Here is a 57,181-nt window from a genome sequence, read left to right as displayed (position 1 = left end):
GCCGGTGAAGCTCAGGATGTCGGTATGCAGCGGTTCCTTGGCGGAGTTGAGATGGGAGACGAAGTCCCGCAGACCGCCCGGGTAGTTGTAGCGCAGGCTGCGCGGTTCCGACTCGTCGTCGCGATCGTCTCGGAGTGTGATGGTCAGTTCACTATTGAGGAAGGCCATCTCCTGTAGCCGTCGGGCGATGACGGCGAAGTCGTACGTGTTCGTCTCGAATACGTCAGGGTCCGCCCAGAAGCGCACGGTCGTGCCGCTCTGTGGGCTGGCGGCGCCACGGCGCATACTCCCGGGCACCGCTTTCGTGTAGCTCTGATGCCAGATGTAGCCGTCACGGGCGATGTCGACTTCGAGGCGGGTCGAGAGTGCGTTGACCACCGATACACCCACCCCGTGCAGTCCACCCGATACCGTGTAGGCTCCGTCGTCCCCGCCGAATTTCCCGCCTGCGTGCAGGTGTGTCATGACGACGTCGACGGTGGGGATGCCCAGTTCGTGTGTCTCGACCGGAATACCTCGGCCGTCGTCGCTCACCTCGACGCCGCCGTGCGGGAGAAGTCGGACATCGATCTGCGTGGCGAATCCGGCCATCGCCTCGTCCACTGCGTTGTCGACGACCTCCCAGATCATGTGATGCAGGCCGCGCGCATTGGTCGCCCCGATGTACATGCCGGGGCGCTTGCGGACCACGTCCAGTCCTTCGAGCAGCGTGATCGAATCGGCGCCGTACCCACTGCGGGCGTCTGACGGCCTACTCATGTGTGTCTCCCTCTGAATCGGTGATTGCGGGGAGAGTCGCGCGCGGTGGTGTCGACGTTGTTGTGGTCGGCTTACGGTGCTATTACGCCACTTGCGGTGCAGCGATGCGGCTGGCCTGGGGGTGGCGGGTGGCGAATCACTCGCATTCCGCCACCTGCGGCGCGGCGCCTCCGGCGTCGGTCACGTCACGCCGGACGCAGAATGCATCGGAACCCGATGTGCGAGGTCGACGAATCGGCGGTCTGGGACTGGCGCGCCGCCGGCCGATAGCGGAGGCAGTAGTTGGGCGCGCACAGATGCGACCCGCCTTTGATGGTGTACCGCCGATCGACTGTGGCGTCGGGGGATTCGGCCGCCCGGTTCGGACCGCAGCAGCAACCGCCGTCTGCCTTGGTCGGGACCCGTCGCTGCTCCGGGACGGTGTGTCGCGGGGTGTAGAGCGAGTCGGTCCACTCCCACACGTTTCCCGCCATGTCGACGAGGCCGTACCCGTTCGGTGCGAAGCGGCCGACGGGGGAGGTTCTCGCGTACCCGTCGGTGGCGAGGTTCTCCCAGGGGAATCGCCCATGCCAGATGTTCGCCGCCGGCCGGCCTTTCGGTTCGGGTTCGTCTCCCCAGACGTACGCCTTGCCCTCGAGCCCTCCTCTCGCGGCGAACTCCCACTCGGCTTCGGTCGGTATCGACTTCCCCGCCCAGTCCGCATAGGCCGAGGCATCGAGGTAGGACACGTGGGTGACCGGGTGGCGGTCGCGCGCACCGACATCGCTTCCCGGCCCCTCGGGGTGCCGCCAGTCGGCTCCGGGGACGTATGCCCACCAGCGACGGTAGTCGTCGAGCGGAACCGGACCGGGCGGCGGCGCGAACACCATCGAGCCCGCGACCAACATCTCCTCGGCCGCGCCGGGGAACCGGCCGCGATCCGGCGTGATCTCAGCAGTCGTCCGATGCCCGGTGGCTCGTACGAAGCGGCGGAATTCGCCCACCGTCACCGGATGCTCGTCCATCCAGAACTCGCCGACGGTCACCTCGTGTACGGGCGTCTCCTCGGGATAGAAGGCGTCCGATCCCATGCGGAAAGTGCCACCGGCGATCCACTTCATCCCCTTGACGACTCGCGGCGGCGTCCCGATCTCAGCAGTCATTCTGCGATCCTGCATGCGGAGTGAGACCTGGCGATTGCTCGGAAGTTACGCCACCCCGGCCCCTGGAGCTCCCGTCGGCATGCCGGTTGCGCCGGACCTACCCGTGCGGGTGTCGGTTCGTCACCGCGATTCCGTCCGCCGAATCAATCGATTGTGACCTAACTCACACCGGCGTATCCTTGGTTCCATGTCCAGCCAGCTCCGGGAACACCCGAACACAGTCGAGCGGGTGGAATACCTCTGTGGGAGGCATCTGCCCGACTCCATGCACGAATGGGTGGTGCGCGACGCCGCCGGGCCCGGCCACAACCGGCGCTACTACACCCGCGGAATCCTGATGTTCGTCCCCATCATCGTGGCTATCCTCGTGATCCCCACGGCGTGGTGGGTCAAGGTGGCGATGATCCTGCTGGTCATGTTGCCCGCGGGCTTCTTCCTCACCGCCCTCAAGGACATCTACCTCAAGCATCTGCTCATCGACAACGACATCGACCCGGACATCCAGACCGGTAAGTGGCGTGCCGAGCACGACCGGCGCGCTGCGGCATACGACAGCAAGTTCCGTTCGGGTCCACGGAGATACGCGTGAGGGGCGGGTGCGCGTGACGGGAGCGGGCGCACCTCGGACCTGAGTACCGTCGCGCCGCGCGCCGGGAGTCGCCCCGTTCCCCTCATGGGGCGCTGACTCTCCACGCGGACCCACGCGACGGCGACGATCCCCCACACCGGCCGGCATCACGGCGCCGGGTGGGGGATCGTTCGGTCTGGGCCGGCTGTGCGAGGACGGGGCGTTCGGCGCATACTCATAGCTCTGCCCGCGGCTATACGGATCGATTGTGACCAACATCACGTCGGCGTATCCTCGGGGTATGTCCAACCAGACCATTCGAGATCGTCCCAACGTGGTCGAGCGGGTGGAGTACCTCTTCGGTAGAGACCTCCCTCCGGCGATGCACGGTTGGGTGCTGCACGACGCCGCAGGGCCGGGCCACAACCGCCGGTACTTCGAGCGTGGCGTGGCGATGTTCCTACCGCTCATCGTGATCATCTGGGTGCTACCGATCGAGTGGCAGATCAAGGTCGGGATGAGCGCGATCGTCCTGCTTCCGGCCGTCTACTTCCTCACCGCCCTGCGCCACGTGTACCTACAGCACCTGCTGCAGGACAACGAGTTCGATCCCGATGTCGAGACCGGGAAGTGGCTCGCGGAGCACGAGCGCCGGGCCGCCGTGTACGAGGCCAAGTTCCGCTCCGGCCCCCGGCGGTACGCCTGACAGCGACATAGGCGACATGGAGGAGTGGCTGCCCGCACGCCGCAGTCGCCTATCACCCCGTACCTACGACCCCGCCGCGTAGCGTTGCGCGCGTGCTCACCCGCCGCTGGACTCCGGGCTACCCGCTCGATGTGCGCGGCACCGTCGGTGTACACCGCAGGGGCGCCGGCGATCCCGCCCACACCGTCACGCCCGACGGGGCCGTCTGGCGGGCGTCGCACACGCCGGACGGGCCGGGCACGCTGCGTGTCGGTGCGAACGGGGGAGAGGTCGTCGGACAGGCGTGGGGCGACGGTGCCGGCTGGCTCCTTGACGCACTTCCCGCGCTGCTCGGAGCGACCGACGACCCGTCGGCCCTGCAGCCCCGGCACGCCGTCGTCGCATCGGCGGTGGCCGCCGCGCGGGGCCTGCGGATGTCGCGCACCGACCGGGTGTGGGAGGCGTTGGCGCCCGCGGTGCTCGAGCAGAAGGTCACCGGCCGCGAGGCGTGGCGCGCGTGGCGGGCGCTGCTGCGTCGGTACGGCAGCCCCGCGCCGGGGCCCGACGGTGCCGGCGCGCCCTGCCTGCACGTCCCGCCACCTCGCGAGCGGTGGGCCGAGATCCCGTCCTGGGAGTGGCACCGGGCGGGCGTCGAGCCGGTCCGGATGCGGACCGTCGTCGGGGCGTCGGCGGTCGAGGTGGAGCACCGCCCGGAGCGGCTCGCCGCGCTGCCCGGCATCGGGCCGTGGACGGTGGCCGAGGTGCTGGGCCGCGCCCACGGCGACCCCGACGCGGTCGCCGTGGGTGACTACCACCTGCCGCGCATCGTGGGCGTCGCGTTCACCGGCGAACCCGTCGACGACGACGGCATGCTCGAGCTGCTCGCCCCGTACGCGGGGCAGCGGGGCCGTGTGATCCGGCTGCTCGCACTGGCCGGACACGGCGGGGAGCGCCGCGGGCCTCGCATGCCCACCCGGCGATACCGCGACATCTGACGTCGCCGACAAAGGGGCGACACCCGGTCGTACCACCCGGTTCCTCCCATTCCGCTGCGTACGCTGGGCGCTATGAGACCGCGCCGCCACACGACGGACGACCCATCCCTGCCCTCCGCACACGAGTCGGACAGAACGTACGAGGCCGGACGGGCGCGCCGGCCCGAGACGCGGCGCGGGCCGAACAAGTGGCTGGTCCGTGCCCTCGCGGTCGTCGGCGTCATCGCGCTGGCGGTGGTCGCGTACTTCATCCTCGCCGCGTTCATCCCGCGGTGGTGGGGACAGCGCATGGGACACCTGATCGAGGGCAGCTTCTCGCGGGGCATCGCGTGGGGACTGTTCTTCGGCCTCGTGTGCACGCTGGTGCCGCTGCTGCTCCTGATGGTCGCCGCATACCGGCTGGTGGGACGCGGTCATGGGAGGCTCAGCAAGACGGTCGGCGGCCTGGCGGCCGTGCTGGCGGTCGTCGTTGCGGTCCCGAACCTGATGACGCTGACGATCGTGTGGGGCGCAGGCAACGGGGCCCACGCCGGGCAGCGGATCATGGACATCGAGGCCCCTGCGTTCCGTGGCGCTTCGCTGGCCGGCGCGATCGTCGCGGTGATCGTCACCGTCGGCGTCTGGTGGCTCGTGTTCCGCTACCGCAAGCGGGGCCGCGACCTGCGCAAGGTGCGGACGCGGGCCGAGCAGGCACCGTCGGCCCCGCCGGAGGAGTCGGCCTGACTCGCGCGCCCGGGTCCTGCGCCGATGGTGCCCGGGCCCCGCGGCGGGGGCCGCTGCGGAACCTTTTTGACCGCGGTGATCGGATCCGGGTAAGCTTGGACGCCGTGCCTGGCGAAAGTCGGGCCGCTCTCACGTGCCCACAGGCAGGCCGGACCTCCGGGACCACCTATAGGCGCGCGACACGCCCGACCTCGGGGTAACGCGGGGTGGGGTAGCTACATCCCAGAAACGGGACTGACCAGCGCAGACAGCGAGAGCTGCGAGTGCTGGAGGGGCCGAGCTGCGGAGGTCGGTGTTCTGCCGGGGTCTTCCTCGCCGGAGGCCGTGCCTGCCCGGAGCTACAACCGCAGCACATGAGAGAGCGTCCGTCGGAGCCGGCGGACGCAGCCACGACAACAAAAGGAATCAGCACTTCATGCCGACTATCAACCAGCTGGTCCGCAAGGGCCGCCGGGACAAGGCGTCGAAGACGAAGACGGCGGCCCTCAAGGGCTCGCCGCAGCGTCGCGGCGTGTGCACCCGCGTGTACACCACGACCCCCAAGAAGCCGAACTCGGCGCTCCGCAAGGTGGCCCGTGTCCGTCTGACCAGCTCGGTCGAGGTCACCGCCTACATCCCCGGTGAGGGTCACAACCTGCAGGAGCACTCGATGGTGCTCGTCCGCGGCGGTCGTGTGAAGGACCTCCCGGGTGTGCGTTACAAGATCATCCGCGGCTCGCTCGACACCCAGGGCGTCAAGAACCGCAAGCAGGCTCGCAGCCGCTACGGCGCCAAGAAGGAGAAGAGCTAATGCCTCGTAAGGGCCCGGCGCCGAAGCGCCCCCTGATCAACGACCCCGTCTACGGCTCGCCCCTGGTGACCCAGCTGGTCAACAAGGTGCTGCTGGACGGCAAGAAGTCGACCGCCGAGCGGATCGTGTACGGCGCCCTCGAGGCGACGCGCGAGAAGACCGGCACCGACCCGGTGATCACCCTCAAGCGCGCGCTCGACAACGTCAAGCCGAGCCTCGAGGTCAAGAGCCGCCGCGTCGGTGGTGCCACCTACCAGGTGCCCGTCGAGGTGAAGGCCGGTCGTTCCAACACGCTGGCGCTGCGCTGGCTGGTCACCTTCACGCGTCAGCGGCGCGAGAAGACGATGGTGGAGCGTCTGGCCAACGAGCTGCTGGACGCGAGCAATGGTCTCGGCGCCTCCGTGAAGCGTCGTGAGGACACCCACAAGATGGCCGAGGCCAACCGGGCGTTCGCGCACTACCGCTGGTAGGCCGCTGGTGCCGCCGCCGGTCACCGGCGGCGGCACCGGGCCCGCCCCGACACAACAGCCTTTGGAACCCGAACCCGGATTCCAGCGATTCCCGGAGGGAATGACGTGGCACAGGAAGTGCTGACCGACCTCACCAAGGTCCGCAACATCGGCATCATGGCGCACATCGATGCCGGTAAGACCACCACCACCGAGCGCATCCTCTTCTACACCGGTGTCAACTACAAGATCGGTGAGACCCACGACGGTGCGTCGACCACCGACTGGATGGAGCAGGAGAAGGAGCGGGGTATCACCATTACCTCCGCCGCCGTGACCTGCTTCTGGAACAAGAACCAGATCAACATCATCGACACCCCCGGCCACGTCGACTTCACCGTCGAGGTGGAGCGTTCGCTCCGCGTGCTCGACGGTGCCGTCGCCGTGTTCGACGGCAAGGAGGGCGTCGAGCCCCAGTCCGAGCAGGTCTGGCGGCAGGCCGAGAAGTACGACGTCCCGCGTATCTGCTTCGTCAACAAGATGGACAAGCTCGGTGCCGACTTCTACTTCACCGTGCGCACCATCTCCGAGCGTCTGGGTGCGAAGCCGCTCGTCTTGCAGCTGCCGATCGGCGCCGAGGACGAGTTCGACGGTGTCGTCGACCTGGTGGAGATGAACGCCAAGGTCTGGCGTGGCGACACCCAGATGGGTGCCGCGTACGAGACCGAGGAGATCCCCGCCGATCTGGCCGACACGGCCGCCGAATGGCGCGAGAAGCTGCTCGAGACCGTCGCCGAGTCCGACGAAGAGCTGATGGAGAAGTACTTCGGCGGCGAGGAGCTCACCACCTCGGAGATCAAGGCCGCGATCCGCAAGCTCACGATCTCTCGTGAGCTGTACCCGGTGCTGTGCGGCTCGGCGTTCAAGAACAAGGGCGTGCAGCCCATGCTCGACGCCGTCATCGACTACCTCCCCAGCCCCCTCGACGTGCCCTCCATCGAGGGTCACGCGGTGGGCAACGAGGAGGAGATCCTCTCCCGTAAGCCGTCGGCGGACGAGCCGTTCGCGGCTCTCGCGTTCAAGATCGCGTCGCACCCGTTCTTCGGGAAGCTGACGTTCGTGCGCGTGTACTCGGGTCACATCGACTCGGGCACCGGTGTGCTCAACGCGACCAAGGGCAAGAAGGAGCGCATCGGGAAGCTGTTCCAGATGCACGCCAACAAGGAGATGCCGGTCGAGGACGCGACCGCCGGCCACATCTACGCGATGATCGGGCTGAAGGACACCACCACCGGTGACACCCTGTGCGATCCCGCCGCGCCGATCGTCCTCGAGTCGATGAGCTTCCCCGACCCGGTCATCAACGTCTCGATCGAGCCGAAGACCAAGTCGGACCAGGAGAAGCTGGGCGTCGCGATCCAGAAGCTCGCCGAGGAGGACCCCACCTTCTCCGTCGAGCTGGACGATCAGACCGGCCAGACCGTCATCGGCGGCATGGGCGAGCTGCACCTCGACATCCTCGTCGACCGCATGCGTCGCGAGTTCAAGGTCGAGGCCAACGTCGGCAAGCCGCAGGTGGCGTACCGCGAGACGATCCGCAAGACCGTCGAGAAGCACGAGTACACCCACAAGAAGCAGACGGGTGGCTCGGGCCAGTTCGCGCGCGTCATCATCAAGCTCGAGCCGCTCGAGGACAACGAGGACGGCGCGACCTACGAGTTCGTCAACGGCGTCACCGGTGGCCGCGTGCCGAAGGAGTACATCCCTTCGGTCGACGCTGGTGCGCAGGACGCGATGCAGTACGGCGTGCTCGCCGGTTACCCGCTGGTCAACGTCAAGGTCACGCTGCTCGACGGCGCGTACCACGACGTGGACTCGTCGGAGATGGCGTTCAAGATCGCCGGTGCTCAGGCCTTCAAGGAGGCTGCGCGCAAGGCCGGTCCCGTGATCCTCGAGCCGATCATGGCTGTCGAGGTCACCACCCCTGAGGATTACATGGGTGACGTGATCGGCGACCTGAACTCCCGCCGTGGCCAGATCCAGGCCATGGAGGAGCGCAGCGGTGCCCGTGTCGTCAAGGCGCAGGTTCCGCTGTCGGAGATGTTCGGCTACATCGGAGACCTTCGGTCGAAGACCCAGGGCCGGGCGAACTACTCCATGGTGTTCGACACCTACGCCGAGGTTCCGGCGAACGTGTCGAAGGAGATCATCGCCAAGGTCAACGGCGAGTAGGAGTTCCGGCCCCGTGCGGGGCCGGCCCCCCGCCGCTGATTGCGGCATGGCGCTACGGCGTCGACAACTCAAATGAAAATCCCCTGCGGGGCAACCGGTTCCGCAGGCAATGCAGTCCAGGAGGACACACAAGTGGCGAAGGCGAAGTTCGAGCGGACCAAGCCGCACGTGAACATCGGCACCATCGGTCACGTCGACCACGGCAAGACCACGCTGACCGCGGCTATCACCAAGGTCCTGGCCGACAAGTACCCGGACCTCAACGAGGCCTCGGCGTTCGATCAGATCGACAAGGCGCCCGAGGAGAAGGCTCGTGGCATCACGATCAACATCTCGCACGTCGAGTACCAGACCGAGAAGCGCCACTACGCTCACGTCGACGCGCCGGGTCACGCCGACTACATCAAGAACATGATCACCGGTGCTGCGCAGATGGACGGCGCGATCCTCGTGGTCGCCGCGACCGACGGCCCGATGCCGCAGACGCGCGAGCACGTGCTGCTCGCTCGCCAGGTCGGCGTGCCCTACATCCTGGTCGCCCTGAACAAGGCCGACATGGTCGACGACGAGGAGATCCTCGAGCTCGTCGAGATGGAGGTCCGCGAGCTGCTGGCCAGCCAGGAGTTCGACGAGGATGCGCCTGTCGTCCGCGTCTCGGCGCTCAAGGCGCTCGAGGGTGACGAGAAGTGGGTCGAGTCGATCGTCGAGCTGATGAACGCCGTCGACGAGTCCATCCCGGACCCGGTCCGCGAGACGGACAAGCCGTTCCTGATGCCCGTCGAGGACGTGTTCACGATCACCGGTCGTGGCACCGTCGTCACCGGTCGTGTCGAGCGCGGCCAGGTCAACGTCAACGAGGAGGTCGAGATCGTCGGCATCCGCGAGAAGTCGACCAAGACCACCGTCACCGGCATCGAGATGTTCCGCAAGCTGCTGGACTCGGGCCAGGCGGGCGACAACGTCGGCCTGCTGGTTCGTGGCCTCAAGCGTGAGGACGTCGAGCGCGGCCAGGTCGTGATCAAGCCCGGCACCACCACTCCCCACACGGAGTTCGAGGGCCAGGCGTACATCCTGTCGAAGGACGAGGGTGGCCGCCACACGCCGTTCTTCAACAACTACCGTCCGCAGTTCTACTTCCGTACGACCGACGTCACCGGCGTCGTCTCGCTGCCCGAGGGCACCGAGATGGTCATGCCTGGCGACAACACCGAGATGAGCGTCAAGCTCATCCAGCCGGTCGCCATGGACGAGGGCCTGCGCTTCGCGATCCGTGAGGGTGGCCGCACCGTCGGTGCCGGACGCGTCACCAAGATCGTCAAGTGACGCGCGGCTCCGCCGCACAAGTGATCATCACGTGATCTAGGTACCAGCGCTGAAAGGCGCCCCACCCGCAAGGGTGGGGCGCCTTTCTGTATTCCGTGAACCAAAGATCGCCGGTCCCGCGATCAGAAGCTCAGAAGTCGACCTCGGTTCGGTTGGGAAGCCGTGTACCGGTCACTCAGCGCCGTCGCATCGCCCCACCAATGGTCCATCATCCCGTAGCCGGATTCGCCGTCGAGCCGATACCTGTTGAAGGTGAAGAACTGCCGGGCCTCGTTGCCTGCGTTCGCCTGTCCCATCCCGAAGACGTTCATGATCTCCTGGTCGAGAACGTAGCTCCGCCCGGCCTCGTCGGTCATGGCGATCCGAGCCCGCACCGGCGGCCCGCCGGGGTAGGCGTACCCGACGTCGAGCTGGTAGTCGGAGATCAATTCCGACCGGCCGTCCCGGTGGGCGAAGCCGTACAGCTCGGCGTCTGTCGGGCCCTGAACGTGCATGGCTTCCAGGTATGTCCCACTGGGGAACTGGGAGGTCATCCAGTGCACGGCGCGGAATCCGGCATTGTCGCGCTGACCCCACGCGCGGTCGCGCTCGCCCATCCCCGAGAAGTCGATGGTCCGGTCGTCGACGCGGATCGTCCCGGTGACGCGCCCGGGATGCTGGTAGTGCCAGCTGCGCGTCGTGTCGTACCACTCCCAGTTGTATGCCGGCGTGAGGGCCTCCCACTCCAGGTGGACGTCGACGCCGTTCTCGTGGAAGTCGACGTCCCACCGGCGGTAGGGCTCGATGACGGAGAACTCGGCCGGACCGAACCGCGTACGCTCACGGCCGATCTCGGCCGGGATCGGGATGGCGAAGTTCTCGAACTTGTGCAGGAAGGCGTTGCCGGCACCGATCGCGAACAGCAACTCGCCGTGGCCCTTCGGCGGCCGCACCCCCATCCAGGCGATGCCGTAGACCTCCTGATCGTGGTCGAAGAAGTTCAGGTACCAACTCTCGCGCCAGAGGGGATGGTCCCGGGCCGGATGTGGGAGTTCGTCATACGGGGTCGACATCAGGCCGACTTGCTGCTCGCGGTCGGCGTCGTGCCGAGGTAGCCGTCGAGCAGCCGCTGAGTGTCCTCGTGCGGACGGGCGATCACGTGCACGCCCACCAGCAGGTCGGTGCCGAGCATGGAGACCGAGTTCGCCGCGGCGTCCGTGGCCGCCTTGACCGCTCCGACGTCCCCCCGCAGGAAGACGGCGTGGATGCCGCCCCCGACGTTCTTCCACCCGACGACATCGACGTTGGCCGACTTCACCGCGGCGTCCGCGGCATCGACGGCGCTGGCGATTCCGCGGACCTCGATCATTCCCAGTGATTCCGACATGGTGCTCCTATTCTCCGAGTGGTTGTTCACTTGCGTCGACCCGCGTCGGGTCACGATTTGTCGGGATCGACGATGGCGATGACGGTGGCGTCGATCGCCGCACCGGGCAGCTTCAGCGCGTGGCGGGCGGCGGCGCCGTGGGCGATCACGACGCGATCGCCCGGTCCGGCGGACAGCGGGTTGCAGGCGACGACGGTGTGCTCGGCGTGGCCGGCGGCGACGACGACCCGCACCAACGTCTGTCCGGCGAGAGACGGCGTGCGGATGGTCGATGCGACCGTTCCCGCGACGGTGCCGAGCATCATGGCCGCACCGGGAGATCCACGCGGATCTCGGATCGACCGGCGAGCACGAAGTCGTTGCCGAGGAGCTTGTCCGCCACGTCGATCAGGCTCGCCGTGACCGGCGTCGTGACACCGGCCAGCTGCGCGAGGGCCAGCGTCGGGACCAGGCCGTACGGGATCAGGTCCACGTCTCCGCCGAGCGGTCCGTCGGCCAATGCTCCCACCGCCGTCGACAGCGAATCCGAAGGGGTGCCAAGGAGATCGGCGAGCGCGGGCGCCAAGCGGGGTACCGACAGACCCAGGGCCGACGCGACGGCCGCCCGCTCCTCGTCGAGCGCAGCCAGGACGGGCGCGACGGCCGGATCGTCGATGGCGGCGCCGAGGGTTGTCGGGCCGACGGTGCCCAGCAGCAGCGTGGGGGCGGTGCGCAGTACGACATCCGGGGCGTGCAGCGCGGACCACAGGGTGCTCGGTGCCCGCGCCGTGGCGAACAGCGGGGCCAGTCTCGACGAGACGTCCGATGCGGCGCCGGCAGGCACTGTCGCCAGCGGCACCGGGCCGACCTCGCTGAACGCGTCGCCGTCGGCCTGCCACGGCGACCAGCTCGTCTCGGCCACCACGACGTCACCGAGCGCCGCCGCGAAATCACCTGCGGCGCCGGGCGATCCCGGAACGAGGACGAGGAGTGTGTCCGGACGCAGACAGTCCCGGAGGAGGACGGTCAACGTTGGATGGGCGCCGGCGGGCGTCGCGACGACGACGACACTCGCGGTCCGCAACGCCGGCGGGCAGCCGGCGGCGAGACAGTCCGCGCCCTCGGCGGGAAACAGCGCGATCCGCTCGGTCTGCCATCCGGCCGCGCGCGACCGCTGGTCGATCCGATCGGCGACGGGGCCGCGACCGACGATCGCGACGGTCTCGACGCCCGTCGGGCGGGCAGGTCGGACGGTTCCGGGGGCGCCGGACCGCGACGCCCGTCCGATGGCGAATCGCGGCTGATCGCGATCCCACGTCGGACCGGCGACGTCGAACCCGGATCGCAGCGGCCGATTCGATCGTGGGGTGCGGGGGGTGAGGCCGAACGGCCGGCGCGGCGGCGGAGCCGAGGGTGCGATCGGGGCGAAGCGGCGACCGCTGGCGCTCGAACCGCTGCCGCTCGAGCCTGCGGAACCGAGGACCTCGGACACGAAATCGGAGTAGCTCATACGGGGTCTCCTGCCGATCCGTTGGAGATCGAGTCGATCACGTGGTGGTGGCGCACGAAATTCCGTGCCGTCGTCGGGCCCTCGCCGGTCCGCGAGGCCAGGGTCACCGTGAACGGCTGCGCCGAACCGACCCCGACCGACGCGAACGAGGGCGCGTTGCGCACCAGCACGGTGACGTCGAGCGTCCGTTCGCAGGCGGCCAGGTACCGCGGGTCGCGCGAATGGACGATCGACGAATGGCGGTTGCCGCGCTCGGCTTCGAGTGCCTTGTCGAGGGCATCGGTCGCCGATGCGGTAGGGCATACCGCCAGCACGGGCAGCAGCATCTCGCTCCAGATGAACGGGTGGTCGGGCTCGACGACCGCGACCACCGATCGCGGCAGCGTCGCCGCGCCCGACGAGCCGATGGCGTCGAGGATCAGCGAAGCGTCGCGACCGATGAAGTCCCTGGCGACCGCGGAACTCTGCCCGGGACGCGGGTCTGTCAGGAGCAGGTCGGTCAGCGCATCGATCTCGGCGGCGGTGGCGATGTGGGCGCCCGCGGCCGCGAGCGCCGAGACGAGGCCCTTCGCGGCGCGGTGCGGGACGAAGACCTCCTTCTCCTGGATGCAGCCCACCGTGTTGTCGAACGACGAGCCCAGGTAGATGCACGCCGCCGCGGCGGTGGGATCGGCCGTCTCGTCGACGATCACCGGTGTGTTGCCGGGGCCGGCGCAGATGGACTTGACGGGTACCTTCATCGCCTCGGCGACCACCCCGCCACCGCCGGTCACCACGAGCAGATCGATGCCGGGGTGCCGCATGAGTTCGACAGCGGCCTCCGAGCCGGATGCGGTCACCAGGGTGACAGCGTCGGCGGGCAGCCCGGCGCCCGCGAGGGCCTGCGAGCAGATGTCCACCGCGGCGGCGGTGGTCCGAGCCGCGGACGGGTGCGACATGAATACGACGGCGTTGCCGCCACTGAGCATCGCGATGGTGTGTGAGACCACTGCCTCGTTGGGCACCGTCATCGGCAGCACCGACGCGATCACCCCGTAGGCCGAAGTGCGTTGTCGCGCAACCGACATGCGCGTGCCGGTGTAGGCCGGTGCCAGCAGCTCGGTACCGGGGGTCCGCACGGCGGCCGCCCGCGTCATCACGACCTTGTCGTCGTACCGGCCCAGCCCGGTCTCGTCGTGCGAGAGGCGGGCGACCTCTTCGGCGGTCGCGACCGCTGCCTCGCGGACGGCCGCGATCGCCGCAGCGCGCTCCTCGAGGGTCGTCGCCTGCAACTGGATCCGGGCGGCCCGCGCCCGTGCGATCGCGGCGTCGACAGCCGCTGCGATGCCGCCCCGAACCGCCGCACTCGGCGTAGCCTGCGGGGCCGCGGGAATACGCGGTGGGCCGGTGCGAGCCACGCCGGGCCGGCCGGTCCGGGCTGCGCTCCGGGTCTTGGCCACAAGGGCGGCGATCGCCTCGCGGTCGCGGTCGGCGGCGGTGGTCACGGTTGCTCCTCGTCGGTGTCGTGGAGCTCGTGGCGCCACTGCAGGTATCGGTGGTAATCGGGGTCGTCCTCGGCGTCGACGAGCTCGAGCTCGCCGCGGGCGAGCCAGCCGTTGTCACCGTCGACGGTGATCGCTTCGCCCACATGCACCGATCGGCCGTCGACGGTCGCGGTGCGCCCGTCGGCGGAGATCTCGATCGGCCCGACGCCGCAGACGGCCGGGCGGTCCATGCCGCGTGCGACGACCGCGGCATGCGACATCGGGCCGCCGCGACCGGTCACGACTGCAGCCGAGGCGATGAGTCCGGACATATCCGACGGCGACGTCGTCGGCCGGATCAGGACCACTCGACGCCCCTGCGCGGCGTACTCGGCGGCGGCGTCGGCGTCGAAGACTGCGAGGCCGGTAGCGGCGCCGCACGACGAGGCGATTCCGCGCGCGATCAGTGCATCTCGGTCGGGGGCGGGATCGGCGGTCCGCGGCAGGCGCGCCAGTGCGCGCTCGTCGATCCGGCGGACGGCCTCGGCCGTGCTGATGATCCCCTCGCGAGCCAGGTCGACGGCGATGCGCACCGCCGCTCGACTGCTGCGCTGCCCGACGCGCGTCTGGAGAATCCACACCTTCTCGCTCTCGACGGTGAACTCGACGTCACACATGTCGGTGGCATGCCGCTCCAACCGGTCGAGCACAGCGGCCAGCTCGGCGTGGGTTCTTGGGAGCGTCACCGCGAGAGCGCCGAGACCACGCGACTCGAACCGGCCGGACACCACGTCCTCCCCTTGGGCGCGCGGCAGATATTCACCGCATGCGCCGGGTGCACCGGACGCCGGGTCTCTCGTGAAGGCGACGCCGCTGCCCGACGTGTCGCTCCGGTTGCCGTAGACCATCGCTTGGACGACGACGGCGGTGCCGATCGAGTCGTCGATGCCCTTGTGCCTGCGATAGGCCCGCGCACGACGGCTGTCCCACGATGCGAACACCGCGGCGATCGCCTCCGTGAGCTGGCCCTCCGGAGCCGGGAACCGGCTTCCCGTCTCCGCTTCGATCGTGGCGAGGAGGGCCGTACAGCGCTGACGGGCGCCCTCGGCGGTGTCGCGGTCGAGGCCCTCGACGGCGTCGTCGACAAGGTCGGGCGGCAGTTCGCGCACCGAGGTCGCGAACCCGCTGAGGAGGTGTTCGAAGCTGGAGTAGGCGAATCGCGCGTCGCCGGTCGCAGAGGCGAGCCGAGCCACGGAGTCCGGCGTCAAGCCGACGTTGAGGATCGTGTCCATCATCCCCGGCATCGAGACCGGCGCGCCCGAGCGCACCGAGACCAGCAGCGGATCGTCGAGATCGCCGAAGCGGCGGCCGATCTCCCGCTCCAGCACGGCGAGGTGGGCCTGGACCGCTGCCTGTGCCTCTGTCGGCAGGCTGCCGGCTTCACGGTGGCGTAGGCCGCAGGCGGTCGTCAGGACGAAGCCGGGCGGGACGGGGATCCCCAGGCGGGTCATGTCGACCAGTCCGGAACCTTTTCCACCCAGCAGCGCGCGATCCGATGTCTCCGCCGCACGGAATCCGACGACCAGCTCGGAGGTCGAGGTGCTCATTCGTCCTCCTCGCGCGCCCGGCCGAGGGACACCAGGAAGTCTTCGTGGCACTCGAACCACGCCGTGTGGAACGAGTCCGATCCCGGATCCGCCAGCGCGTCGCGCCGGCCCTCTGTGGCACGCTCGAGCGCGGCCTCGAGCCGGTCGCGGTAGACGCCGTAGCGGGGAAGCCGCACAGCGAGCTTGGCGAGTGGACGGTCGACGCGAGTGAATGCGCGCTCCAGCGCGTCGACGGCCCGAAGCAGGTCGTCGTCGGTGGCAGCGGATCCGGCAGCCTGCCACTGTGCGCAGGCGTCCTTCACCGCCCGGTTGACCTGGAGGAATCTGTCGTAGGTCCGCTCGAGGCCGTCCCGGTCGGCGGTGGACACCTGCTCGGCGAGGAGGCCTGCGTGCCGCACGAGGCCCGCACCGGTCAGGAGCACGCCCCGCGCGGTCACCGCGATCAGGCCGGCGTCGGCGGCCGCGGTCACGACCGCTGGGTCCGCGCCGACCTGATCTGCCGGCACCCGCCCCTTGATTCGCAGTGCATGGAGGAGGTCGAACTCGTTCCGCATCGCTCAGCCCGCGACCTGGACGGATCCGTCGGTCTCGATCCGCACGTGGCGGCCGTGCAGCCCCTCGCCGCTCAGTTCGGTTCCCATGACGCACGGAATGCCGAACTCGCGGGACAGGATCGCCACATGCGAGCCCTTGCCGCCGACCGTGGAGATCACGCCCTTGATGTCGGAGAACAGGGGCGAGAGGATCGTGCCGCCGGAGGTGTGCAGCAGCACGATGAGATCGCTCGGGCAATCGTCGAACAGGGGGAGCACGTCTTCAGTCGTCGAGATCTCGACGACGGTGCCCTCGACAGGCTCCGTCCCCGAGACGAAGTCGCCGCTGCCGGCCGTGGTCCAGTTTCCGGACATGGGTTCCTCTGCTTTCGTTTGCCGGCGGATCGGCCCGTGGCCGGTCTGCGCGTGTGACGTGGTGGAAGGTCAGGCGAACGGGGGAGTGGTCGGCTCGCCGCCACCGAGCAGGTGCTCGAAGGCACCGAGACGGGTGTCTCCGGTCGCTCGGTCGTAGTAGTCCTCGGCGGCCTTCTCGAACGGTTCGACCCACAGCGTGCGGACCTCGTCCTCGGAGTAGCCGGCGAGGGGCAGCAGCGCGTGGAAGTCGGTGGCGTACTGGCTGGCGCCGTGGGTCACCTTCGTCCGGTCGTCCCAGCGGGCCATCTTCAGGAAGTAGTCGCGCTGGGCCTTCACCGACGCCTCGGCGATCTCCGCGAGCTCGGGAAGGGTGATCCGGTGCAGATCGTCGTCGGAGTAGATCGCGATGCCCTCGACGTGGTCGAGGAGGTTCTCCGGCTCGGCGTAGACGGCGAACAGGTCGAAGCGGATCTCCACGTCGCGCATCACCAGGGCGATCACGATGCGCGACACAGGCAGGCGGTTGGCGTCGTCCTTGCTCGGCATGTACTTGCCCTGCAGGTCGGTGAACTCCTTGAAGAGCACGGTGCGGCCGTCGGCGAGCTTGTAGGGGCCGTGGTGGTGGATGCCGTCGCGGGCCTCGGCGTGGGTGACGAACTCGAACATGTCGAGCTCGGCGATGGCGCGGCGAAGCATGTCGCGGTCGCCGCCGTTCGCCGCAGTGCCGTCCGCGGCGACGGCGCCTTCGGTGAGCGCGGCGTTCGCCATCTCGGCGACCGTCTCGTCGGGCAGGACCTCGTAGGTCTCCGGCGTGCCGCCCTGGCCGGGCACCAGGCCGCCGTCGTTGCGGTATGTCTGCATGATCCGGGCCCACCAGGTCAGCACCTCGGCGCCCCGGGCATCCTCGGGGACCACGACATCGGTCTTCTCCGGCCAGCCCGCGTCCTTGTACAGCTGGATCCGGCCCATCGTGAGCACCCATCCGAGGCCGTTCATCACCAGGCCCAGCGGGACGCCGACGGTCTTGAGTCGCCGGCCGAGCTCCTCGGGTGTGAGCCGCGCCGACACGAGGTCCATCAACAGCGGAATCGACCGCACCGCGGCGTAGTTGCCGTATGCCATCTTCGTGGACACATCGAACAGCGGGGAGTCCACGGCGGTCCGCTCGGCGAGGAATGCGCGGACGGCGTCGCCCAGCTGTACTCGGGCCTGATCGGCCAGGTCGCGGTTGACTCGGGCGGAGGACATTCGGTGGCTCCTCGGGGTCGGGGTAGGTGCACTCGATGTCACACCTGTGGCGTCGCCGTCGGTAGAGGTCACTCACTTATCGGGGTGAGAACATCTGCTTATCCCCCGTGGCTTCGCTGGCCGACCGCCGAGCGTGCGGGCTATCGTGACCTGCATCACTACATGGATCGCGGTGGTGGGAATCGAGGTGGCGGAAATGGACCTGCGCCAGATGGAGGTCTTCGTCGCCGTCGCCGAAGAAGGAAGCATCCACGCGGCGGCGCGGCGACTGTTCCTCTCGCAACCGGCCATCTCACAGGCGATGCGGAAGTTGGAGCGCGTGGTCGGCGCGCCCCTGCTGGTCCGCAGCCCCCGGGGCGTCGAGCTCACGGAGCCGGGGCGCGTCTTCCTCGACCAGGCCCGCCTGATCCTGCGATCGGTAGACGACGCCGTCGCCGAAGCGCGTCGGGTCGGCCGTCGCCGCAGGATCAGGGTCGGCCTGCTCTCCGGTCACCTCGGAGCTGGCGAACTCACGCCGCTGATCGTCGGCGAGTACCGTCGCGCGCACCCCGACGTGGACGTGTCGGTGGCGGATCTGAGTTTCGGTGATCAATTCGAGGCGGTGTCCTCGGGTGACGTCGACGTGGCGATCGTCCGCGCACAGCGCGAATACGACGGTCTGGACTTCACTCCGTTGTTCAACGAGCCCCGGGTGCTCTGCTACAGCGCCGAGGCCGCCGAGTCGGCGGGCGCCGAGCCGGTCACCGCCGACGCGCTTCTCGACATGCCGGTGCTGAACCTGGTGCACACCCCGGACCGGTGGTCGTCGTTCTGGGAACTGCAGGAGCTGAGGCAGCCGTACGAGCGGGTGCGGAGCACGGCCGTCACCATCTCCGAGCTCCAGTCTGCGATCGCAGGATCGAAGTGTGTCCTATCGGTCGCGCTCAGTGGCTGGCGTCTGGGCATTCGGAATCCGCTGCTGCGGGCGCTGCCGATCGAGGGGACGGCGCCGACCATCGTGCAAGCGGCATACCGACGCGGGGCCGATCAGCGGACGGCACTGGAGTTCGCGGAGTTCGCGCGCGGGGTCGTCGCCGAGAATCTGGACATCGTGGAGGGCGCGCACCTCGCCGCGTGACGGAAGAACGTCAGGCGGAGGCGTGCGGGAATGCGGGGGTGCGCTTGCCCTCCCGGATCTGGATCGACTTGAGCTCGGTGAACTCCTCGAACCCGGCGATGCCCATCTCGCGGCCGTAGCCCGACTGCTTCATCCCGCCCGCGGGGAGCTGAGGGCCACCGTCGATCGTGGTGTTGACCCACACGCGGCCGCTGCGCAGGGCCTTCGCCACCGTCAGCGCCCGGTCGATGTTCTTGGTCCACAACGAGCTCGACAGCCCGTACTCGGTCGCATTGGCGAGGCGGATCGCCTCGTCGACGTCCCGGAAGCGCGTCACGGTGAGCACCGGGCCGAAGATCTCCTGATGGAACTCGGGGGAGTCCTCGTGCACGCCCACCACGACGGTCGGCGTGACGAAGTGGCCGCCGTCGGGGCCGCCCGCGGGCTCGGCCGGTGTGACGACGGTGCCGCCGTGTGCCTGCGCGGAGGCGATGTGGCCGCGGACCTTCTCCAGGTGGCCGCCGTGGATCATCGGTCCCACGTCGGTCGACTCGTCGAGGGGATCACCGGTCCGGAGCCGGCCGGTCGCGGCGACGACCTGCTCGACGAACTCGTCCGCGATGGACTCCTGAACGAGCAGGCGCGCGCCGGCCACGCAGCACTCGCCGTTGTTGAAGAACGCGCCGAACAGCACGCCGTCGAGTGCATCGTCGAGATCGGCATCGTCGAACACGATGTTCGCGCCCTTGCCGCCGAGTTCCATCGACAGCCGCTTCGCCGTCGCCGCCGCGGCCTTGGTGATCGCCTGCCCCGTCGCGGTGCTGCCGGTGAACGACAGCAGGTCGACGTCGCGGCTCTCGGCCAGGGTGGCGCCGACGTCCGCCCCGTATCCGGTCACCACGTTCACCACGCCGTCCGGTATCCCGGCGGCGCTGATGATGCGCGCCAGCTCCAGTGCGGTCCCCGAGGTGAACTCGGACGGCTTGACGACGGCGGTGCACCCCGCGGCGAGCGCGAACGGCAGCTTCTGCGCGAGCAGCAGCAGCGGGAAGTTCCAGGGCAGGATCATCGCCGCCACCCCGGCCGGCTCGCGGACGACGAGGGCCGTGCAGCCCTCACCGAGCCCGGTATGCGCCTCACCGTGACTCGACATCGCCAATCCCGCGGCGTATTCGAAGAGCTCGGCGCTCCCCTCGACGTCGCCCCGGGCGTAGCGCAGCAGCTTGCCGCTCTCGGCGGCCTCGATCTCGGCGAGCCGGTCGGCGTCGGCCCGCATCAGCTCGGCCACCCGCAGCAGCTTCCGGGCGCGTTCCATCGCCGACGTCCGCGGCCACGGCCCGTCGTCGAACGCCCGGCGAGCGGCGGCGATCGCGCGTCTGGTGTCCTCCGAGGTACCGGCGGCGAACTCGGCGAGATCGCTACCGTCGGTGGGGCTCTGCCGCCTGATCGAGGCGATGCCGGCCGGATCCTCTGCCGTTCCGCCGATGAACAGTCCGTAGCGGCGGACGGTGTCGGTGGGTTCGGCGGCTACGTGAGATGGCATGGGTGCTCCTGGAGTCGGTGGCTGGTCAGTGCTCGTGGATGAGGACACCGCGCAGGTTCCTGCCCGCGTGCATGTCCGCGTAGGCCTCGTTCACCCGGTCTATCGAGTATCGCGCGGTGATCAGCTCGTCGAGCTTGAGGAGGCCGGCCTTGTAGTAGTCGAGCAGTGCGGGGATGTCGTTGGTGGGGTTGCAGTTCCCGAACAGGACGCCGCGCAGGGTCTTCGCATAGACGACCAGCTCCAGCGGGCTGATCGGGATGCCGGGCTCGTTCTGTCCGATGGAGACGAGGGCGACCCGGCCCTCTTTGCGTACGGCCGAGAACGTCTCCGCGATCAGCGCACCGTCGACCACGCCGACGGTGATGACCGCGGAGTCGGCACCCTGCCCGTTGGTGACCGAGTGGATGAACGGCATGGCCTCCGCGATCGACGCGAAGGCGTGGCTGGCACCCAGCTTCAGGGCCTCGTCGCGTTTGAACGCGACCGGGTCGACCGCCACCACGTGGGCGGCGCCCGCGTGGTGGGCGCCCTGCACGGCGTTGATGCCGACACCGCCGACGCCCACGACGAGCGCGGTGTCACGGGGCCGCACGTGCGCGGCGTTGACCGCAGCGCCCCAACCGGTGGCGACGCCGCAGGAGACCAGGCACGCGACGTCGAACGGCAGGTCGTCGTCGATCTTGACCGCCTGCGACTCGTCGGTGACGAGGTAGTTGGCGAAGGTGCCGAGGCGCTGCATGGCGCCCAGGGGCGCGCCGCTGCGGCGGGTGAACCGGGGGTTGCCTGCGAGCCCGAAGCCGTTCTCCATTCCTGCGCCGCTGTCGCAGATGTACTGCATGCCCTGCGAGCACCACCGGCAGTGGCCGCACGCGGGTAGGTACGCGGTGGCGACGTGGTCGCCGACCTGTACTCGGGTGACGCCCGGGCCGACGGAGTCGATGATGCCCGCACCCTCGTGGCCGCCGAGGAAGGGCAGCACGTTGGGGATGTCGCCGGTCACGAGGTGGTCGTCCGAGTGGCACAGGCCCGAGGCCATGACCCTGATCCGCACCTCGCCCGGGCCGGGTTCGGCGAGCTCGAGGTCCTCGACCTCCCAGCGGCCGCCCACGCTCTCGATGACGGCGCCTCGAACTGAGATGGACATGGTGGATCTCCTAGCGGGGGTGTCGATGGATCATTTGATGATGGTGAGCTTGCTGCGGTCGAGCGTGAGCACGACGATGACGATGACGACGCCGCCGTAGACGATCTGCTGGTAGTTGGGGTCGATTCCGGTCACCGCGCCGCCGACCCGCAGGATCGTCACGATCAGCGCGCCCACGGCGACCTTGAAGGCGCTGCCGATACCGCCGGTGATGGCGCAGCCGCCGACGAGCACTGCGGCGATCGCCGGCAGCAGCAGCGCGTCGGCCAATTGTGGTGCTGCACTCTGCTGTTGCGCAGACAGGACCACGGCGGCGAGCCCGGAGAAGAGCCCCGACAGCGCGAACGCCGCGACCCTGATCCGTCGGGTGGGGATGCCGCTCAGCATGGCGGGACGCTCGCCGAGGCCGACGAGGTGGAAGACGTTGCCTCGGGGGTGGCGGGACATGAACGCCCAGATGACGATTCCGATGACGATGCCGATCCATACCGCGGCGGGTATGTCGAGGAAGGTCCACGAGCTGAGCCAGTAGATCGCGTCGTAGTGCTTGTCGATGTAGATGGTCGTCGAGCCGGATAGGGCCTGTGCGACAGCGCCCCAGAACCCGAGCGCGCCGAGCGACACCACGAACGACGGCACCTGGCCCAGCGTGGTCAGGAATCCGGTCACCGCGCCGATCGCCGCGGTGGCGATCACTGTGATCAGGATCGCCAATGGACCTGTGGCGCCGATGGTCTGGGCCAGGATCACAGTCCCGAGCGAGCACACGGTGGCGACCGACAGGTCGATACCACCGGTGAGGATCACGAACATCTGTCCCAGCCCGAGCAGAAAGAGCGGGAGCGCCTGGGCGGTGACCACGGACAGGGCAGTGCCGGAGAAGAAGTGCGGTTCGGCGACGGTGACCAGGGCCACGAGGAGGACCAGCAGTAGGGGCGGGCCCGCGGTGCGAAGCGCCGCCGGCGAGAGCATGGCGCTGGTTCTACCCGTCGGGCGGGGTGGGGTCACGGTCTGGAGGGAAGCGGTGTCGGCCATCTCACATCATCTTCTCGAGGATCTCGATCTTCGTGGGCGGTTCGGTTGCGACGGAATCGAATTCGGCTGACACGCGGCCGTCGCGCAGGACGACGATCCGGTGTCCGAGGCCGATCGCCTCGTCGAGGGTGTCGGCGAGCACCAGCACGCCGACTCCGCGGTCGGACAGGTCGCGGACGAGGGCGTACACGTCCTCCTTGGCACCGATGTCGAGTCCGCGAGTGGGGTGGTCGAGGATGAGGACCGTCAGGTCCTCGTCACGGATCCATTTGGCCAGCACGGCTTTCTGCTGGTTGCCGCCGGACAGGCGAGCGATGTCGGCGTCGGGGTCGGCGGGGCGGATGTGCAGCCGCTCGATCCACCCCAGCGCCTCCCGGCGCGCCACGCCCGAGCGGCTCTGCATCGACGTGCTCGGGTGCGCGAGGCTGATGTTGTCGGCCACCGTCGCGCCTGACACCATCCCCTCGCTGCGTCGCTCCGCCGGTACGTACCCGATGCCGGCCGCCACCGCGGCGGTCGGCGACGACGGGTTCAGCCGCTCTCCCTTGACCTCGAACGACCCGGCCTGCGCCGGCATCGCGCCGAAGATCGCGCGGGCGAGCTCCTCCCGTCCCGACGAGGCCACCCCGACCAGGCAGACGACCTCACCCGGCAGCACGGATATCGACACGTCGTCCACGTGGCCGCGGACGGTGACGTTGCGCGCCGCGAGCATCGGCGTTCCGTCGGGCACGGGCTTCCGCCGGCCCGTGCTGTAGATCTCGTCGGCGGCCTCCTTGCCGATCATCATCGCGTAGAGCTCGCGCTCGTCGACATCGGTGGTGGACCGCTCGCCGACCAGCTTGCCGTCGCGGAGGACGTAGACACGATCGGAGAACCGGAGGACCTCGTCGAGCCGGTGCGAGACGAAGATGACGGAGCCGATCTCCCGCAGCACGAGGACCCTCTGGTGCAGCACCTCGATGTCTGCCGGCTGTAGCACCGAGGTCGGCTCGTCGAGGACGAGCAGGGGAGCGTGGCCGGTCTGCTTGCCCGCGACCGCGCGGGCGACCTCGATCATCTGGCGTTCGGCGAACCCGACGTCGTCGGTGAGGGCCGCCGGGCTGACCTCGGAGTCGACCAGATCCAGCATGGACTGTGCGGCACGGCGACGCGCACCGCGCCGGATCAGGCCGAAGCGGGTGAAGTCGGATTCGGAACCGAGCGTGAGGTTCTCGGCGATCGTGAGGTTCGGCAGTAGCGATTGCTCCTGGTGCACCACGCCGACCCCGTGCCGCGTCGCATCGGCAGGGCTGGTGAAGACGGTGTCGACGCCGGAGACCCGCATGGTGCCCTCGTCCGGGCGGTGGACGCCCGCGAGGATCTTCAACAGGGTCGACTTGCCGGCGCCGTTCTCGCCGATGAGGCCGATGACCTCGTTCTTGCGAACGGTGAGCGAGACGTTGTCGAGGACGGTGTTGGGCCCGTATCGCTTGGTGATCCCGTCGAGCTCGAGAAGTGTTGTCATTTCACGACTCCCAATCGCGTGCGGGCGGGCCATGCGGTCGCGATGACCGCCGCGACCAGGATGATTCCCTGCGCGCCCTGCTGGATGTAGGGGCTCGCACCGGAGAGCAACAGGCCGTTGCCCAGGGTGACGAGCAGGAGGATGCCGACGACGGAGTGCAGCGGTCCGCCGCGTCCGCCGCTGAGCAGGGTGCCACCGACGACCACCGCCGAGAGCGTGAGGAACAGGTTCCCCGATCCGACGCCGACGTCGCCGACGCCCAGCCGGATGGTTGCGAGGACGCCGGCGAAACCCGACATGATCCCCGCGATGGTGAACAGGATTACCTTGGTGCGGGCCACCTTGATGCCGGTGACGCGGCTGATGCCCTCGTCGCCGCCCACCGCATAGGTGAAAGTGCCGAGTGATGTGGCGGTGCACAGGAACCAGGTGATCAGCACTGCGATCACGGCGAACACGACGATGATGGGCACCCCCAGCCAGGAACCGCGCGCCCACCCGGCCAGTCCGGGATCGGTGAGCTGAGGGGTGTTGGTGCCGAAGAGCACCGTCGCCACACCGAGGCCGATGAACCAGGTACCGAGGGTCACGAGGAACGACGGGACGCGGGCGATGGCGTGTAGCCACCCGTTCACGAAGCCGAACAGCGCGCCGACCGCGACGGCGATGACCACCGCCCACAGCCCCAGGGCGTGTGAGTTGACGCTGTTCGACGCCAGCAGGACGAAGGTGAGCCCGGACGCCGCCATGACGCCTTCGATCGACAGGTCGACGCTGCCGATGAGGATGACCAGCGTGGCGCCCATCGCGCAGATCAGGGGGATTGCGGCCTGCTGGATGACCGCGCTGAGGTTGCCGAGGCTGAAGAACCCCGTGGCGGTGAACGAGAAGACGATGCACAGCAGGATCAGAGCGGCGAGGGGACCGAGCGATCGGGCCCACCGGGACAGGAGGATCGAGCCGCCCGTCGACGGTGTCGCCGGGTCGGCAGCCGGGGAAGTGGCGCTGGATCGCGCCGGAGCGGGGGTGGGCATGGTCGGACTCCTTTACTGCACGACCGGTCCCGCTATGCGGGAGAACGGATCTCGAACCTCGGCGACGATCTGCTGGTCCGTGGGCCTGGTGGTGTAGTCGTTGACGTTGCTCTTGGTGATCAGGGTCTGGTCGAGGAAGAACTCGCGCTGCTGCGGAGTCAGGTCGGCGACCTTGCGCTGGCCGGTGGCGACCTGATAGCAGATCGCGAGTCCCATGGCGCCGTTGAAGTACGGATCAGTGGTGTAGGTCGCCACCATGGCGCCGTGTTGGATCGCTTCGAGTCCCTCGGGGGTCGCGTCGGATGCGCTGGACACCTTGATCTGGCCGACCTTGCCCTTCTCGCGAACTGCCTGCAGGGCGCCGAGCGCCATCGAATCGGTGGCCGCCCAGATGCCCGTCACCTTGTCGCCGTACTTGTTGAGCAGGGTCTGAGTGGTGGAATACGCCTCGTTCCGGTCGAAGTCGGCGGGTTGGGCGTCGAGCAGCGTGATCCCGGGGTGGCCGGCGAGGGCTTTGGTGAAGCCGGCGTATCGGGTCTGACTGATCTCGTTCGCGAGCAGGCCCTGGATGGCGATCACGCCGCCGTGTCCGCCCATGCTGTCGGCGAGCACGTTGGTGGTGTCGAAGCCCTCCTTGACACCGTCGAACCCGACGTAGGCCGCCCACCCGTCGCCGACGTCCTTCGGGTGCAGGTCCGCAGGCTTGCTCCACTGAGTCACTGCGCAGCCACCGCTGTTCTGCACCGCCCGCACGATCGCGGGCGTGTCTGCGCTGGTGTTGGGGTTGATGTTGAGCAGGACCTTCTTGCCGGTGGCCAGAACGGACTGGAGTTGGGAGAGCTCCTGCTGCGAATCACCCCCGTAGACGATGACCTTCAGCGGCACGCCGACCGAACGGGCGTACACCCGGCTCGCGTCCACCCAGGCCGCCTCGTACGGGTTGGTCAGCGACCGCACCTCGGACACCATCAGCAGGTTGCCGGAGCCCGAGGTCTGGTGGTCGCCACAGGCGGACAGTGTCGCGGCTGCGACGACGCCGGCCACGCAGACCGTGGCACAGCGGCGCACCAACCCCCTCCCGGTGGATATCGGTGACATGAATGGAACCTCCTGTAAGCGTTTTCTACAGTGATGGGCGCCACATGTCAAGGGTGAGACAACGGCGTCCCGGGGGTGGAACGGGGGAAGGTCGTAGTAGGGGTGACCAGGCTGGACGGGCAGGGCGACGAGGCGGGCGATCGGGGTGGGCGGTACGCAGACCGTTGTGATAACGCTTTCTTCGGCGGGCGGATCGCCGCGGCGCCGACTGCTCCGGGCTAGCCCGCGGCGCGCAGCAGCGATCGGCTGATGATCAGCCGCTGCATCTCGCTGGTGCCCTCGTAGATCTTGGTGATCCGGGCGTCCCGGTATAGGCGCTCGACCTCGTACCCGCGGATGAAGCCGTTACCGCCGAACACCTGCACCGCCGCGTCCGTGTGCCGGACGCAGTTCTCGGAGGCGTTGAGCTTCGCCATCGAGCAGAGCACCTCCGCGTCCGCGTCGCCCGCGTCCAACGCCTGCGCTGCCGAGACGGACAACGCGATCCCAGCTTGCAGTTCGGTGGCCACCGAGGCCAGCGAGAACGAGATCGCCTGGTTGTCGGCGATGGCCCGGCCGAACTGGTGGCGGTCGAGAGACTGCGGGACCGCGGCGTCGAGCGCGGCACGGCTGATGCCGAGGGCGAGCCCGGAGATGCCGAGGCGCCCCTTCGCGAGCACCTTCATCATGTAGCCGAACGCCTTCCCCTCCTCGCCCAGCAGAGCGGACTCGTCGATCTCGGCATCGTCGAACACGAGCCCGCCGATCTGCGAGGCGCGCTGTCCCATCTTGTGCTCGTGATAGGCGCGGCTGATGCCCGGCGTGTCGACGTCGACGAGGAAGACCGAGATGCCGCCGCGCTTGCCGAGCTCGGGGTCGGTCACCGCCAACACCACGGCGAAGTCGGCGACCGGCGCGTTGTGGATGTAGATCTTCTCGCCCCGCAGGCGCCAGCCGGTCGCCGTGCGTTCGGCGCGGGTGGTGATCGATCCGAGGTCGGAGCCCGATCCGGGCTCGGTCATGGCGTACGCGCAGCGCTTCTCCGCCGCCAGCAGCGGCAGCAGGTACTCCTCCTGCTGGGCCGGCGTCGCATATGCGCTCAGCAGGCTGCCGAGGATCTCGACCAGGCCGCACTGGTCGGCGATCGAGGCGTAGCCGTACGAGAGCGACTCCATCACGAACAGGTAGTCGAGGGCGGTGCCGCCGACGCCGCCGAACTCCTCCGGGACGGTGATGCCGAAGAGGCCGATCTTGCCCATCTCGGAGTAGACCTCCTCGGGGAAGCGCTCCGTCTCGTCCAGATCGGCGGCGATGGGGCGGATCCGCTCGTCGACGAACTGGGCCACGAGCGCCCGCTCGTCGGCGCCGAACAGTGTGGTCGGGATCCTGCTGTTGGCGGTGCCGGGTGCGAAGGTCATCGGTTGGCTCCTTGCTGGTGGTCGGTGGGTGTCGGAGGTCGGTGGGTGTGGGCGGTGAACAGCTCCGGGGCCATCGGGATCGGGCGCGTGATGATCGGTTCGAATCCCATGTGCGCGAGTATGTCTCGCTCGACGTCGATGCCCGGGGCGACTTCCGTCAGCTCGAGGCCGTCGGGTGTCAGGACGAATACGGCGCGCTCGGTGACGTAGGTGACCCGCTGGCCGTCGCGGATCGCGCGGCCGCCGGAGAAGGTGATCTGCTCGACGGTGTCGACGAACTTGGGTATCCGTCCTTCGCGCACGATGTGCAGCCGGCCGTCGCCGCACTCGACGTCGAGGCCGCCCGCGGCGAAGGTCCCGCAGAAGACCACGTGGCGGGCGCTCTCCGAGATCTCGACGAATCCGCCCGGCCCGTTGATCACTCCGCCGATCCGGCTGACGTTCACCGAGCCGGTGCGGTCGACCTGGGCCATGCCCAGACAGGTGAGGTCGATCAGGCCGCCGTTGATCAGGTCGAACTGCGTGGTCGACGCATGCATGACCTCGGGGGATGCCGAGGCGCCGAACAGGTCGCCCGACAGCGGTCGGCCCCCGAAGATGCCCTGCTCGATGACGATCGTGTTGTCGGAGAGGCGGCCCGCGGCGGCCAACTCGTCGACGACGAACGTCGGTATGCCGAAGCCCACGTTGATGATCTGGTCGGAGCCGACCTCGGCGACGGCGCGTCGCGCGATGACCGCACGCGCGCCGTGTGGGAGGTCGGCGGCACGCACATCGAAGTCGGTCTCGTCGCCGGCACCGCAGAGCCGGGGGTCGAACGGTGCGGAGTGGGTCTGGCGCTGCGCCGCATCGTGCACGACGACGTCGACGAGCGCGGCGGGCAGATGCACCACGTGGGGATCCAGCACACCGTCGGTGACGTCCTTGACCTGGGCGATCACGATGCCACCCGATGCGCGTGCGGCGTGCGCGATCGCGGCCGCGTCGAGCTGCGCCGCCTCGCCGGCCCAGCCGATATTGCCGTTACGGTCCATGGTGTCGCCGCGCACGAACGCGACGTCGACGCGGAAGGGCTTGTAACGCAGGTACTCCCGGCCGTCGAGTTCGATCAGTTCGACCAGCTCGTCGGTGGCGAGCCGGTTGAACCTGCCGCCGCCGTGCCGGGGGTCGGCGAAGGTATCGAGGCCGACCGACGTGATCAGCCCGGGCCGGCGCGCACCGATCTCGCGGAACAGCTGGCTGATCACGCCCCCCGGCAGTGTGTACGCCTCGATCAGTTCGTCCTGCGCCATCTGTCGGAGCTCGGGGGACCAGGTCCACAGGCCTCCGATGACCCGCTTGACGAGGCCGGGATGCGCGAGATGTCCGGTGCCCCCGCGACCGCGGTCTCCCATACCCAGGGCGTAGACGGCGGTGAGCTCGGCCGGTCCGTCGCCGCCGAGGAAGCGCTCCTCGAGAGCGTTCAGCAGTGACTCCGGCTCGAGCACGCCGCCGCCGGCACCGGTCAGCGCGAGCGTGGCGCCGTTCGGCACCAGTGCGACGGCTTCGCGGGCAGTCATCCGGGTGGGCCGGATGGAGCGGGATCGAGTCATTGAGGAAGCGCTTTCTAACGAGCCTGGGCGAGCCTCCGGTGATCCCTGGATGGCACGGCCTGTGATGTGGTTAACAGACTAGCAGGACGGAAAGCGCTTTCTCAAGTGTTCCGGAGACATCTGCCGGACGAACCGTGGGCGGCCGTGGATGACGCGGTTCAGCGTGCCGGGCCGGTGGAGTCCCGGACCACGACCCGCGCCTCGAGGGCGGGCGGCGAATCGGGGCGCTCGCCACCGTCGAGCATGGCCTGCATGAGTTCCCAGCCGCGGCGGCCGAGTTCGGCGCGTGGTGTCGTGACCGTCGTCAGCCGTGGCACGACGTGTCGGGCCAACACGATGTCGTCGAATCCCGTGACGGAGACGTCGGCTGGTACCCGCACCCCGGCGTCGCGCAACGCGGAGAGCACGCCGATCGCGCTCAGGTCGTTGAAGCAGATCAGCACCGTGGGGTCGTGGGCGAGCGCCTGTTGGACCACCGCGTAGGCGCCCTCGACGGTGCCGTCGGCGGTCACCTGGGTCGCCTCGATACCGAAGGCGGACGAGCTCTGTACCGCCCGCCAGCGCTCGCGGTTCTGCCACGCGAGCTCGGATCCCCCGATGTAGACCGCGCGTCGGTGCCCGAGCTGGGCGAGCCGGCTGCACAGCTGCATGGTCGCGGTGAAGTTGTCGACCGCGATCATCGGCAGGTCGATGCCCAGCTCCACACGGTTGATCAGGACCGTCGGCGCCGGGTTCCGTGCCAGCTGCTTGAGGCCGGCCGTCGGGATGCGGCTGGACAGCAGCACGAGGCCGTCGACCTGGCTGAGCAGGTCCATCGCGGTGTCCAGCTCCTCGGCGGGGTCACCGGACGAATCCGCGACCAACATGCGGTAGCCGCACTGGGCTGCGCCGCGGTGCATCTCGTTGACGACGTCGAAGAAGTACGCGTTGGTGAGATCGGGGAGGATCACGCCGATGTTGCGCATCGAGCCGAGCGCCAGCCCACGCGCGGCGCGGCTCGGGCGGTAGGCGAGCCGCGTAGCCGCCTCGTGAACCCGCTCCGCGAGTTCGGGTTTCACTGCGGACGAGCCCGTCATCACGCGGGAGACAGTCGCGATGGAGACCCCCGCCGCCTCTGCGACCGTTGCGATCGTGGCGCGGCCGGGTTGACTCGCCGGGCGGGAGGCGCTCATGGCTGTCGTCCTCACTGGTCGGTCGGGGGAACTGCTGCACAATACCGAGCCGGACCGGCCGTCACCAGTGTGGACATCGCGTCGTCCGCTGGTCACGACCCCTGGATCGTCCCCCTATGCTCGCATGCCCGACCGGCGGCCGATTGCATACTCGCGGGTCGATCGCCCCGCCCGTTACCGTCGATGTGGAGCTCCGACATGGCACGCGCGGCCGCGGCCGCCGTCTCGGTCGCCGGACGTGCCCACCACGCACTGCTGAGCACCTCGACCTCGACGAGCCCGCGGTACCCGGCGTCGCGACAGTCGCCGAGGAAACCCACCATGTCGATCACCCCCTCACCCGGCATGCCCCGGCTGGTGAGCTCTCCCATGATCGGGGTCACCCAGTCCGCCACCTGGACCGAGAGGATCCGGTCGCCGAGGTCGACGATCTGCCCGCGCAGCGCGGTCTCCCACCACACGTGATACGAGTCGACGGCGAGCCCCACGTGCGGGAGATCGATGGCGCCGACCAGCAGCGCGGCCTCGCGCAGCGATGTGATCGCCGACCGGGTGGCGGCCATCATCGGATGGAATGGTTCGATCGCCAGGCGGACGCCGGCCTGCTGCGCGTGCGGGGCGAGTTCCGTGATGCCGTCCGCGATCTCGGCCCGCGCCCGGTCCATCCGGCCGTCGACCGGAGGGCCGCACACCAGCACCAGGCACTGTGCGCCGAGGGCGGCCGCCTGGTCGACGGCGCGGCGGTTGTCGTCGAACCGCTCCCGTCGGAGCTCGGCGGTGGGCTGCGGGAACATGCCGCCCCGGCACACGCTCGACACCTGGAGGCCCGCCCCGCTGATACGCGCCGCGGCGCGGCCCAGGTCCTCGCCCTCGAGCACGTCCCGCCACAGGCCCACACCTCCGAATCCGTGCTCGATCGCGAGGTCGACGACCGCATCGAGCCCTGCGCCGCGGACGGTGGCGGAGTTGAGGCTGCAGTCCTGTACCTGCATCGCTCAGCCGATCCCGTTGACGGCGAAGTACGCCCCGACCCGGGCCGCGGTGTGCTCGGGGTCGGTGAACAGCCCGATCCGGTCCGCTGCGCGCACCAGCTCCGCCAGGTGCACCAGGCTGCGCCCGGTCTCGAATCCGCCGATCATCCGGAAGTGGTTCTGCTGGCCGTTGAGGTACGCGAGCCACGCGACGCCGACCTTGTAGTACTGCGTGGGTGCGGCGAAGATCAGGCGTGACAACTCCTCGGTGGGGCCGAGGATCGCGCGGTAGCCCGCGGTATCGCCCTCATCGAGCCGTGCGAGCGCGGCCGATGCGAAGGGACCGACCGCCGCGAACGCGCCGAGCAGCGCGTCGCTGTGACCGTCGGAGTCTCCGGCGATCATGTCGACGTAGTTGTAGTCGTCGCCGGTGAACACCCGTGCCCCGGCCGGGATCCGATTGCGCAGCCGGATCTCCAGCGCTGCGTCGAGCAACGAGATCTTGATTCCGCGGACGGTTCCGGCGTGCTCGCCGATGACCGTCAGGACCGTGTCCATCGCAGCCAGGGGATCGTCGTCCCCCCAGTACCCCTGCAGGCTCGGATCGAAGACCGATCCGAGCCAATGCAGAACGACCGGACGCGTGGCGTGGGACAGGACCTCGTCGTACACCGTCAGGTAGTCGTCGGGCCCCTGCGCGACTGCGGCGAGATGGCGGCTGGCCATCAGCACACACTCGCCGCCGAGCGCCTCGATGGTCGCGATCTGCTCGACATAGGCGTCGACGATCTCGGGCAGCGTCGGCCGGGCGTCGGTGAGTTGGTCGGTACCGATACCGACGACGACCCGTCCGCCGACCTCGCCCGCCGCGGCGAGGGTGCGGGTCGCGAGTTCGCGGGCGGACGGCCAGTCCAGGCCCATGCCTCGCTGCGATGTGTCCATGGCCTCGGCGATGCCGAGGCCGAGCGACCACAGATCACGCCGCAGCTCGAGCGTGGCGTCCCAGTCGATCTGGTCGGGCCCGCCCGCGGCCGAGGCGCGGTAGGGGTCGGCCACGACGTGGGCCGCCGCGTACACGTGGCGGGAGACCGGCGGGGCCGAGGCGGTCGCCAGTCGGGCCGGTTCGCCGGGCGCCCAGTCGACTGTGGTGCCGTCGGCGGAGGGCAGATGGAGCTTGACCATGAGTCTGAAATCGCTTTCTTGCGGAGGGATTGCTCTAGCCTATACCATGCAAATGTCAAGTTGAAGACGTTGAGGGCCATTCGAATCGGCTGCGAAAGCGGTTGCTGAAGCGGGTGTGATGCGCGGGCCTGTCGCTGAGAAGGGTTATGACGATGCTGGGTTCGACGAACGGGTTGTCCGGCAGGACGGCGATCGTGACAGGCGCGGCGGGAGGGATCGGCTCGGCGATAGCGCGGGCGCTCGCGCGCGAGGGCGTGACGGTGGTCGGTTTGGATGCGGCCCACGCCGTGACGGAGGTCCTCGCGAAGATGGGGGGTGTCGGACTCTGCGGTGACCTCACCCACCCCGCGGTGAGCCGATCGGCGGTGGACGAGGCGATCGCGCGGACCGGCAGGCTGGACATCGTCGTCAACGCGGCCGGGATCCAACGGCGCACCGCCGCCGTGGACATCGCCGACCACGACTTCCAGCGCCTCATCGACGTCAACCTGTCCGCTGCGTACCGCCTGATCCGGCAGGCCGTGCCGGCCCTCGCGACGACGCGGGGCAGCGTGGTCAACATCGCGTCGCTGTCCGCCGACCGGGCAGTGCCCGGGATCGTCCCCTACGGCGCCACCAAGTCGGCCCTGGTGCAGCTCGGCAAGGGGCTCGCCGCCGAGCTCGGGCCGCAGGGGATCCGCGTCAACGCGGTCGCGCCGGGCTACATCGAGACTCCGATGACCGCGGACGTGCTCGGGCAGGACGAGTTCCGCAGCCGCGCACTGTCGCGGATCCCGTTGCAGCGCTTCGCCGACGGCGATGACGTGGCCGACGTAGTCACCTTCCTGGTCTCCGACGCGGCGCGCTACGTGACCGGTGTCGTGCTCCCCGTCGACGGCGGGTACTCGATCACATGAGTGGCGACGCCGTGCCGTCGGCCGGGCGACCGTTGCACGTCGTGGTGGCGCCCGACTCGTTCAAGGGTTCCGCGGACGCCGCGGACATCGCCCGTGCGATGGCGGCCGGGTGGCGCGACGCACGGCCTGCCGACCACGTCACCGTCCTCCCACAGGCCGACGGTGGCGAGGGGACCATGGCGGCGCTGGCGGCGTCGACCGGCGGGGCGCGATGGCATGCGGTGTCCGACGTGTGCGGCCCCGACCACCGCCCGGTGACGGCACGGTGGCTGGAGCTGCCGGGGTCGCTCGGGGTCGTGGAGCTCGCCGAGTCGAGCGGCCTGCCGCTGATGGCCTCGCTCGATCCGAGACGCGCGACGTCCCGCGGGCTCGGCCAGGTGATCCGCGCTGCGGTCGGGCATGGGGCGCAGCGACTGGTCGTCGGTCTCGGCGGCTCGGCGTCCACCGACGGTGGCGTGGGCATGCTCCGCGAGCTCGGGCTCGTGCTGCTCGACGACGGTGGCAGACCCGTCACCATCGACGACGTCACCGGCCTCGCCGCGGTGGCCCGCGTCGACGTGGGCGCGCTGCTGGCCGCGCCACCCGGCGGCGTCGAGGTGCTCACGGACACCCTCGCGCCCCTATACGGACCCGACGGTGCGGCGCACACGTTCGGCGCACAGAAGGGCGCCGATGCCGAGACGCGCGACGCCCTCGACCGCGCGCTGCGGCGGATCGCCGATGCGATCGGGCCGCCGCTCGGTGCCGACGCCTCCGAACCGGGCACGGGGGCCGCCGGAGGTGTGGGGTTCGGTCTGCGAGCGTGGGGTGCGCGGCTGGTCCCCGGCGCCGATCGGATCAATCACCTGACGGGCCTGACCGACGCGATTCCGACCGCGGACGTGGTGGTCACGGGCGAGGGACGGTTCGACAGCACGTCGGCCACCGGAAAACTGGTGGGCACCATCGTGCGCAGGTGCACCGCGCATGGGGTTCGGACCCTGGTGGTCGCGGGTGACCTGGCGGTCGCACCGCCGGATCTCGGCGTGTCGCTCGTCGCGGTCGCCGGCTCCGTCGAGGCGGCGCTGGCCGAGCCGCTGACCCACGCGCGGTCCGCTGTGCGTGCTGCCGCGGCGAGCATCTGAGGCCGTGCGCCGCCGGGCGTGCGCAGGAGATGAAAGGAAGAGGAACCGATGGGCGCGAGCAGGAACCAGACGGCCGACTGGGGTGTGGCGGTCGGCGACACCGCGCGGTTCACGAAGACCGTGGGTGAGTACGACGTCTATGGATTCGCCGGAATCACCGGTGACTTCGCGCCGAACCACATCGACCGGACGTTCATGGCGGCCGGGACGTACGGCGAGCGGATCGCGCACGGTGTGCTGACCCTCGGTCTGTCGTCGACCGCCTCCACCGAGATCGTGGCCCGGGCAGGTGGTCGCGCCGTGTCGTACGGCTACGACCGCGTCCGCTTCATCGCGCCCGTGTACATCGGCGACACGGTCACCATCACCTATACGGTGGCCGCGGTCGACTACGACGAACGCAAGACGTTCGCCGACATCGTCGCGACCAATCAGCGCAACGAGACCTGCATGGCGGCCACGCACATCTTGAAGTTCCTGCGGTAGTGGTGCGGCGACAAAGGTAATCGCTTTCAGTAGCGGGCCACCTGGCCGCATGCCTTGACACGTGAGCTGGATCACGGTAAGAAAGCGCTTACAGATATTCTCGCGCAGGCGAGCCGATCGGATTCGTCGAATCCGGCGATTTCTGAAGATATGAATCGGGCCGGGCCGCCGCGACAGCGTCGCCCGCAGTGGGACCAGGGGTAACAGATCATGACCAACGACTACGACTACGTCATCGCGGGCGGCGGCACCGCAGGGTGCGTCCTCGCGGGTCGGCTGACCGAGGATCCGTCGATCCGTGTCCTCCTGCTCGAGGCGGGCGGCAACGACCGGCATCCCTTCATCCACGTGCCGGCGGGCTTCGCGAAGCTGACGTCGAGCAAGTACGACTGGGGGTTCCAGAGCGTCCCGCAGGAGCACTGCGACGGCAGGACGATCCCACTCGCGCAGGGCAAGGTGCTCGGCGGCGGCGGATCGATCAACGCCCAGGTGTTCACCCGCGGTGCGCATGAGGACTACGACGACTGGGCCAAGACCTACGGGTGCGACGGATGGTCGTTCGACGACGTCCGTCAGTACTTCGTCCGGTCCGAGGCGAACGACCGGCTGTCCGCTCCCGACCACGGCGTCGACGGGCCGCTCGGCGTGTCCGATCCGGTCGATCCGCACCCGTTGTCGCTGGCCTTCGTCCGCGCGGGCCAGGAGTTCGGCCTTCCCTTCAACGGCGACTTCAACGGCGCCCGCCAGCTCGGCGTCGGGATGTACCAGACCACCACGAAGAACGCCCGCCGGTGCAGCGCAGCCGTGGCCTACGTCAAGCCGGCGCGGAAGCGCCCGAATCTGACGGTGCGCACCGATGTGACGGTGTCTCGCATCACGCTCGTCGGCAAGCGGGCGACGGGTGTGGAGTTCATCACCGAGCACGGAGTCGAGACCGCCCGTGCCGGTCGCGAGGTGCTGGTGACCGCCGGCGCGTTCGGGTCGCCGAAACTCCTCCAACTCTCGGGCATCGGACACCCCGACGATCTCCGTGCGGCGGGCGTGGAGGTGCGCCACGCGCTCGGCGGCGTCGGGCGGAACCTGCACGACCACTGCGACCTCGACGTGATCTACGAGCTCCGCGACTACCAGAGCCTCGACCGGCTCAACCTGGTGCGGCCGGCGACCGCGCGTGCCGGCCTCGAGTACGCCGCTCTCCGGCGCGGCCCGCTCGCCTCCACGGTGGTCGAGGCCGGCGCATTCAGCTTCGGACACGCCGCAGCGGACATCCCCGACCTGCAGTTCCACTTCCTGCCGGCCGCTGGAGTGGAGGCTGGTGTCGCCGCGGTGCGGCCCGGTTACGGTTGCACGCTGAACTCGTACGCGCTGCGGCCGGAGAGCCGGGGATCGGTGCGGATCCGCTCGAGCGACCCGCTGGCGATGCCGTTGATCGATCCCAACTTCCTCGCCACCGACTTCGATCTCGAGTCGAGCATCGAGGGGCTGCGGCAGAGCCGGGAGATCATGGCGCAGCCGTCGATGACCCGGCACATCACGGCGGAGCACCTCGCCGGTGGGCGGTCGGTGTCGAGCAAGGACGACTACGTCGCCTTCGTCCGCGCGTTCGGCCGCACGTCGTATCACCCGGTCGGCACCTGCGCGATGGGCGTCGGCGACGACGCCGTGGTGGACCCGGACCTCAGGGTGGTCGGGATGAGCGGGCTGCGGGTCGTCGACTCGTCCGTGATGCCCCGCATCGTCAGCTCGAACACGCAGGCCCCCACTGTGATGATCGCGGAGAAGGCCGTGGACCTCATCCGTGCCGCCGGCTAGATCGATGACTTCCAGGCGACGGCGGGTACCTCACCCGCCGGCGACTCCTCCCGGCCTGAGCCCTTCCCGACCTGAGCCCTTCCCGACCTGAGCCCTGAGCCGGATTCCGCCCGCTGACGACCGGTCCTGCCTCTCTCGCGGCCGGATGTCACCGACGCGGCCGACCGAACCGACGCGGCAGCGCTATTCGGCCGCACATGCCGAGGGTCCGCCCGACCTCGCGATCGGCCGTCGGCAGCACGAGTCGCGGACCGGAGCCGGAGAGCAACGATCCCCCCGCAATTCGATTGCGGGGGGATCGTCGTTTTCCGTACCGGGGGTCGCCCGGCTCAGAGCGCCTGCAGCCGTGGATGTGTCGGCTGCTCGGCGAGTTCGAGTCCCAACCGCTCGGGTCGGAAGAACGCGCTGTCCATGACCCGCAGGTCGGGGTCGACCAGCAGCTCGAAGTCAGCCTTCGCGAGCACGTCCTGCGCGAGGTCCACGCCGGGGGCGATCTCGGTGACGGTCAGTCCCGCGGGGCGGAGCTCGAGCACGGCGCGCTCGGTCACGTAGAGGACGCGCTGCCCGGTCGCCAGTGCGCGGGGCCCGGAGAACGTCGGGGAGGTGACCTCCTGCACCAGCTTCGTGTGCGGGCCGTCCGCCCTGATCTGCAGCGTCCCGTCGATGATCTCGATGTCGCGCCTACCGGCAGTGAACGAGCCGACGAACACGATGGCCGGGGCTGCCGAGGTGATGTCCGCGAAGCCGCCGACACCCGCCGTGACGTGCCGCCGCTTGGGTAGCGTGTGCACGTTGACGCTGCCGTGCCGGTCGATCTCCAGGAACGACATGAGGCAGTGCTGGAAGCCGCCGCCCTGCAGCAGCGTGAACTGGTCGGTGCTCTGCATGAGCGCGTCGGGGTTCTGCGCCACGCCGAACACGAAGTCCAGCAGGGGAACCCCACCGACCGCGCCCTGCTCGATCACCCAGGACACCGCCTTGGCGTGCCCCTCCTCGACCAGCACGTGGGGCACGAGGGCCGAGACGCCGAAGCCCAGGTTCGCGGTCTCGCCGCTGCGCAGCTCGGTCGCAGCGCGCCGAGCCATCACCTTCTCGAGCCCGAATGCCACCGGCGGGAGCGCATCCAGCGGCCGCCGGAGCTCGCCGGAGATAGCGGGGTCGTACGGGGTCTGCGTGGTCTGCAGCTGGCCGGGGGCGACGACGATGGCGTCGACCAGGATTCCCGGGACGCGCACCATCCGCGGATCGCGGCTGCCCGCCTCGGCCACGTACTTGACCTGCGCGATCACGATCCCGCCGTTGTTGTGGGCTGCGTAGGCCAGGTCGAGAGCTCCGAGCGGCGACGCCTCCTCCTCGAACGTCAGGTTGCCGGCGGTGTCCGCGGTGGTGGCGCGGATGATCGCGACATCGGGGACCAGCGCCTCGTAGAACAGCCACTCCTCGCCGCGGAACTCCTCGACGCGCACGAAGGCCGGCGGGGTGCTCGCGTTCATCCGGCCGCCGTCGCGGCGGGGGTCGGCGAAGATGTCGAGCCCCACCTTCGTCAGCACGCCCGGCTGCTTCGTGGCAGCCGCGCGATGCAGCTGGAACAGCACGCCGGACGGGAGGTTGTAGGCCTCGATCTCGTTGTTCTCGATCATCTGCCAGATCCTCGGCGGCTCGGCGCTCGACGGTCCGGAGGGGTACGAGCCGGCGACGACGCGGGCGAGCAGTCCCGGGCGGGCGATGTGGTCGATGCCCCTGATGCCCCACATGTCACCCGCGGCGATCGGGTGGACGCTGGTCAGGCCCGACGGCGCCTGCGTCTCCTCGTATCGCTGCCCGATGCCGCGCAGCACGTCGTCGGGACATCCGAGTCCCGACGACGAGCTGACCGAGACGACGTCGCCGTCCCGGACGAGCTCGGCGGCATCCCGGGCGGTGAGGATGCGGGGTCTGTGCATGATATCTCCCTCGAGTAAGCGCTTTCTCACGATACCGCATGCGCCGTGGATCGCAATCCGTTCGAGGGTGTCGGCACGCGACACGCGCCGCGGGCGAGGTGGCCGCCGGCATCAGCGAGCGCTATCGGACGGTCGAGCCGGACCCGACCCTCGGCGGCGTCATCCGGTCGGCGAAGCCTCGTTCGGGCACCAGAGCCGGTGTGCATCGCGACGGACGACACGTCGTCCGTTCCGCGGTCGCGGCCCACTGCACCGAGACGAGTCGGACGTGCGGGTGGCGGTCGTCGAGTGTGCGGACGCACGGGCGGTCTGCGCCGGTGCTACCGAATCCCGAATCCCGTCACCGTCCTCCCCCGGGCACTGCGCGCACCGCCGGCCCGCGCAGACTCAGGTCTTCGAGGCCGGCGAGGTCGTTCACGACCTGCACCCGGTCGCACAGCGCGGCGTAGGCGGGCAGGTCGCACCCACCGAGGCCCCAGGAGTAGCTCGGCTCCGGTGTCAGCCAGATGGTCTCCCGGGCCCGTCGGGTGATCTCCTCGAACGCGGCCAGGTTCGGGTCGCGGCCGTTCCCCCGACCGTCGCCGAGCACGAGCACCGTCGTTCTGCGGGTCACGGCCGCCCCGAATTCCGCCAGGAACTCGCCGAACATGCAGCCGTAGTCGGAGTCGGCGTCGACATCCAGCACCCCGCCGGCCGGAAGCCCGGACACGACCAGCGACAGCGCCTCCTCTATCGGGTGCTCGGCGAACAGGTCGGTGATCTCGACCACGTCGGCGACGAACGCGAAGGTCCGCACCTTGGTCACCGCCGACTGCAACCCGTGCACCAGCTCCAGGGTGAACTTGGCCGCGGCGCGCACCGACAGCGAGACGTCGGCGAGCACGATCAGCTGGGGCCGGTCGTCGACCTTGGCCACCGTCACCGGCCGGAAGGGGATTCCGTCGAAGCGCAGGTTGGCGCGCATGGTACGGGCGGCGTCGACGGTGCCGCGGGCGGCTACGGCACGACGGGCCCGCGGCGCCCCGTGCAGTCCGCGCACCAGCCGGCGCAGGGACTCCTCCAGCGCGGCGCGTTCGCGCTCGTCGATGAGTTGCCGTGCGGCCGCGTTCACCTCGCGCGTCTCCAGCTCCTGATCGGAGGCCAGCAGGGACTCCAGATGCCGGCGCAGCTTCTCCGGCAGTCCGTCGAGCAACCCGGCCAACGAGTCACGCAGGGCGCGTAGCGATTCGGCGTCCGGCTGCGGGCCGGACGGTTCCCCCGGCCCGTCCAGCCAGGTCAGCAGTGCCATCTCCTGGGCGACGGTGAGTTCGGCGTCGATGCGTGCGGCGTCGCCCGTGGTGAGCTCACCCGGCCGGCCGGGATTGGTCAGCCGGGACACGGTGAGCTGCACGCGGGCCGCCTGCTCGGAGTTCGGCACGGTGTCGGCCGACAGCACGATCTCGTCGGTGAGCGAGGCCATGTCGAGCTTGTTGGCCTCCTGGTGGAGGTTGTACTGCTGGGCCAGGTCCTCGGGATCGAAGTAGTCGCGGATATCGGACGGGGCTCCGTGGCTGTGGCCCTGCTGTGGGGTCTGGCTGATCTCGTCGGACAGTGTGTACAGCAGCAGCTCCCCGGTGTCGGAGAGGTCGTCGTGGCTATGCGAATGGTCGTGCGCGTCTGTCGGATCCAGTACGGCACGGAGCCGGAAGAAGCGGTCGAAGATCCGATCGAACTCGGCCTCGTCGCGTCGGTCCTTGACCAGGCTCACCCGGAGCGCGGAGCGGAATACCTCACGGTCGGCGACGACGCCGTCGACAGCGGCCGCGGCCATCGAGTCGAGCACCTCAGACACGCCGATCCGCAGCCCGTGCAGGCGCAGCAGTCGGACGAAGCGGTGGATCGATCTCTCCATCCTGGGCCCCGCTCAGAACGGACGCTTGCGGCCGGTACGGGCGCCGAAGGAACGGCTGCCCTGTCCCCGGCTCACGGATGTCGTGCCGGCGTCGGTGCGGCCGGGCGCACCGTAGTAGTTGTCGGCGTGCCGGCCGGGACGGTCCTTCTCCGCCCGGACCGTCGTCCCGTCCGGGTCGCCGGCGTGCGTGTGGTCGTCGGTGTGTCTGTGGTCGTGGGTGTGCGTATGCCCGTGTCCGTGACTGTGTGGCAGATGTTCGGGGACGACCGCGTTCGGATCGACCAGACGGGGGATGGCGTCCAGTGCCCGGCGCAGGTCGCGGTCGTACTTGACGACCACGTTGGCCGTCTGACCGAGGATGTCGGCGGTGAGTTCGTCGGCGCCGAGCACCGCCAGGGTCTGTGCCCAGTCGATCGCCTCGGAGATGCTGGGCGCCTTGCGGAGTTCCAGCTCGCGCAGCCCGCGCACGATGCCCACGAGCTGTTCGGCCAGCGCGTCCGGGAGGCCGGTGTGCTTGGAGCGGATGATCTCCAACTCGCGTTCGGCGTCCGGGTAGTCCAGCGAGAGGTGCAGGCACCGCCGCTTGAGTGCGGCGGACAGGTCGCGGGTGTTGTTGGAGGTGAGCACGATCAACGGCCGATGCGTGGCGACGAAGGTGCCGATCTCCGGCACCGAGACCTGGTATTCGGCGAGCAGCTCCAGCAGCACCGCCTCCAGTGCCTCGTCGGCCCGGTCCACCTCGTCGATCAGCAACACCACGGGCTCCGGTGAACGCACCGCCGCGAGCAGCGGGCGTGACGCGAGGAATCGTTCGGAGAAGAAGACGCTCTCCTCTGCACCGATCCGGTCCACCGCCTCCGCCAGGGTGGACGTATCCGCGATCACCTGGCTGATCTTCTCGCGCAACACCTGCGTGTACAGGAGCTGCTTGCCGTAGTCCCACTCGTACAGGGCGGTGGTCTCGTCCTGACCCTCGTAACACTGCAGCCGCAGCAGTTCTCGGCCGGTCACCGCGGCGAGCTGCTTGGCGAGTTCGGTCTTCCCGACCCCTGCCGGACCCTCCAACAGCACCGGCTTGCCCAGCCTGGACTGCAGGAAGATCGTTGTCGCCAAACGCGTGTCGGTCAGGTATCCGGACTCGGCGAAGCGCCGGGAGACGTCCTCGACCGAGTTGAACAGGTCGGCCTGTTCGACGGGGCGTCCGGGGTCGGCGGTCGCGGGGGTGGCGAGCTGGTTGGTCGGCATGTTCTTCGATCCTCGCAGAAGGGTGTGATGAACCGTTGGCGGACGGAGGCGATTCGATCGCGGGACCGGGCCGGACCTCCCGGTCCCGCGATCGAATCCCCGGGGTGGCGGCGCCGACTCACCGGAGTGGCGGCGGCTGCGCCGTCAGGACAGGAAGTCGTCCAGATCGCCGGTCAGGCAGTGGGCGACCACGGGGCGAACGGTCTCGAAGGTGCACTCCTTGGCATTGCCCGGGGTGCACGCGTCCCCGAGCACGTGATTGGTCAGTGCGTCGATGTTGGCGTCGTCCGCGATGATCTCCTTGCGGTTCTCGTAGAACTTGGTGGGCCCCTTGCCCAGTCGGTTCTTCGAGTAGGTGTCCTGGTGTACGTCGACGAAGCGCTCCGGGATGCCCACGTCGCGCAGCAGGCGGATCGCCGCGGCTAATGCGGCGTCGGCCGCCTGGACCTTCGTCATGCCGTGCGTGTCGACTCCCAGGGCGTCGGCGATATCGGCGAACCGCTGGTACGCGACGGGCATGTTGAAGGCCCATACCCGCGGCAGCGCGATGGCGTTGTTGAGCCCGTGATGGGTGTCGTAGAACGCCGACACCGCATGCGAGATCGAGTGGATGATGCCCAGACCGCCGGAGTTGAAGGCCTGTGCCGCAATGTATTGCGCGTACATCATGCCCTCGCGGCCGCTCAGCTCGGTGGGATTCCACGTGGCCTCGCGCAGGTTCTCGGCGACCAGCTTGATCGCGTACAGCGCGTTACCCAGCGACGGCGGGAAGTTCAGCCGCGAGACGTACGGCTCCGAGGCGTGGGCCAGCACGTCGAACCCGCACTGGGCGGTGTAGTCCAGGGGGGTGTCGTAGTAGAGCACCGGGTCGTCGATCGCGAGGGTCGTCACGGCTGCGTCGTCGAAGGCCACGTACTTGTGCGGCTTGTCCGGGTCGGTGGTGGTATCGGTGATGACGTACGCCCACGAGGTCTCGGAGCCGGTGCCCGCAGTCGTCGAGATGGCGATGTGCGGCGGGTTCTTCGGGTTCTCGCTCTTGTTGAAGCCCTCGAACTCGTTGACGTTGCGGCCGTCGTGGGCGACCGAGATGCGAGCGCCCTTGCACGCGTCGTGCGCCGAGCCGCCGCCGATCGAGATGAACGAGTCGCACTTCTCCTGGTTGTAGAGCGCGACGGCGTCCATCACGTTGTAGTCCTTGGGGTTCGACTCGACCTTGTCGAACAGCACGGCGTCCAGTCCGTGGTACTTCAGCGAGCCCATCAACTTGGCCACGGTGTCGCTGCCGCGTAGGCCGGTGGTCATCACCAAGGTCTTGGTGAATCCGAGTTTGAGCGCCTCGGGGCCCACCATCTCCCATCCGCCCGGGCCCATCAGGGCACGCGGGAACGGGTGGAACTCCTTGATGGGGAACGGTTTGAGCAATTCGTCGACCTGCATGATGACCTTCCTCGACTCCGGCGGAGCACGTCCTGTGCTTGCTCGGGGAGCGTATGACCGCCGTCACGCCCGATCGCACGGATCGTGGCCGAACTGTCCCGGGCGGGTGGCCAGACCGTCCGCAGGGATGCGTCGGCACCTGGTCGATCGGGCAGGAGTGTGCCGCCCGGTGCGGTGGATCGGTCGCGATACGTGTCGGTGCGGTTCGTCGGCGGCCTAGCGTTCGCCTCGACCGCGTCACCGCGCGGACCGTGGACTTTCCAGAATTGTGAGGATCCGATGACCATCACGTCGAATGCCCGCCGCGCGGGAGGGACCAGGATGACCCGAGACGACTGGCGGCGGGTGGCGGGCATGGCGGCATTCGTCCTCGCCCTGCACGTGGTCGGCTTCGGAATCCTGCTGCTGTGCGTGGTGCCGCACCACCTGAGCCTGGGCGCCGGAACCTTCGGCGTCGGTATCGGTGTCACGGCGTACACCCTCGGCATGCGGCACGCCTTCGACGCCGATCATCTGGCCGCCATCGACAACACCACCCGCAAGCTGATGGGGGAGGGCAAACGTCCGGTGTCGGTGGGACTCTGGTTCTCCCTGGGGCATTCGACGGTGGTCTTCGCCCTGGCGGTGCTGCTGGCGGTCGGGGTGCGATCGCTCACCGGTCCGGTGGAGGACGACGGGTCGTCGCTGCATCACTACACGGGGCTGATCGGGACGTCGGTATCGGGCGGATTCCTGTACCTCATAGCGGCGATCAACCTGGTGCTACTGATCGGGATCATGCGGGTCTTCCGGGACATGCGCAGCGGACGCTACGACGAGGCCGAACTGACCGAGAAGCTGAACAACCGCGGGCTGATGAACCGCTTCTTCGGCGGGATGATGCGGTCGGTGACCAAGCCGTGGCAGATCTACCCGGTCGGTGTGCTGTTCGGCTTCGGATTCGACACCGCCACCGAGGTGGCGCTGTTGGTGTTGGCCGGTTCCAGCGCCGCGGTGGGGCTGCCCTGGTACGCGATCCTGTGCCTGCCGGTGTTGTTCGCCGCGGGGATGAGCCTGTTCGACACCATCGACGGCACCTTCATGAACTTCGCCTACGACTGGGCGTTCGCCAAGCCGGTGCGCAAGGTCTATTACAACCTGACGATCACCGGGCTGTCGGTGGCGGTGGCGCTGATCATCGGGACGATCGAGCTGCTCTCGCTGCTGGCCCAGCAGCTGGGACTGACCGGTGGAGTCTGGACGGCGATCAGCGGGCTCGACCTGAACAAGCTCGGGTTCCTGGTGGTCGCGCTGTTCGTGATCACGTGGTTCGGCGCCGTGCTGATCTGGCGGATCGCCGGGTTCGAGCAGAAGTGGGACGCCGGCACGGACGTGGTGGTCGACCCCGCGGAGCGCGGTGCCGAGGAGACGAGGGTGTGACCGGGGCGGGGCCTCGGGGCCCGAGCCGCAGGCGCACGCCGTATCGACGACTCGATCGAGCACGCCCGTGAACTGGGAGATGCACTGCAGTAGCCACCTGCCCGACCGGACAGGTGGCCGACCACGACGGACGGACGGTCCGCGGCTGCGGACACGTGGCGCACTCGCGCAGCGCTGTAAGATCGATCACAGTGCACCTCGTGATGATCACAATGCACCTCGTGATGGAGCGATCGTGACCCATACGTATGGCGGTGGCCCGGCTCTCGGCTCGCAGGTCGAGGAGGCGGCACGCCTGCAGATGCTCGCTGGCGGACGGTCGGCGACGGTGCCGATGATCGGCCGCGAGGTCGCACGGACCGTCAAGTTCCACGCCCCCGAGATCGTCTTCGGTCTCGGGGCCCTGGAGGAGGCCGCGCACGCGGTGTCGCGGTTGGGCGCGATACGGCCGATGCTGGTGACCGACCCGGGGTTGACCGAGGCGGGCTGGGTGGCCGAGCTCGTCCGCCATCTGCGCGACGGCGGTCTCACCCCCGTCGTCTTCGACGCCGTGACGCCGAACCCGAAGGACCACGAGATCGCCGCCGGATTCGACCGGTACGCCGAGACCGGCTGCGACGTGCTGGTCGCCATCGGCGGCGGCTCGGTGATGGACGCAGCCAAGGGGATCGCGGTGCTCGCGGCCAACGGCGGCGCCATCCTCGACTACCGCGGAGTGGACAAGATCACCCGGCCGATCCCACCGCTGGTCATGGTGCCCAGCACGTCCGGCACCGGCGCCGACGTGTCGCAGTTCTGCATCGTCACCGACACGCGACGGCACACCAAGGTGACCATCATCGGCCGGGCCCTGGTGCCCGACGTCACCGTCATCGATCCGCGGTTGCTGACCACCATGCCCGACTGGCTCAATGCCGCAACGGGTCTCGACGCGCTCACGCACGGGGTCGAGGCGTTCGTCTCGCTCGCGCACAACCCGCTCACGGACAACCACGCGTTGCGCGCTGTGGGGATGGTGACGCACACCCTGGCCGGCACGATGCGGCGCCCGGCCGAGCTGTCGGAGCGGGTGATCATGGCGCAGGCCAGCCTCGAGGCCGGGCTGGCGTTCACCAACGCGATACTCGGTGCGGCACATGCCATGAGCCACCAGGTGGGCGGGCTGACCGATCAGCCGCACGGCGTGATCAACGGCATCCTGCTGCCGCATGTGGTGCGGTTCAACGCCACCGCGGATCCGACGCCGTATGTCGCGATCGCCGCGAGCATCGGCCTCGAGGAGCAGCACGCGCCGCCGGCAGAGGCCGCGGCCGCCGTGGCCGACCGCATCGCGGAACTCGGGCGGGTCGTCGGTGTGCCCCGTCGGCTCGCGGAACTCGGAGTGCGCGAGGAGGATCTATCGACGCTCGCGGACAACGCACTCACCGACGCATGCATGGCCACCAACCCGCGGCCCGCGACGCACGCGCAGATGGTCGAGTTGTTCCGGGCGGCGTTGTGACGGCCGACTCCGCGGCACCACACTCCTCGCCGCCCCTCTCCGGTTCGGCGATGGTCGACCTGGCCATCCTGACCGGGCTGCGATCGTCGAAGAGCTCGTTCTACCCGCAGTACCGGGGCGCGGCCGAGCGGGCGGAGCGGGTCATGCACGCGCTGGGGCTGGTGTCCCGTGCGCTGGTCAGCACCGTCGACGGCCCGGAGACCCTGGTGTGTGCGGTCGCGGAGGCGGCCCGCGTGCACCTCGACGCGCAGTGGGTGGTGTTCGGGCTCACCGACGGTCGCCTCATGGATGCGGGGATGCGTCGGCTGGTGCTCGGGCCCGACGGCATCCCGTTCCTGGTGCACGAGGTCGAGGGGCCCCCGCTACCCGACGACGTGCTGCGCTGCCTCGAGGTGATCCGCGACCCCGTTGCCGCGGGCACCACGGCGCGCACCGAGACCGTGCTCGACGCGCACCACGCGTTTGTCCCGCTCGAGCTCGAGGGTGGTGTCGTCGGGGCGATCGCCGCCTGGACCCCGCCCGGACGGGTGTTGGACGCGACCGACGGTGCCGTGCTGTCGATCCTCGCCAGCCAGACGGCGGTGGCGCTGCACAACTCGGCGTTGTACCAACGGATCTCGACGCTGCTCGAACATTCGGAGGCGGCGTACGCGCAGGCCCGCCGCACCGCCGCCGACCTCGCGCTGCGCAACGCCGAGCTGTCGTCGGCGCAGCGCCAGCTCAGCGAGGCGCAGCGGCACCAGGCGCTCGACGACGAGCGGCACCGTATCGCGCGCGAGCTGCACGACAGCGTGGCGCAGACGGTGCTGTCGGCGGGTATGCAGATCGAGGTGTGCCTGGGTGCCATCCCGTCGGTCGAGCGCGCCGAGCGGCTCGGCCTGGCCAAGGAGATGACGCGCCGCGCGGTGGAGCAGCTGCGGACGTCGATCTACACGCTGAACAACACCCCCGACGAGGGGCACTCGTCGCTGTCGCAGATGCTCGAGCAACTCGGCGTCGTGTACCAGCCCGACGAGCTGGATGTCACTGTGCGCGTGGAGGGCCCGGAGGTCGAGCTGGCGTCGCCGATCGAGCACGCGCTGCTCCGCATAGCGGGGGAGGCACTGTTCAACACGGCCGTACACGCCCACGCCGGGCGGGCGCGGCTGCGGCTGCGGTATACGTCCGACGCCGTGACACTCACCGTCGACGACGACGGCGACGGCGATCCCGTCCGACTGCGGGACATCCTGCGCGACAGTGCGACCCGCGACGCCGACGGTCACCGTCGGGGGCTTGCGAACATGGCGGACCGGGCCGCGGAGTTGGGTGGGCGGTTCGCGATCCGGCGCGCACGCCTCGGCGGCATAGAGGTCACGGCGACGGTGCCGGTGGACCGGGATGTAGTGAGGGCGGACTGATGGGACAGACGATGGCGCCGCCGCGGCGCACGACGGTGCGAATCATGCTGGTCGACGACCACGCGATCCTGCGGCAGGGGCTGCGCTCGGTGCTGGACCGCGAGCCGGACCTACAGGTGGTGGGGGAGGCGGCCTCTCGCGACGAGGCACACGCTGTGGCCGAGGCGGCGCGGCCCGACGTGGCCGTGGTCGACCTGAAACTCACCGCCGGGTCCGATCACGACGGCCTGGTGCTGTGCCGCGAGTTCACCGCCCGGCACCCCGGCGTGGGCCTGCTGGTGCTCACGACGTTCCTGGAGGACCGGCTGGTCGTCGAGGCGATGCACGCCGGCGCGCGCGGCTACGTGGTCAAGGACGTGGACACCACTGAGCTGGTGCGCGCGATCCGCTCGGTAGCGCAGGGCCGCAACGCCTTCGACTCGCGGACCGCGGCGGCCGTGGTGGCATCGCTGGCGGCGGGCGGGCCCGTCGAGGATCAGCTGACGGCGCGCGAGCTGGAGGTGCTCGGCATGCTGGCCCGCGGCTGGTCCAACATCCGGATCGGCAAGGAGCTGTTCATCGCGCCGACCACGGTCAAGTTCCACGTCAGCAATGTCATGCGCAAGCTGCAGGTCAGTCGCCGCGCCGAGGCGGTGTACGAGGCCAGCAAGCGCGGTCTGATCTAGGTCTTCGTCCTAGGCATTGTCCAGCACGAGCCAGCCGCCGTGGTGCTCGAACACACTGTAGGGCAGGCCCGTTCGGGTGCCCAGCGCATCGAGCGCGGCGAGATCGAAGGTACGGATGTGGCGGTGACATGCGGTCGCCTGGTCCTCGAACGGAACCGCGACCACCACCCGTTTGCGGGCCAGGCGCACTGCCTCCGTCAGAACCCTTGCGCCGGTGGGCTCGTCGAGGTGCTCGAGCAGATGCAGGGCGACGACGGTGTCGGAGTGCTCGCCCGGCAGCGTGACTCGCGCGGCGTCGTGCACCTGAGCATCCAGCGGGACACCGAGTTCCGCGGCCACACGCGTCAGGAGCCCGACGGTGCCGGGGCAGATGTCGGTCGCCGTCACCGCGAAGCCGGCCCGGGCCGCGCGGAGCGCGAAGAAGCCGAAGCACGAACCGAGTTCGAGCACACTGCCGCCCACGCAGAGCTGCTGGGCGCGCGCATGTACCGGCGCGAACGCGGCGGTCCCGTCCACCAGCCGGGCGAGGGAGTTGCGGTAGTAGGTCGCCCACGCGTGCAGCGGATCGTCGATGGTGGACCGCACCAGCCCCACGACGATGGCCTCGAACTCGTCGGCGGTGCGCGGGGCCAGCTCGGTCATCACCCGGCCGGCGAGGTCGTCGGACAGGTCCGAGGGGCGCAGCGAATGCCACACCCGGACGCCGTCGACCATGTGGTGTGCGTGCAGGGTTCCGGGCGGGAGGTGGTGTCGCGCATTGGCTCTCGTCACGCGCGTGGGCCCGTGGGACCAGCGGCCGGGGGCGGCGGGGGCGAGCGTGGCGAGCATGAATCGACGCTACGGCCCGACACCCCTGCGGGGCGCCGGGCCGATGGGCGGTTCGTACCTGCCCGGTCGGACGGGCTCTCCGGTCAGCGGCGCCTGGGCCGCTGGCAGCCGCCCTCGATTCCGGTGTCGATGGTGTTGTCTGCCGGGGGATTCGGGCACAGGTAGTGCGACGGGAAGCCCGCTTGGTGGGAGGAGCCCAACGCCGGCAGGGTGTTTGCGTAGATGTCTATCCTTCAATGCATACGGCGTACATTGAAGGATAGACATCGATCCTTCAATAGATGTGTATTTAGTTGAAGGTTGACCGTAGGGGGCACCCGGCAATGGCGTCATACGTGGACCGTCATTGGGCACCTGATCCTGACGCAGGGGGTATCCGCCGCACTCGGCGGGGCGGGCGATATCGCGCGTACGTCCCGGATCTGCTCGTGGGGCGACCGGTGGTGGTGCCCGCCGACCTCGCTGCTGACGCCGCGAGGGTGGAACGCGCGATCAGGGCGTTGGCCGGAGCACCCGGTGCTACAGGCTTGTCGGCGATCTCGCGACTGCTGACCAGATCGGAGGCGATCTCGAGCTCGATGATCGAGGGCATCGCCCCGTCCGCGCAGCAGGTGGCTCTCGCGGAGCTGGGGTTGTCGGAGAACGTGCGAGGAATCAGCGCGCAGGCGAAGTTGGTCGCGAACAACATCGTCGTCCTGCGCCGCGCATCGGAGGATCTGGTGTCGGCACCCGTTGTGCACGTGGAGGACATCGTCGCTCTGCATGCCGCACTGCTTCCTGACGAGCGTCACCGCGGGCTCAGGACGGTCCAGAACTGGATCGGTGGCAACAACTGGAATCCACTCGACGCAGAGTTCGTGCCTCCGCAACCGGAGGACGTGCCGGGTTTGATGACTGATCTGCTGGCTTACGTCAACGGCGCCAGTCACAGCCCCCTGATCCAGGCTGCCCTTGTGCATGCGCAGTTCGAGACGGTCCACCCGTTCACCGACGGCAACGGCCGAGTGGGGCGGGCTCTGATCCATACCGTGCTGGCGCGTGGCGGCCTGTCTCCCGACGCGATCCTCCCGATCAGTCTGGTGCTCGCGACGCTCAGCGGCGGCTACGTCGCCGGCCTGACGAGCTATCGCTATGACGCGGCTGTGGATTCGGGCGATGCGGTCGCCGGCCAGGTCGATTGGCTCCGAGTCTTCGTCGACGCCGCCGGGCTTGCGGTCGAACAGGCGCGTCGGATCGCCGGTGACGTACGGGAACTCGAGGCCGAGTGGCACGCGCGACTTGCAAGCCACCGAACTGCGCAGGGATTGCGCGCACAGCCGCGCGCTGATTCTGCCGTGTCACGAGTTCTTGCGATCCTGCCTGAGGCGCCGGTCCTCACTGCGCGGACGATCGAGCGGATCCTAGGGATCTCGTTCAATGCGGGCAGGGCGGCGCTCGAAGAACTCGCCGATGCCGCCGTCCTGACGCGGAAGTCGATCGAGCGCGGCACCACCGGGTACGTGGCGCGCGACATCCTCGATCTGGTCACCGTCGCCGAGCGGCGCCTGGCGAGTACCCGGTTCGATACCAGGGTCTCACCACCGAACCGGCCGGTTCCCGCACGCCCGGATCCGACCGGTCGAGACTGAATGCGTGCTGCTACCCGCTCTTGCGTCGGAACTGCTGCTGGTGGCTTGCGGATCCGTGCGGCCGTTGGCCCTTGCCGCGCCCGTCGAGGTGCGCAGCTCCCGAGCTGTTCTGCGCCTTCTTACGCTCGAGCGCCTCTCGTAACAGTCGCTTCTCTTCGTCGGATGGCATGACCGGCTCCCTTCGTTTCGACCCAGTGTGGGCCCGTGGCGGTCGCCGCGTCACTTGATTTTGTCAGACCCGCGTCGCCAGCGGGGCGGCGGTGCGGTCCGCGTGGGCGCCCGTGTTCGGCCTCAGAACCGAATGATCTGGCGCACCGCGGTACCGTCGGCGAGCGCATCCATGGCCTCGTTGATCCGCTCCAACGGCAACTCGCCGGAGATCAGCTTGTGCACCGGGAGCACTCCGGTCCGCCACAGCTCCGCGAACTTGGGGATGTCGCGCTGTGGCACCGCGGAACCGAGATAGCTTCCGACGATGGTGCGCGCCTCGGCGGTCAGGCCCAACGGGCTGATCTGCGCGAGCGCCTGCGGACTCGGCAGCCCGACGGTGATCGTCCGCCCACCCACACCGGTGGCCGCGACCGCCGTCTCGAAGGCCCGCGCGTGCCCCGCGCATTCGATCACGACCGGCGCCCGCACCCCGGAGTCGGCCAGTTCCTCCATGGTGTACACGGCATCGGCGCCGAGCTCGAGGGCGAGCTCCCGCTTGGCCAGCTGCCGGTTCACGCCGATCACCCGACCGATCTTCGGGCCGACGGAACCGTCGCCGTCGCGCAGTGCCAGCGCCGTGATCAGGGCGGCCATGCCGACCCCGCCCAGACCCACCACGATGACGTCGTCGCCCTCGGCGGGCTGGCCAGCGTTGAGCAGCCCGCCGCCGCCGGTGAGCACCGCGCAGCCCAGCACCGCCGCGACCTCGGGTGGGATGTCCAGGCCGACCCGAGTCACCGATCGGGCGTCGATCACGGCGTGGGTGGCGAAACCGGAGACCCCGAGATGGTGTTGCACGGGTGCACCGTCGCGGCTGAGCCGGCGGCCGCCGCCGAGGAGTTCGCCGGCCTCGTTCGCCACCGAGCCGGGCGTACATGGCAGCTTGCCGTTGGTGCGGCAGTTCGCGCACTCCCCGCAGCGCGGCAGGAAGGCCATCGCCACCCGGTCGCCGATCGCCAGCCCCTCCGGCGTGGGGCCGGGGCCGAATTCCTCCACGATCCCCGCGGCCTCGTGACCGAGCAACATCGGCACCGGGCGGACCCGGTTACCGTCGACCACGGACAGATCGGAATGGCACAGGCCGGCCGCCTCGATCCGCACCAGTAGCTCCCCGGGACCGGGCGCGGCGAGATCGAGTTCGGCCACGCTGATCGGCCGGGTCTCGGCATACGGGCGGGCGCGCCCGATCTCCTCTAGTACGGCACCACGAATACGCATCAATACCCCACGTTCAGTCGATCGGCGGTCGGGCCTGGTAGCCCGACACGCAACCGTCTTCGACGTCCTCGGGTCGAGGCCGTCGGTAACCCCCATCTCGACGGTGCCCCGGGTCAGTCGGGCACAGCAAGTGCGCACTCGCCGGATTCGCAGGAGTATGGCACATCTTGTCGGGCCCTGATCAGGACATCGACGAGGTTCTCATCGTTCGGCATGCTTGGAGTGAAGGCGGCCTCAGGCCGTGGACGGCGACCTGCGGCGCTACGGCTGCGGGCGCCTTCGCCGCGGTGGGCTGGTTCGCGGTGATGTCGGCGCACGCGCCCCCGGTCGGCGACGCGTAGCTCTGCTGATGTATCTCTATCGCCGGGTTTCGAAGCTCGACCGAGCTGATCGCCATCGTGCTGCCGGTCGGCAGGCCGTGAATGCAAAGTCGAACGTGTGAGGTGCGCTCCACGTGGCAGTCGGGATCGCGATCATGCCGTGGTGCTGCCAGTAGGCGCCGACCGGTACGCGTTCCACATCTGCGCAGCACGCGGCATGCCCGCCGCGCGTGGCAAGGACTGCACTGACTCGAAACGGTAGTCGTCGACGAAGAAGTTCAGCGCACCGCCCGCAGTGGCGACGTGGGACCGCTGGGCGGGCAGGGTGCCACGCGGCAAGCATGGACGGCACGGGCGCGGTGGCGTCGAGACCGGGGGTGCCGCGTCCATTATCAGCCGGGAACCGATGGTCGGGGTTGAGTGTGTCGAGGCGCATGGGCTTCGATGACCGTCTGACACCCCCGCCTCTCGTCCTCGTCGCGGTCACCGGGACCGGCCGATCCGGCAGACCGGCGACTCCTTACGGGCAAGCACCACACCCAACTGGAGAGGACATTATGGAACTACGCAACGGTGTCTGGGTGAGCCAGACCCGGGCCGACAAGGCCGCGCGCATCCGTAAGCTGGCCGAACGGATGTTCCAGCTCGGGTTGACCCACCATCTGGGGGAGCCTCATTCCTCAGCGAGGATCTCGGCGTCGCACTGATCCGCCCCGACCGCAGGGACGAGGCACCTCGGTTCGGGCGCTTCACCCGCTGCCGGCAGTGGATCGAGTCGATCTTCGCCACGTTGAAAGGCCAACTAACGCTGGAGGAACACGGTGGACGGACCGTCGCCGGTGTGTACGCCCGCATCGTCGCCTGCCTCCTCGCAATGGCCGCCGCGATCTGGCACAACTGGAAGACCGATGCCCCCGTCAAACGCTCCCTGATCGCCTACGACCACTGAACCCAATAGGACTCACTCTAGGGGGGAACTTCCTGCCGGCCAAAACGGGTACTTCAGACTGGCCGTTGACATTTAGGTGCCTCAACGAAAGCGCCTCGGCCGGAGCCGAGGCGGGGCGGGGCGGCGGCGGGGGAAAAAGTCATGAACCAATGGCCTCAACGAAAGCGCCTCGGCCGGAGCCGAGGCGGGTAGGACAGCACCTCCGCGCCGTTGACGTACGCCGTGCCTCAACGAAAGCGCCTCGGCCGGAGCCGAGGCGGGCTCGGAGACCAGACGCGGCCGGTCGTGCAGATCGTTCCAGCCTCAACGAAAGCGCCTCGGCCGGAGCCGAGGCGGGCGAGCGTGACGCGCTGCGAGTGCAGGTGGACAGCAACGCCTCAACGAAAGCGCCTCGGCCGGAGCCGAGGCGGGCCATCGACGCTACTGTGCTCCCACTCCTCGCCCGCGGGCCTCAACGAAAGCGCCTCGGCCGGAGCCGAGGCGGGCTCAGGGACCACGGGGCGGCCGCGGTCCCCGTGCAGGCCTCAACGAAAGCGCCTCGGCCGGAGCCGAGGCGGGTTGCCGAGCATTCCCCAGCCGCCAGCGGGGATCTCCGGGCCTCAACGAAAGCGCCTCGGCCGGAGCCGAGGCGGGCGGGCCTGAGAAATTCGTGAACGCCGCTTCCGGCACGGTGCCTCAACGAAAGCGCCTCGGCCGGAGCCGAGGCGGGCCTGGAACAACTCGCCGATGTTGCCGGTGGTCAAGCTCAAGCCTCAACGAAAGCGCCTCGGCCGGAGCCGAGGCGGGCCTGGAACAACTCGCCGATGTTGCCGGTGGTCAAGCTCAAGCCTCAACGAAAGCGCCTCGGCCGGAGCCGAGGCGGGTGGGCGGGACCATTCTTAGACGACCCTCTAGGGCGTGTCTCCCTATTGTGAGTTGTGTTGTGATCGATGATGTTCCGTGTGGCGGATGAGGGTGTTGACCGATGAGCAGTGGTTGTTGATCGAGCCGTTGTTGCCGTCGTCGGATGGACTGCGGGGTAGACCCTTTCGTGATCACCGACAGGTGATCGAGGGGATCGTCTACCGCGCCCGCACGGGAGTGCCGTGGCGGGATCTCCCCGACGAGTTCGGACCGTGGCAGACGGTGTGGAAGCGACACCGACGCTTCAGCGGTGACGGCACCTACGACCTGATCCTCGCGGTGTTGGCGGCGGCGGCCGACGCGCGCGGTGAGGTGGAGTGGGACTGCTCGGTCGATTCCACGGTCAACCGCGCCCATCAGCACGCGGCGACCCTCGCGCGGGACACAGGGGGATCGATCGAATTACACGAATCCGCGTGAGGAGCCCGCCGACCACGCCCTCGGACGGTCACGGGGCGGCCTGAGCTGCAAGGTCCACGCGTTGGTCGACGGTCGGGGGCTGCCGCTGGTGGTGCTGCTCGGCCCCGGCAACGGTGGGGACTCGCCGGTGCTGCCGGACCTGCTCGACGGTCTGTCGGTGGCCCGTCCGGGTCCGGGCCGGCCCCGGACCCGCCCGGACGCGCTGCTCGGGGACAAGGCGTACTGCTCCCGCGCGCATCACCGGATGCTGCGGGCACGCGGTATCAAGGTGGTCATCCCCGAACGCGACGATCAGAAGGCGCACCGGGCGGCGAAGGGCTCCGCGGGTGGCCGTCCACGTTCCCTCGACGAAGAACTGTACAAGCTGCGCAACGTCGTCGAGCGTTTCTTCAACCGGATCAAGCAGTGGCGGGCGGTCGCCACCCGCTACGACAAACTCGCCCTGACCTACCGCGGCACAGTGGTTCTCGCCGGAATCCGGCTCTGGCTACAGGCACTGACAAAATAAGAGACACGCCCTAACTCAGATAGCCTCAACGAAAGCGCCTCGGCCGGAGCCGAGGCGGGCGAGCACTCGATCACCGCCCGCGGCATGATCGAGACGCCTCAACGAAAGCGCCTCGGCCGGAGCCGAGGCGGGGGCTGGACACGGACGAGGCGGACGCCGAGGTCGCGCCGGACCTCAACGAAAGCGCCTCGGCCGGAGCCGAGGCGGGCCGAGGCGTGAGGTTGCCGTAGCCCATGAGGTCGTTGCCTCAACGAAAGCGCCTCGGCCGGAGCCGAGGCGGGCACCGCGAAGGCTCGGGCACAGTCGCGGATGGTGCGGGCCTCAACGAAAGCGCCTCGGCCGGAGCCGAGGCGGGGAGGGCAGCGGACGCGGCGTGCCATTCACGCTTCAGTGCCTCAACGAAAGCGCCTCGGCCGGAGCCGAGGCGGGGTCATCGCAGCCTCGACGAGCGCGGCGTGTCCGGGCTGCCTCAACGAAAGCGCCTCGGCCGGAGCCGAGGCGGGTCCCCGATGCCTCCGCGGTGTGCAGGACGTCACGGGCGCCTCAACGAAAGCGCCTCGGCCGGAGCCGAGGCGGGTGCAGGCGGCCGAGCTGATCCGCTCGGTGCGGATCGAGCCTCAACGAAAGCGCCTCGGCCGGAGCCGAGGCGGGATCACGTACGAGGTGGATGGTGTTGCGCGGCCGGATGAGCCTCAACGAAAGCGCCTCGGCCGGAGCCGAGGCGGGCTCACCGCATCGGATATGGTCGGCGGTAGTGGTGGAGCGCCTCAACGAAAGCGCCTCGGCCGGAGCCGAGGCGGGGAGTCGACGGTGGACTTCAGGCGCGACTTCTGGTTCGAGCCTCAACGAAAGCGCCTCGGCCGGAGCCGAGGCGGGTGAACCGGACACGTCGTGGCGACGAGACGTTGGTGAGCCTCAACGAAAGCGCCTCGGCCGGAGCCGAGGCGGGCTCCACACGCTCCTGCACCTCGATCGGAGCCACCAGGCCTCAACGAAAGCGCCTCGGCCGGAGCCGAGGCGGGGACGGCGGGGCGTACCCCGGGGACAGCCTGTTCCCGGGGCCTCAACGAAAGCGCCTCGGCCGGAGCCGAGGCGGGCCACAACCGCGGGTCAAACCGTGACTATCACGCCCGTGCCTCAACGAAAGCGCCTCGGCCGGAGCCGAGGCGGGCATGGCCGGAACAGGTGCCCGCGTGATGCCTGCTGCCTCAACGAAAGCGCCTCGGCCGGAGCCGAGGCGGGGCTCGACGGGGCCGCGGGCAGCGACCCGGCGGCGATGCCTCAACGAAAGCGCCTCGGCCGGAGCCGAGGCGGGGTTTGGACGTGTACGTCCTTAGCCATGTTGTCTCCGCCTCAACGAAAGCGCCTCGGCCGGAGCCGAGGCGGGCCTTCACGATCAGCGGCATGTCCGCCGGGCCGGCCACGCCTCAACGAAAGCGCCTCGGCCGGAGCCGAGGCGGGGTCGTATGCTTCGCGCGTCATCTGCCGCACGTGGCGCTGCCTCAACGAAAGCGCCTCGGCCGGAGCCGAGGCGGGGGCCGTCGGGGCAAGGGCCTACGAACGCTTCTATGAGTTGCCTCAACGAAAGCGCCTCGGCCGGAGCCGAGGCGGGACGCGTGGGGAATGGTTCCGTGACGTCCGACTGATGCCTCAACGAAAGCGCCTCGGCCGGAGCCGAGGCGGGGTCACGCTCGGCGCGACCGCGCGCCTCACCCGGCTGGCCTCAACGAAAGCGCCTCGGCCGGAGCCGAGGCGGGCGGAGCTGCTGCGCGCCGAGGCTTCGACGTTCTCCGTGCCTCAACGAAAGCGCCTCGGCCGGAGCCGAGGCGGGAGGTCGCACCACCTCCACCACGACTGCAG

Annotated in this window: 48 protein-coding genes, 1 pseudogene and 2 CRISPR repeat arrays (1 of these 51 only partly in view); of the genes and pseudogenes, 20 read left to right on the top strand and 29 right to left on the bottom strand. The window is 69.3% G+C overall.

Translation table 11 applies throughout. The features are described from left to right. On the bottom strand, positions 1–759 hold the 5' portion of the coding sequence (gyrB, locus tag ABD908_RS05945) for a DNA topoisomerase (ATP-hydrolyzing) subunit B (RefSeq protein WP_344992290.1). The gene continues 1,188 nt to the left of window position 1, outside the view; only the first 759 of its 1,947 coding nucleotides appear in the window; the start codon lies at positions 757–759; its stop codon lies off the left edge, out of view. Positions 760–944: 185 nt separating this feature from the next. After that, positions 945–1,901 (bottom strand): formylglycine-generating enzyme family protein, encoded by a 957-nt coding sequence (locus ABD908_RS05940; RefSeq protein WP_344992287.1) that lies wholly within the window; start codon positions 1,899–1,901, stop codon positions 945–947. Positions 1,902–2,088: 187 nt separating this feature from the next. On the opposite strand from ABD908_RS05940, the gene ABD908_RS05935 reads away from it, so the two are divergent. The 8 genes from ABD908_RS05935 to tuf all read left to right on the top strand — a co-directional run bounded on the left by ABD908_RS05935 (position 2,089) and on the right by tuf (position 9,666). Continuing rightward, the gene (locus ABD908_RS05935) at positions 2,089–2,490 is read left to right on the top strand and encodes a DUF5313 family protein (RefSeq protein WP_344992284.1); all 402 of its coding nucleotides are present in this window, start codon (positions 2,089–2,091) and stop codon (positions 2,488–2,490) included. Positions 2,491–2,770: 280 nt separating this feature from the next. Next, entirely contained in the window at positions 2,771–3,175 is a 405-nt protein-coding gene (locus tag ABD908_RS05930) for a DUF5313 family protein (protein WP_344992281.1), read from the top strand. A 92-nt stretch (positions 3,176–3,267) separates the two neighbouring features. Beyond that, positions 3,268–4,149, top strand: coding sequence for a DNA-3-methyladenine glycosylase family protein (locus ABD908_RS05925; protein WP_344992278.1), 882 nt, complete (start codon positions 3,268–3,270; stop codon positions 4,147–4,149). 72 nt (positions 4,150–4,221) lie between these two features. After that, the gene (locus ABD908_RS05920; protein ID WP_344992275.1) at positions 4,222–4,872 is read left to right on the top strand and encodes a permease; all 651 of its coding nucleotides are present in this window, start codon (positions 4,222–4,224) and stop codon (positions 4,870–4,872) included. A 415-nt stretch (positions 4,873–5,287) separates the two neighbouring features. After that, a complete protein-coding gene (rpsL, locus tag ABD908_RS05915; RefSeq protein WP_344992272.1) occupies positions 5,288–5,662 on the top strand; it encodes a 30S ribosomal protein S12 in 375 nt (124 codons plus the stop codon). Then, positions 5,662–6,132, top strand: a complete 471-nt coding sequence (gene rpsG / locus ABD908_RS05910) for a 30S ribosomal protein S7 (RefSeq protein WP_344992269.1) — start codon at positions 5,662–5,664, stop codon at positions 6,130–6,132. Before rpsL ends, rpsG begins: the two co-directional genes overlap by 1 nt. Before the next feature lie 105 nt (positions 6,133–6,237). Beyond that, positions 6,238–8,343 (top strand): elongation factor G, encoded by a 2,106-nt coding sequence (gene fusA / locus ABD908_RS05905; RefSeq protein ID WP_344992267.1) that lies wholly within the window; start codon positions 6,238–6,240, stop codon positions 8,341–8,343. 132 nt (positions 8,344–8,475) lie between these two features. Then, a complete protein-coding gene (gene tuf / locus ABD908_RS05900; RefSeq protein WP_344992264.1) occupies positions 8,476–9,666 on the top strand; it encodes an elongation factor Tu in 1,191 nt (396 codons plus the stop codon). A gap of 122 nt (positions 9,667–9,788) precedes the next feature. Here tuf and ABD908_RS05895 read toward each other — a convergent pair whose 3' ends face one another. The 9 genes from ABD908_RS05895 to ABD908_RS05855 all read right to left on the bottom strand — a co-directional run bounded on the left by ABD908_RS05895 (position 9,789) and on the right by ABD908_RS05855 (position 17,747). Continuing rightward, positions 9,789–10,718, bottom strand: a complete 930-nt coding sequence (locus ABD908_RS05895; protein WP_344992261.1) for a DUF7064 domain-containing protein — start codon at positions 10,716–10,718, stop codon at positions 9,789–9,791. Further along, on the bottom strand, positions 10,718–11,032 hold the full coding sequence (locus ABD908_RS05890) for a BMC domain-containing protein (protein WP_344992258.1): 315 nt from the start codon (positions 11,030–11,032) through the stop codon (positions 10,718–10,720). The genes ABD908_RS05895 and ABD908_RS05890 overlap by 1 nt, the downstream gene beginning before the upstream one ends. Before the next feature lie 50 nt (positions 11,033–11,082). Further along, positions 11,083–11,337 (bottom strand): EutN/CcmL family microcompartment protein, encoded by a 255-nt coding sequence (locus tag ABD908_RS05885; protein WP_344992255.1) that lies wholly within the window; start codon positions 11,335–11,337, stop codon positions 11,083–11,085. Further along, positions 11,334–12,521, bottom strand: a complete 1,188-nt coding sequence (locus ABD908_RS05880; protein ID WP_344992252.1) for a hypothetical protein — start codon at positions 12,519–12,521, stop codon at positions 11,334–11,336. Before ABD908_RS05880 ends, ABD908_RS05885 begins: the two co-directional genes overlap by 4 nt. Next, complete coding sequence (locus ABD908_RS05875) at positions 12,518–14,005, bottom strand: aldehyde dehydrogenase family protein (protein ID WP_344992250.1); 1,488 nt, start codon at positions 14,003–14,005, stop codon at positions 12,518–12,520. Before ABD908_RS05875 ends, ABD908_RS05880 begins: the two co-directional genes overlap by 4 nt. Next, complete coding sequence (locus ABD908_RS05870) at positions 14,002–15,591, bottom strand: pyruvate, phosphate dikinase (protein ID WP_344992247.1); 1,590 nt, start codon at positions 15,589–15,591, stop codon at positions 14,002–14,004. The genes ABD908_RS05875 and ABD908_RS05870 overlap by 4 nt, the downstream gene beginning before the upstream one ends. After that, on the bottom strand, positions 15,588–16,145 hold the full coding sequence (locus ABD908_RS05865) for a hypothetical protein (protein ID WP_344992244.1): 558 nt from the start codon (positions 16,143–16,145) through the stop codon (positions 15,588–15,590). Before ABD908_RS05865 ends, ABD908_RS05870 begins: the two co-directional genes overlap by 4 nt. A gap of 3 nt (positions 16,146–16,148) precedes the next feature. Further along, the gene (locus ABD908_RS05860) at positions 16,149–16,499 is read right to left on the bottom strand and encodes a PEP-utilizing enzyme (RefSeq protein WP_344992241.1); all 351 of its coding nucleotides are present in this window, start codon (positions 16,497–16,499) and stop codon (positions 16,149–16,151) included. A 69-nt stretch (positions 16,500–16,568) separates the two neighbouring features. Next, positions 16,569–17,747: a hypothetical protein gene (locus tag ABD908_RS05855; RefSeq protein WP_344992238.1), complete on the bottom strand. Its 1,179-nt coding sequence runs from the start codon at positions 17,745–17,747 to the stop codon at positions 16,569–16,571. Between the two features lie 196 nt (positions 17,748–17,943). On the opposite strand from ABD908_RS05855, the gene ABD908_RS05850 reads away from it, so the two are divergent. Then, positions 17,944–18,864: a LysR family transcriptional regulator gene (locus tag ABD908_RS05850; RefSeq protein ID WP_344992235.1), complete on the top strand. Its 921-nt coding sequence runs from the start codon at positions 17,944–17,946 to the stop codon at positions 18,862–18,864. Positions 18,865–18,874: 10 nt separating this feature from the next. Here the strand turns inward: ABD908_RS05850 and ABD908_RS05845 are convergent, their stop codons facing one another. The 11 genes from ABD908_RS05845 to ABD908_RS05795 form a co-directional block, all read right to left on the bottom strand. Beyond that, entirely contained in the window at positions 18,875–20,386 is a 1,512-nt protein-coding gene (locus tag ABD908_RS05845) for an aldehyde dehydrogenase family protein (protein ID WP_344992232.1), read from the bottom strand. A 25-nt stretch (positions 20,387–20,411) separates the two neighbouring features. After that, on the bottom strand, positions 20,412–21,530 hold the full coding sequence (locus ABD908_RS05840; RefSeq protein WP_344992229.1) for an NDMA-dependent alcohol dehydrogenase: 1,119 nt from the start codon (positions 21,528–21,530) through the stop codon (positions 20,412–20,414). Positions 21,531–21,560: 30 nt separating this feature from the next. Then, a complete protein-coding gene (locus ABD908_RS05835; protein ID WP_344992227.1) occupies positions 21,561–22,502 on the bottom strand; it encodes an ABC transporter permease in 942 nt (313 codons plus the stop codon). Between the two features lie 64 nt (positions 22,503–22,566). Next, positions 22,567–24,072, bottom strand: coding sequence for a sugar ABC transporter ATP-binding protein (locus tag ABD908_RS05830; RefSeq protein ID WP_344992224.1), 1,506 nt, complete (start codon positions 24,070–24,072; stop codon positions 22,567–22,569). After that, positions 24,069–25,106 carry an ABC transporter permease gene (locus ABD908_RS05825; RefSeq protein WP_344992221.1) on the bottom strand — a complete coding sequence of 346 codons (1,038 nt, stop codon included), beginning with the start codon at positions 25,104–25,106 and terminating at the stop codon, positions 24,069–24,071. Before ABD908_RS05825 ends, ABD908_RS05830 begins: the two co-directional genes overlap by 4 nt. A 12-nt stretch (positions 25,107–25,118) precedes the next feature. Further along, complete coding sequence (locus ABD908_RS05820) at positions 25,119–26,204, bottom strand: sugar ABC transporter substrate-binding protein (protein ID WP_344992218.1); 1,086 nt, start codon at positions 26,202–26,204, stop codon at positions 25,119–25,121. A 218-nt stretch (positions 26,205–26,422) separates the two neighbouring features. Further along, positions 26,423–27,601 carry an acyl-CoA dehydrogenase family protein gene (locus ABD908_RS05815; RefSeq protein WP_344992215.1) on the bottom strand — a complete coding sequence of 393 codons (1,179 nt, stop codon included), beginning with the start codon at positions 27,599–27,601 and terminating at the stop codon, positions 26,423–26,425. Further along, complete coding sequence (locus ABD908_RS05810; RefSeq protein WP_344992211.1) at positions 27,598–29,160, bottom strand: malonate decarboxylase subunit alpha; 1,563 nt, start codon at positions 29,158–29,160, stop codon at positions 27,598–27,600. Before ABD908_RS05810 ends, ABD908_RS05815 begins: the two co-directional genes overlap by 4 nt. 191 nt (positions 29,161–29,351) lie before the next feature. After that, positions 29,352–30,365, bottom strand: a complete 1,014-nt coding sequence (locus ABD908_RS05805; RefSeq protein ID WP_344992208.1) for a LacI family DNA-binding transcriptional regulator — start codon at positions 30,363–30,365, stop codon at positions 29,352–29,354. A gap of 92 nt (positions 30,366–30,457) precedes the next feature. Beyond that, the gene (locus ABD908_RS05800; RefSeq protein WP_344992205.1) at positions 30,458–31,357 is read right to left on the bottom strand and encodes a sugar phosphate isomerase/epimerase family protein; all 900 of its coding nucleotides are present in this window, start codon (positions 31,355–31,357) and stop codon (positions 30,458–30,460) included. Between the two features lie 3 nt (positions 31,358–31,360). After that, the gene (locus tag ABD908_RS05795; RefSeq protein WP_344992203.1) at positions 31,361–32,518 is read right to left on the bottom strand and encodes a dihydrodipicolinate synthase family protein; all 1,158 of its coding nucleotides are present in this window, start codon (positions 32,516–32,518) and stop codon (positions 31,361–31,363) included. Positions 32,519–32,670: 152 nt separating this feature from the next. Between ABD908_RS05795 and ABD908_RS05790 the strand changes: the two genes are divergently transcribed. From ABD908_RS05790 to ABD908_RS05775, 4 genes are all read left to right on the top strand, one after another. Further along, on the top strand, positions 32,671–33,414 hold the full coding sequence (locus ABD908_RS05790; protein WP_344992200.1) for an SDR family NAD(P)-dependent oxidoreductase: 744 nt from the start codon (positions 32,671–32,673) through the stop codon (positions 33,412–33,414). After that, entirely contained in the window at positions 33,411–34,538 is a 1,128-nt protein-coding gene (locus ABD908_RS05785; RefSeq protein ID WP_344992197.1) for a glycerate kinase, read from the top strand. The genes ABD908_RS05790 and ABD908_RS05785 overlap by 4 nt, the downstream gene beginning before the upstream one ends. Before the next feature lie 48 nt (positions 34,539–34,586). Beyond that, a complete protein-coding gene (locus ABD908_RS05780; RefSeq protein ID WP_344992194.1) occupies positions 34,587–35,024 on the top strand; it encodes a MaoC family dehydratase in 438 nt (145 codons plus the stop codon). Positions 35,025–35,234: 210 nt separating this feature from the next. Further along, on the top strand, positions 35,235–36,836 hold the full coding sequence (locus ABD908_RS05775; protein ID WP_344992191.1) for a GMC family oxidoreductase: 1,602 nt from the start codon (positions 35,235–35,237) through the stop codon (positions 36,834–36,836). Positions 36,837–37,165: 329 nt separating this feature from the next. On the opposite strand, the gene ABD908_RS05770 is transcribed toward ABD908_RS05775, so the two are convergent. The 4 genes from ABD908_RS05770 to mdo form a co-directional block, all read right to left on the bottom strand. Beyond that, positions 37,166–38,779 carry an acyl CoA:acetate/3-ketoacid CoA transferase gene (locus ABD908_RS05770; protein ID WP_344992188.1) on the bottom strand — a complete coding sequence of 538 codons (1,614 nt, stop codon included), beginning with the start codon at positions 38,777–38,779 and terminating at the stop codon, positions 37,166–37,168. A 340-nt stretch (positions 38,780–39,119) separates the two neighbouring features. Continuing rightward, positions 39,120–40,670: a VWA domain-containing protein gene (locus ABD908_RS05765; RefSeq protein WP_344992185.1), complete on the bottom strand. Its 1,551-nt coding sequence runs from the start codon at positions 40,668–40,670 to the stop codon at positions 39,120–39,122. A 12-nt stretch (positions 40,671–40,682) separates the two neighbouring features. After that, on the bottom strand, positions 40,683–41,915 hold the full coding sequence (locus ABD908_RS05760; RefSeq protein ID WP_344992182.1) for an AAA family ATPase: 1,233 nt from the start codon (positions 41,913–41,915) through the stop codon (positions 40,683–40,685). Between the two features lie 144 nt (positions 41,916–42,059). Next, positions 42,060–43,352 carry an NDMA-dependent methanol dehydrogenase gene (gene mdo, locus ABD908_RS05755; protein ID WP_344992179.1) on the bottom strand — a complete coding sequence of 431 codons (1,293 nt, stop codon included), beginning with the start codon at positions 43,350–43,352 and terminating at the stop codon, positions 42,060–42,062. Between the two features lie 321 nt (positions 43,353–43,673). On the opposite strand from mdo, the gene nicT reads away from it, so the two are divergent. The 4 genes from nicT to ABD908_RS05735 all read left to right on the top strand — a co-directional run bounded on the left by nicT (position 43,674) and on the right by ABD908_RS05735 (position 48,337). Continuing rightward, a complete protein-coding gene (gene nicT / locus ABD908_RS05750) occupies positions 43,674–44,771 on the top strand; it encodes a Nickel transporter NicT (RefSeq protein WP_385922361.1) in 1,098 nt (365 codons plus the stop codon). Positions 44,772–45,105: 334 nt separating this feature from the next. Next, positions 45,106–46,272: an iron-containing alcohol dehydrogenase gene (locus tag ABD908_RS05745; RefSeq protein WP_344992321.1), complete on the top strand. Its 1,167-nt coding sequence runs from the start codon at positions 45,106–45,108 to the stop codon at positions 46,270–46,272. A gap of 50 nt (positions 46,273–46,322) precedes the next feature. Further along, complete coding sequence (locus ABD908_RS05740) at positions 46,323–47,672, top strand: MadS family sensor histidine kinase (protein ID WP_344992173.1); 1,350 nt, start codon at positions 46,323–46,325, stop codon at positions 47,670–47,672. Beyond that, positions 47,672–48,337: a MadR family response regulator transcription factor gene (locus ABD908_RS05735; RefSeq protein ID WP_344992170.1), complete on the top strand. Its 666-nt coding sequence runs from the start codon at positions 47,672–47,674 to the stop codon at positions 48,335–48,337. The genes ABD908_RS05740 and ABD908_RS05735 overlap by 1 nt, the downstream gene beginning before the upstream one ends. Positions 48,338–48,346: 9 nt before the next feature. On the opposite strand, the gene mftM is transcribed toward ABD908_RS05735, so the two are convergent. Continuing rightward, positions 48,347–49,165, bottom strand: coding sequence for a mycofactocin oligosaccharide methyltransferase MftM (mftM, locus tag ABD908_RS05730; protein ID WP_344992168.1), 819 nt, complete (start codon positions 49,163–49,165; stop codon positions 48,347–48,349). A gap of 428 nt (positions 49,166–49,593) precedes the next feature. Between mftM and ABD908_RS05725 the strand changes: the two genes are divergently transcribed. Next, entirely contained in the window at positions 49,594–50,793 is a 1,200-nt protein-coding gene (locus ABD908_RS05725) for a Fic family protein (RefSeq protein WP_344992165.1), read from the top strand. A gap of 10 nt (positions 50,794–50,803) precedes the next feature. On the opposite strand, the gene ABD908_RS05720 is transcribed toward ABD908_RS05725, so the two are convergent. Next, positions 50,804–50,962, bottom strand: coding sequence for a DUF5302 domain-containing protein (locus tag ABD908_RS05720; RefSeq protein ID WP_344992162.1), 159 nt, complete (start codon positions 50,960–50,962; stop codon positions 50,804–50,806). 122 nt (positions 50,963–51,084) lie between these two features. Next, positions 51,085–52,221, bottom strand: a complete 1,137-nt coding sequence (locus ABD908_RS05715; RefSeq protein ID WP_344992160.1) for an alcohol dehydrogenase catalytic domain-containing protein — start codon at positions 52,219–52,221, stop codon at positions 51,085–51,087. Between the two features lie 1,011 nt (positions 52,222–53,232). On the opposite strand from ABD908_RS05715, the pseudogene ABD908_RS05710 reads away from it, so the two are divergent. Further along, a pseudogene (locus tag ABD908_RS05710) lies at positions 53,233–53,490 on the top strand (IS982 family transposase); the annotation flags it as partial. Between the two features lie 78 nt (positions 53,491–53,568). Next, positions 53,569–54,353: a CRISPR direct-repeat array (repeat unit 37 nt; unit sequence GCCTCAACGAAAGCGCCTCGGCCGGAGCCGAGGCGGG). A 76-nt stretch (positions 54,354–54,429) separates the two neighbouring features. Next, positions 54,430–55,321, top strand: a protein-coding gene (locus tag ABD908_RS05705) for an IS5 family transposase (protein ID WP_385922354.1) whose coding sequence is annotated in 2 segments (ribosomal slippage) — positions 54,430–54,762 and positions 54,764–55,321 — 891 coding nt in all. Because the reading frame shifts where the segments join, the coding sequence is not laid out codon by codon here. A 21-nt stretch (positions 55,322–55,342) separates the two neighbouring features. Further along, a CRISPR array of direct repeats spans positions 55,343–57,152; the repeat unit is 37 nt; unit sequence GCCTCAACGAAAGCGCCTCGGCCGGAGCCGAGGCGGG. Positions 57,153–57,181: the final 29 nt, after the last annotated feature.

The organism is Tsukamurella soli, from assembly GCF_039541155.1.
Taxonomy (GTDB): domain Bacteria; phylum Actinomycetota; class Actinomycetes; order Mycobacteriales; family Mycobacteriaceae; genus Tsukamurella; species Tsukamurella soli.
This window is presented reverse-complemented; position numbering and strand designations above follow the sequence as displayed.

What these genes read in the sequence shown, in the direction of transcription:
- ABD908_RS05815 (WP_344992215.1), bottom strand. Translation starts at nt 27,601, where the DNA reads ATGACCTTCGCACCCGGCACCGCCAACAGCAGGATCCCGACCACACTG.
- rpsG (WP_344992269.1), top strand. Translation starts at nt 5,662, where the DNA reads ATGCCTCGTAAGGGCCCGGCGCCGAAGCGCCCCCTGATCAACGACCCC.
- ABD908_RS05870 (WP_344992247.1), bottom strand. Translation starts at nt 15,591, where the DNA reads ATGAGCACCTCGACCTCCGAGCTGGTCGTCGGATTCCGTGCGGCGGAG.
- mdo (WP_344992179.1), bottom strand. Translation starts at nt 43,352, where the DNA reads ATGCAGGTCGACGAATTGCTCAAACCGTTCCCCATCAAGGAGTTCCAC.
- ABD908_RS05790 (WP_344992200.1), top strand. Translation starts at nt 32,671, where the DNA reads ATGCTGGGTTCGACGAACGGGTTGTCCGGCAGGACGGCGATCGTGACA.
- ABD908_RS05780 (WP_344992194.1), top strand. Translation starts at nt 34,587, where the DNA reads ATGGGCGCGAGCAGGAACCAGACGGCCGACTGGGGTGTGGCGGTCGGC.
- ABD908_RS05885 (WP_344992255.1), bottom strand. Translation starts at nt 11,337, where the DNA reads ATGATGCTCGGCACCGTCGCGGGAACGGTCGCATCGACCATCCGCACG.
- ABD908_RS05930 (WP_344992281.1), top strand. Translation starts at nt 2,771, where the DNA reads ATGTCCAACCAGACCATTCGAGATCGTCCCAACGTGGTCGAGCGGGTG.
- ABD908_RS05800 (WP_344992205.1), bottom strand. Translation starts at nt 31,357, where the DNA reads ATGCAGGTACAGGACTGCAGCCTCAACTCCGCCACCGTCCGCGGCGCA.
- ABD908_RS05935 (WP_344992284.1), top strand. Translation starts at nt 2,089, where the DNA reads ATGTCCAGCCAGCTCCGGGAACACCCGAACACAGTCGAGCGGGTGGAA.
- ABD908_RS05860 (WP_344992241.1), bottom strand. Translation starts at nt 16,499, where the DNA reads ATGTCCGGAAACTGGACCACGGCCGGCAGCGGCGACTTCGTCTCGGGG.
- ABD908_RS05845 (WP_344992232.1), bottom strand. Translation starts at nt 20,386, where the DNA reads ATGCCATCTCACGTAGCCGCCGAACCCACCGACACCGTCCGCCGCTAC.
- ABD908_RS05810 (WP_344992211.1), bottom strand. Translation starts at nt 29,160, where the DNA reads ATGACTGCCCGCGAAGCCGTCGCACTGGTGCCGAACGGCGCCACGCTC.
- ABD908_RS05720 (WP_344992162.1), bottom strand. Translation starts at nt 50,962, where the DNA reads ATGCCATCCGACGAAGAGAAGCGACTGTTACGAGAGGCGCTCGAGCGT.
- ABD908_RS05775 (WP_344992191.1), top strand. Translation starts at nt 35,235, where the DNA reads ATGACCAACGACTACGACTACGTCATCGCGGGCGGCGGCACCGCAGGG.
- ABD908_RS05765 (WP_344992185.1), bottom strand. Translation starts at nt 40,670, where the DNA reads ATGGAGAGATCGATCCACCGCTTCGTCCGACTGCTGCGCCTGCACGGG.
- ABD908_RS05735 (WP_344992170.1), top strand. Translation starts at nt 47,672, where the DNA reads ATGGGACAGACGATGGCGCCGCCGCGGCGCACGACGGTGCGAATCATG.
- ABD908_RS05770 (WP_344992188.1), bottom strand. Translation starts at nt 38,779, where the DNA reads ATGCACAGACCCCGCATCCTCACCGCCCGGGATGCCGCCGAGCTCGTC.
- ABD908_RS05825 (WP_344992221.1), bottom strand. Translation starts at nt 25,106, where the DNA reads ATGCCCACCCCCGCTCCGGCGCGATCCAGCGCCACTTCCCCGGCTGCC.
- ABD908_RS05745 (WP_344992321.1), top strand. Translation starts at nt 45,106, where the DNA reads ATGATCGGCCGCGAGGTCGCACGGACCGTCAAGTTCCACGCCCCCGAG.
- ABD908_RS05865 (WP_344992244.1), bottom strand. Translation starts at nt 16,145, where the DNA reads ATGCGGAACGAGTTCGACCTCCTCCATGCACTGCGAATCAAGGGGCGG.
- ABD908_RS05830 (WP_344992224.1), bottom strand. Translation starts at nt 24,072, where the DNA reads ATGACAACACTTCTCGAGCTCGACGGGATCACCAAGCGATACGGGCCC.
- ABD908_RS05835 (WP_344992227.1), bottom strand. Translation starts at nt 22,502, where the DNA reads ATGCTCTCGCCGGCGGCGCTTCGCACCGCGGGCCCGCCCCTACTGCTG.
- rpsL (WP_344992272.1), top strand. Translation starts at nt 5,288, where the DNA reads ATGCCGACTATCAACCAGCTGGTCCGCAAGGGCCGCCGGGACAAGGCG.
- ABD908_RS05715 (WP_344992160.1), bottom strand. Translation starts at nt 52,221, where the DNA reads ATGCGTATTCGTGGTGCCGTACTAGAGGAGATCGGGCGCGCCCGCCCG.
- ABD908_RS05760 (WP_344992182.1), bottom strand. Translation starts at nt 41,915, where the DNA reads ATGCCGACCAACCAGCTCGCCACCCCCGCGACCGCCGACCCCGGACGC.
- ABD908_RS05740 (WP_344992173.1), top strand. Translation starts at nt 46,323, where the DNA reads ATGGTCGACCTGGCCATCCTGACCGGGCTGCGATCGTCGAAGAGCTCG.
- ABD908_RS05820 (WP_344992218.1), bottom strand. Translation starts at nt 26,204, where the DNA reads ATGTCACCGATATCCACCGGGAGGGGGTTGGTGCGCCGCTGTGCCACG.
- ABD908_RS05940 (WP_344992287.1), bottom strand. Translation starts at nt 1,901, where the DNA reads ATGACTGCTGAGATCGGGACGCCGCCGCGAGTCGTCAAGGGGATGAAG.
- ABD908_RS05785 (WP_344992197.1), top strand. Translation starts at nt 33,411, where the DNA reads ATGAGTGGCGACGCCGTGCCGTCGGCCGGGCGACCGTTGCACGTCGTG.
- ABD908_RS05855 (WP_344992238.1), bottom strand. Translation starts at nt 17,747, where the DNA reads ATGTCCTCCGCCCGAGTCAACCGCGACCTGGCCGATCAGGCCCGAGTA.
- ABD908_RS05840 (WP_344992229.1), bottom strand. Translation starts at nt 21,530, where the DNA reads ATGTCCATCTCAGTTCGAGGCGCCGTCATCGAGAGCGTGGGCGGCCGC.
- ABD908_RS05850 (WP_344992235.1), top strand. Translation starts at nt 17,944, where the DNA reads ATGGACCTGCGCCAGATGGAGGTCTTCGTCGCCGTCGCCGAAGAAGGA.
- nicT (WP_385922361.1), top strand. Translation starts at nt 43,674, where the DNA reads ATGACCCGAGACGACTGGCGGCGGGTGGCGGGCATGGCGGCATTCGTC.
- ABD908_RS05795 (WP_344992203.1), bottom strand. Translation starts at nt 32,518, where the DNA reads ATGGTCAAGCTCCATCTGCCCTCCGCCGACGGCACCACAGTCGACTGG.
- ABD908_RS05880 (WP_344992252.1), bottom strand. Translation starts at nt 12,521, where the DNA reads ATGAGCTACTCCGATTTCGTGTCCGAGGTCCTCGGTTCCGCAGGCTCG.
- ABD908_RS05895 (WP_344992261.1), bottom strand. Translation starts at nt 10,718, where the DNA reads ATGTCGACCCCGTATGACGAACTCCCACATCCGGCCCGGGACCATCCC.
- mftM (WP_344992168.1), bottom strand. Translation starts at nt 49,165, where the DNA reads ATGCTCGCCACGCTCGCCCCCGCCGCCCCCGGCCGCTGGTCCCACGGG.
- ABD908_RS05920 (WP_344992275.1), top strand. Translation starts at nt 4,222, where the DNA reads ATGAGACCGCGCCGCCACACGACGGACGACCCATCCCTGCCCTCCGCA.
- ABD908_RS05890 (WP_344992258.1), bottom strand. Translation starts at nt 11,032, where the DNA reads ATGTCGGAATCACTGGGAATGATCGAGGTCCGCGGAATCGCCAGCGCC.
- ABD908_RS05805 (WP_344992208.1), bottom strand. Translation starts at nt 30,365, where the DNA reads ATGAGCGCCTCCCGCCCGGCGAGTCAACCCGGCCGCGCCACGATCGCA.